Source organism: Candidatus Thiopontia autotrophica, from assembly GCA_014384675.1.
Classification (GTDB): domain Bacteria; phylum Pseudomonadota; class Gammaproteobacteria.
The window spans coordinates 1-43,834 of record JACNFK010000029.1; the positions used below are offsets into that span (position 1 = coordinate 1).

Annotated in this window: 43 protein-coding genes and 1 other RNA gene; 11 read left to right on the plus strand and 33 right to left on the minus strand. The window is 49.4% G+C overall.

The window, feature by feature from the left end; genetic code table 11:
• Positions 1-217 precede the first annotated feature (217 nt).
• The gene (locus H8D24_05705) at positions 218-1,108 is read left to right on the plus strand and encodes a phosphoribulokinase (protein MBC8519882.1); all 891 of its coding nucleotides are present in this window, start codon (positions 218-220) and stop codon (positions 1,106-1,108) included.
• Positions 1,109-1,119: 11 nt separating this feature from the next.
• Here H8D24_05705 and argB read toward each other — a convergent pair whose 3' ends face one another.
• The 4 genes from argB to coaBC all read right to left on the minus strand — a co-directional run bounded on the left by argB (position 1,120) and on the right by coaBC (position 5,290).
• Positions 1,120-2,010, minus strand: a complete 891-nt coding sequence (gene argB, locus H8D24_05710) for an acetylglutamate kinase (protein MBC8519883.1) — start codon at positions 2,008-2,010, stop codon at positions 1,120-1,122.
• 204 nt (positions 2,011-2,214) lie between these two features.
• Positions 2,215-3,591 carry a phosphomannomutase/phosphoglucomutase gene (locus tag H8D24_05715; protein MBC8519884.1) on the minus strand — a complete coding sequence of 459 codons (1,377 nt, stop codon included), beginning with the start codon at positions 3,589-3,591 and terminating at the stop codon, positions 2,215-2,217.
• Between the two features lie 4 nt (positions 3,592-3,595).
• The gene (gene dut / locus H8D24_05720) at positions 3,596-4,051 is read right to left on the minus strand and encodes a dUTP diphosphatase (GenBank protein ID MBC8519885.1); all 456 of its coding nucleotides are present in this window, start codon (positions 4,049-4,051) and stop codon (positions 3,596-3,598) included.
• A gap of 21 nt (positions 4,052-4,072) precedes the next feature.
• Positions 4,073-5,290 carry a bifunctional phosphopantothenoylcysteine decarboxylase/phosphopantothenate--cysteine ligase CoaBC gene (coaBC, locus tag H8D24_05725; GenBank protein MBC8519886.1) on the minus strand — a complete coding sequence of 406 codons (1,218 nt, stop codon included), beginning with the start codon at positions 5,288-5,290 and terminating at the stop codon, positions 4,073-4,075.
• 165 nt (positions 5,291-5,455) lie between these two features.
• Here coaBC and radC point away from each other — a divergent pair, with 165 nt between their 5' ends.
• From radC to H8D24_05740, 3 genes are read left to right on the plus strand one after another with little or no spacing between them, the layout of a single operon-like run.
• A complete protein-coding gene (gene radC / locus H8D24_05730) occupies positions 5,456-6,133 on the plus strand; it encodes a DNA repair protein RadC (protein MBC8519887.1) in 678 nt (225 codons plus the stop codon).
• Positions 6,133-6,684: a GspH/FimT family pseudopilin gene (locus H8D24_05735; protein ID MBC8519888.1), complete on the plus strand. Its 552-nt coding sequence runs from the start codon at positions 6,133-6,135 to the stop codon at positions 6,682-6,684. The genes radC and H8D24_05735 overlap by 1 nt, the downstream gene beginning before the upstream one ends.
• On the plus strand, positions 6,656-7,069 hold the full coding sequence (locus H8D24_05740) for a prepilin-type N-terminal cleavage/methylation domain-containing protein (GenBank protein MBC8519889.1): 414 nt from the start codon (positions 6,656-6,658) through the stop codon (positions 7,067-7,069). The genes H8D24_05735 and H8D24_05740 overlap by 29 nt, the downstream gene beginning before the upstream one ends.
• Before the next feature lie 143 nt (positions 7,070-7,212).
• On the opposite strand, the gene ispH is transcribed toward H8D24_05740, so the two are convergent.
• Complete coding sequence (gene ispH / locus H8D24_05745; protein MBC8519890.1) at positions 7,213-8,145, minus strand: 4-hydroxy-3-methylbut-2-enyl diphosphate reductase; 933 nt, start codon at positions 8,143-8,145, stop codon at positions 7,213-7,215.
• Positions 8,135-8,611, minus strand: a complete 477-nt coding sequence (locus H8D24_05750) for a peptidylprolyl isomerase (protein ID MBC8519891.1) — start codon at positions 8,609-8,611, stop codon at positions 8,135-8,137. The genes ispH and H8D24_05750 overlap by 11 nt, the downstream gene beginning before the upstream one ends.
• 20 nt (positions 8,612-8,631) lie before the next feature.
• Here H8D24_05750 and H8D24_05755 point away from each other — a divergent pair, with 20 nt between their 5' ends.
• The 4 genes from H8D24_05755 to zapD all read left to right on the plus strand — a co-directional run bounded on the left by H8D24_05755 (position 8,632) and on the right by zapD (position 12,276).
• Positions 8,632-9,816, plus strand: coding sequence for a type II secretion system F family protein (locus tag H8D24_05755; protein MBC8519892.1), 1,185 nt, complete (start codon positions 8,632-8,634; stop codon positions 9,814-9,816).
• Between the two features lies 1 nt (position 9,817).
• Positions 9,818-10,684: a prepilin peptidase gene (locus H8D24_05760; GenBank protein MBC8519893.1), complete on the plus strand. Its 867-nt coding sequence runs from the start codon at positions 9,818-9,820 to the stop codon at positions 10,682-10,684.
• 5 nt (positions 10,685-10,689) lie between these two features.
• Positions 10,690-11,304, plus strand: coding sequence for a dephospho-CoA kinase (locus H8D24_05765; GenBank protein MBC8519894.1), 615 nt, complete (start codon positions 10,690-10,692; stop codon positions 11,302-11,304).
• Positions 11,305-11,508: 204 nt separating this feature from the next.
• Entirely contained in the window at positions 11,509-12,276 is a 768-nt protein-coding gene (gene zapD, locus H8D24_05770) for a cell division protein ZapD (protein ID MBC8519895.1), read from the plus strand.
• Here the strand turns inward: zapD and H8D24_05775 are convergent, their stop codons facing one another.
• The 22 genes from H8D24_05775 to rsmI all read right to left on the minus strand — a co-directional run bounded on the left by H8D24_05775 (position 12,277) and on the right by rsmI (position 37,412).
• Positions 12,277-12,885, minus strand: a complete 609-nt coding sequence (locus tag H8D24_05775) for a thiamine phosphate synthase (GenBank protein ID MBC8519896.1) — start codon at positions 12,883-12,885, stop codon at positions 12,277-12,279.
• Positions 12,848-14,038: a bifunctional glutamate N-acetyltransferase/amino-acid acetyltransferase ArgJ gene (argJ, locus tag H8D24_05780; GenBank protein ID MBC8519897.1), complete on the minus strand. Its 1,191-nt coding sequence runs from the start codon at positions 14,036-14,038 to the stop codon at positions 12,848-12,850. Before argJ ends, H8D24_05775 begins: the two co-directional genes overlap by 38 nt.
• Positions 14,039-14,087: 49 nt before the next feature.
• Positions 14,088-16,814 (minus strand): preprotein translocase subunit SecA, encoded by a 2,727-nt coding sequence (gene secA, locus H8D24_05785; GenBank protein ID MBC8519898.1) that lies wholly within the window; start codon positions 16,812-16,814, stop codon positions 14,088-14,090.
• Positions 16,815-17,190: 376 nt separating this feature from the next.
• A complete protein-coding gene (locus H8D24_05790; GenBank protein ID MBC8519899.1) occupies positions 17,191-18,099 on the minus strand; it encodes a UDP-3-O-acyl-N-acetylglucosamine deacetylase in 909 nt (302 codons plus the stop codon).
• A gap of 153 nt (positions 18,100-18,252) precedes the next feature.
• Positions 18,253-19,479: a cell division protein FtsA gene (gene ftsA / locus H8D24_05795; protein ID MBC8519900.1), complete on the minus strand. Its 1,227-nt coding sequence runs from the start codon at positions 19,477-19,479 to the stop codon at positions 18,253-18,255.
• Entirely contained in the window at positions 19,479-20,297 is an 819-nt protein-coding gene (locus tag H8D24_05800; protein ID MBC8519901.1) for an FtsQ-type POTRA domain-containing protein, read from the minus strand. Before H8D24_05800 ends, ftsA begins: the two co-directional genes overlap by 1 nt.
• Positions 20,294-21,199 (minus strand): D-alanine--D-alanine ligase, encoded by a 906-nt coding sequence (locus H8D24_05805; GenBank protein ID MBC8519902.1) that lies wholly within the window; start codon positions 21,197-21,199, stop codon positions 20,294-20,296. Before H8D24_05805 ends, H8D24_05800 begins: the two co-directional genes overlap by 4 nt.
• A gap of 2 nt (positions 21,200-21,201) precedes the next feature.
• Complete coding sequence (gene murB, locus H8D24_05810; protein MBC8519903.1) at positions 21,202-22,161, minus strand: UDP-N-acetylmuramate dehydrogenase; 960 nt, start codon at positions 22,159-22,161, stop codon at positions 21,202-21,204.
• A 25-nt stretch (positions 22,162-22,186) separates the two neighbouring features.
• Entirely contained in the window at positions 22,187-23,632 is a 1,446-nt protein-coding gene (gene murC, locus H8D24_05815; GenBank protein ID MBC8519904.1) for a UDP-N-acetylmuramate--L-alanine ligase, read from the minus strand.
• Positions 23,632-24,720, minus strand: a complete 1,089-nt coding sequence (gene murG / locus H8D24_05820; protein MBC8519905.1) for an undecaprenyldiphospho-muramoylpentapeptide beta-N-acetylglucosaminyltransferase — start codon at positions 24,718-24,720, stop codon at positions 23,632-23,634. Before murG ends, murC begins: the two co-directional genes overlap by 1 nt.
• Positions 24,717-25,961 carry a putative lipid II flippase FtsW gene (ftsW, locus tag H8D24_05825; GenBank protein MBC8519906.1) on the minus strand — a complete coding sequence of 415 codons (1,245 nt, stop codon included), beginning with the start codon at positions 25,959-25,961 and terminating at the stop codon, positions 24,717-24,719. Before ftsW ends, murG begins: the two co-directional genes overlap by 4 nt.
• Positions 25,958-27,310 (minus strand): UDP-N-acetylmuramoyl-L-alanine--D-glutamate ligase, encoded by a 1,353-nt coding sequence (locus H8D24_05830; protein MBC8519907.1) that lies wholly within the window; start codon positions 27,308-27,310, stop codon positions 25,958-25,960. The genes ftsW and H8D24_05830 overlap by 4 nt, the downstream gene beginning before the upstream one ends.
• Positions 27,311-27,366: 56 nt before the next feature.
• Positions 27,367-28,449, minus strand: a complete 1,083-nt coding sequence (locus H8D24_05835; protein MBC8519908.1) for a phospho-N-acetylmuramoyl-pentapeptide-transferase — start codon at positions 28,447-28,449, stop codon at positions 27,367-27,369.
• Positions 28,446-29,795: a UDP-N-acetylmuramoyl-tripeptide--D-alanyl-D-alanine ligase gene (gene murF / locus H8D24_05840; GenBank protein MBC8519909.1), complete on the minus strand. Its 1,350-nt coding sequence runs from the start codon at positions 29,793-29,795 to the stop codon at positions 28,446-28,448. Before murF ends, H8D24_05835 begins: the two co-directional genes overlap by 4 nt.
• 3 nt (positions 29,796-29,798) lie before the next feature.
• Entirely contained in the window at positions 29,799-31,313 is a 1,515-nt protein-coding gene (locus H8D24_05845) for a UDP-N-acetylmuramoyl-L-alanyl-D-glutamate--2,6-diaminopimelate ligase (protein MBC8519910.1), read from the minus strand.
• Entirely contained in the window at positions 31,313-33,037 is a 1,725-nt protein-coding gene (locus H8D24_05850) for a penicillin-binding protein 2 (protein ID MBC8519911.1), read from the minus strand. Before H8D24_05850 ends, H8D24_05845 begins: the two co-directional genes overlap by 1 nt.
• Positions 33,034-33,327 (minus strand): cell division protein FtsL, encoded by a 294-nt coding sequence (ftsL, locus tag H8D24_05855; protein MBC8519912.1) that lies wholly within the window; start codon positions 33,325-33,327, stop codon positions 33,034-33,036. The genes H8D24_05850 and ftsL overlap by 4 nt, the downstream gene beginning before the upstream one ends.
• Positions 33,327-34,295, minus strand: a complete 969-nt coding sequence (gene rsmH / locus H8D24_05860) for a 16S rRNA (cytosine(1402)-N(4))-methyltransferase RsmH (GenBank protein MBC8519913.1) — start codon at positions 34,293-34,295, stop codon at positions 33,327-33,329. Before rsmH ends, ftsL begins: the two co-directional genes overlap by 1 nt.
• Complete coding sequence (mraZ, locus tag H8D24_05865; GenBank protein MBC8519914.1) at positions 34,282-34,725, minus strand: division/cell wall cluster transcriptional repressor MraZ; 444 nt, start codon at positions 34,723-34,725, stop codon at positions 34,282-34,284. The genes rsmH and mraZ overlap by 14 nt, the downstream gene beginning before the upstream one ends.
• A gap of 29 nt (positions 34,726-34,754) precedes the next feature.
• A complete protein-coding gene (gene ftsZ / locus H8D24_05870; protein ID MBC8519915.1) occupies positions 34,755-35,903 on the minus strand; it encodes a cell division protein FtsZ in 1,149 nt (382 codons plus the stop codon).
• A 280-nt stretch (positions 35,904-36,183) separates the two neighbouring features.
• Positions 36,184-36,553, minus strand: an RNA gene (gene rnpB, locus H8D24_05875) — RNase P RNA component class A.
• 37 nt (positions 36,554-36,590) lie between these two features.
• Positions 36,591-37,412, minus strand: a complete 822-nt coding sequence (gene rsmI, locus H8D24_05880; GenBank protein MBC8519916.1) for a 16S rRNA (cytidine(1402)-2'-O)-methyltransferase — start codon at positions 37,410-37,412, stop codon at positions 36,591-36,593.
• 100 nt (positions 37,413-37,512) lie between these two features.
• Between rsmI and H8D24_05885 the strand changes: the two genes are divergently transcribed.
• Genes H8D24_05885 through H8D24_05895 form a run of 3 tightly spaced genes read left to right on the plus strand, consistent with a single transcriptional unit; the run spans position 37,513 to position 39,920 of the window.
• Entirely contained in the window at positions 37,513-37,872 is a 360-nt protein-coding gene (locus H8D24_05885; GenBank protein ID MBC8519917.1) for a YraN family protein, read from the plus strand.
• 44 nt (positions 37,873-37,916) lie between these two features.
• Positions 37,917-38,504: a BON domain-containing protein gene (locus H8D24_05890; protein ID MBC8519918.1), complete on the plus strand. Its 588-nt coding sequence runs from the start codon at positions 37,917-37,919 to the stop codon at positions 38,502-38,504.
• Positions 38,505-38,555: 51 nt separating this feature from the next.
• Positions 38,556-39,920: an FAD-binding protein gene (locus H8D24_05895; protein MBC8519919.1), complete on the plus strand. Its 1,365-nt coding sequence runs from the start codon at positions 38,556-38,558 to the stop codon at positions 39,918-39,920.
• Between the two features lie 14 nt (positions 39,921-39,934).
• Here H8D24_05895 and H8D24_05900 read toward each other — a convergent pair whose 3' ends face one another.
• From H8D24_05900 to petA, 5 genes are all read right to left on the minus strand, one after another.
• Positions 39,935-40,315, minus strand: coding sequence for a ClpXP protease specificity-enhancing factor (locus tag H8D24_05900; protein ID MBC8519920.1), 381 nt, complete (start codon positions 40,313-40,315; stop codon positions 39,935-39,937).
• A gap of 22 nt (positions 40,316-40,337) precedes the next feature.
• On the minus strand, positions 40,338-40,961 hold the full coding sequence (locus H8D24_05905) for a glutathione S-transferase N-terminal domain-containing protein (GenBank protein MBC8519921.1): 624 nt from the start codon (positions 40,959-40,961) through the stop codon (positions 40,338-40,340).
• A 152-nt stretch (positions 40,962-41,113) separates the two neighbouring features.
• Positions 41,114-41,848: a cytochrome c1 gene (locus H8D24_05910; protein ID MBC8519922.1), complete on the minus strand. Its 735-nt coding sequence runs from the start codon at positions 41,846-41,848 to the stop codon at positions 41,114-41,116.
• Between the two features lie 24 nt (positions 41,849-41,872).
• On the minus strand, positions 41,873-43,120 hold the full coding sequence (locus H8D24_05915) for a cytochrome b N-terminal domain-containing protein (GenBank protein ID MBC8519923.1): 1,248 nt from the start codon (positions 43,118-43,120) through the stop codon (positions 41,873-41,875).
• Positions 43,120-43,713: a ubiquinol-cytochrome c reductase iron-sulfur subunit gene (gene petA / locus H8D24_05920; GenBank protein MBC8519924.1), complete on the minus strand. Its 594-nt coding sequence runs from the start codon at positions 43,711-43,713 to the stop codon at positions 43,120-43,122. The genes H8D24_05915 and petA overlap by 1 nt, the downstream gene beginning before the upstream one ends.
• Between the last annotated feature and the right edge of the window lie 121 nt (positions 43,714-43,834).

Genomic DNA, 43,834 nt, shown 5'->3' on the forward strand with positions numbered 1-43,834 from the left:
CCAACTACGGCTGCGCCCTCCATCTGGCAGAGGGTATGGAGATAGAGAGAACCCCAATTGAGGTTATCCACCCGGTAACACTACTTGCCCGCCAGCTGTAATGGGGTCAGAGGATGGACGGAGAGGCCAACTGACGGTAGAATTGCAGAATCATTTTGTACGCAGGGAGGCGTGCGGTAGCTACTCCTCCTCCGACCAAACCCAGGAGTAGATAAATATGTCAGCAAAACATCCAGTTGTTGCGATCACCGGTTCCTCCGGTGCCGGTACCACCACAGTAAAACGTGCCTTTGAGCACATTTTCACCAGAGAGAATCTAAATGCTATGGTGGTTGAGGGTGATAGCTACCACCGCTATGATCGCGCTGCAATGAAGGAGAAGGTTGCTGAAGAGGAGACGAAGGGCAACAAATCATTCAGCCACTTTGGACCGGACGCCAACCACTTTGATCTGCTTGCGGACAATTTCAGGGCCTATGGCGAGAGTGGTGAGTGTGATCGCCGCTACTATCTTCATAGTGATGAGGAGGCTGCCGAGCACAACGGTCGCCTTGGCACGGAGCTTACTCCTGGCCAATTCACCCCCTGGGAGAAGGTTGGTGCAGGTACAGATCTTCTCTTCTATGAGGGTCTGCATGGTCTGGTCAAGAGTGATGATGTGGATGTTGCCAGCCAGGTAGATCTCGGTATCGGTGTGGTCCCTATTGTGAACCTGGAGTGGATTCAGAAGATCCACCGTGACAATGCAGAGCGTGGGTACTCTGAAGAGGTGATTGTAGACACCATCCTGCGCCGCATGCCTGACTATGTGAACCACATCACCCCTCAGTTCTCCGAGACTGATATCAATTTTCAGCGTGTATCTACTGTAGATACCTCAAACCCGTTTATTGCACGTGATATCCCGACACCGGATGAGAGCTTTATCGTTATCCGCTTCAAGGACCCTGCAAAGCACAATATCGATTTCTCTTACCTGCTGGATATGCTTCAGGACTCATTTATGTCCCGCCGTAATACTATTGTGATCCCCGGGGTGAAGATGGGCTTTGCGATGGAGATTATCCTGGCTCCAATTATCCACAACATGATGGGGCTACGCGGGTAGCAGGGTGAAACCTACTGGATAAGGGTGCCGATCCCCTGATCGGAGAATATCTCCAGCATTACCGCATGCTCAACCCGCCCATCAATTATATGTGAGCTGGTAACCCCAGCCTCAACTGCCTCCAGGGCAGTGCGAATCTTTGGCAGCATGCCACCATGGATAGTGCCATTGGCAATCAGTGACTCAACCTGGCTACTGTCAAGACCTGTCAGCAGAGCACCGTCCCGGTCAAGCAGTCCGTTGGTGTTGGTTAGCAGTATCAATTTTTCGGCGCCCAGCGCCTCAGCCACCTTGCCGGCAACGAGGTCGGCATTGATGTTGTAGGAGGCACCATCCTCACCCACCCCAATAGGGGCAATTACCGGAATGAACTCGCCACTATCGAGCATCTCGACCACTGTGGTGTTGATTTCTGCGACCTCTCCCACATGGCCAAGGTCAATAATCTCGGGCAGATCCGGCTCCCTACTATCTCTGGTCATCTCCAGCTTCTTTGCCTTGATCAACTGACCATCCTTTCCGGTCAGACCCACAGCATTACCGCCATGGCTATGGATAAGGTTAACAATCTCCTTGTTTACCAGACCACCGAGAACCATCTCCACCACATCCATGGTCTCACGATCGGTAACCCGCATCCCCTCGATGAATTTGCTCTCTTTGCCAATCTGCTCCAACAGACGACCTATCTGTGGTCCTCCGCCGTGCACAACCACGGGGTTGATGCCTACAAGCTTGAGCAGCACCACATCACGAGCAAAGCCCTCTTTGAGGTGCTGCTCTGTCATCGCATTGCCGCCATATTTGATTACCACGGTCTTTCCACTAAAACGCTGTATATAGGGGAGCGCCTCGGATAGAACCCGGGCAAAATCATGGCTGGTCTGTTGATCTAGTGACATAGCAGTTTTATGTTACCACTGTTGGTTAAGGAAGCTCTGATCAGGTCACCTCATGACCCAACCGGATCTCCCTCACAAGTTATCCTGTGGGGGAAGGATTGTGTTTCAGTATATCACCGAATTGGTAAAGCGAGAACAGAGGCATGAATCCTTGTGAATCCAAATCCCTGCACGACCATCATGCCCCCTGGTGAGAAATGCTGGCTAAAATGGGAGCTCAAGGTCTGGCTGTACTTTCAGCAGCTCCTTGCGGAATGCATCCTGCACCTGTCTGATATCATCCTCACTATCTGCCTCAAAGCGGAGCACCAGAACCGGGGTTGTATTTGATGGCCGCACCAGACCCCAGCCATTTGGATAATCTGCACGCACCCCATCAATACTGTTTACCTCTGCGCCATCAAATGTTGCCTGCTGTTTCAGCTGCTCCATAAACGCATAGTGTTCACCCTCGGCAAACTGAATATTAAGCTCCGGGGTATTTACCGTATCCGGCAGATCTCCAAATATATCCTCTGTTGAGCGCTCTGTTGCCGACACTATCTCAAGCAGTCTTGCTGCGGTGTAGAGGGCATCATCAAAGCCATACCAACGCTCCTTGAAAAAGATATGTCCACTCATCTCGCCAGCAAGAAGCGCGCCACTCTCTTTTAGTTTTTTCTTGATAAAAGAGTGTCCAGTCTTCCACATGGTAGGAACACCACCAGCCTGACTGATGATCTCTGGCAGATTGCGGGTACACTTCACATCATAGATCACCTCACCACCAGGATTCCGCGCCAGAATATCCTGGGCGTAGAGCATCATTTGGCGATCCGGGAAGATCAGATTTCCTGCAGAGTCGATTACCCCCAACCTGTCGCCATCCCCATCAAAGGCAAGACCGAGATCCGCACCGCTCTGCAGAACCTGCTCTCTCAGTTCGGCAACATTTTCCGGCTTGCTGGGGTCAGGATGGTGGTTGGGGAAGGTGCCATCTACCTCACAGTAGAGTTCTGTCACCTCACAGCCAAGCTCACGAAGCAATTTTGGTGCAACCCCACCGGCAACTCCATTGCCACAGTCAACAACCAGTTTAAGTGGGCGGCCAATCTTGATGTCACTAATTACACGCTGGATGTAGTCACTCTGGATATCCATCTGGTGCAGAGAACCGCTACCAGTCAGCAGATCACCATCAACAATACGGTGACGTATATTCTGAATGGCATCGGCAGAGAGGGTCTCACCAGCTGCAACGATCTTTAGTCCATTGTAGTCGGGCGGATTGTGGCTTCCGGTAACTGCCACGCAGGATGATGCCCTGAGGTGAACTGCACCAAAGTAGATCATCGGTGTTGGAGCCTGACCTATATCGATCACCTCCATCCCTGAGTGTTGTAGTCCTCGCATTAGTGCAGACTGCAGAGACGGGCCAGAGAGGCGCCCATCACGGCCCACCACAATGGTTTTTGCTCCACGGAGCTGGCTCTCACTCCCTACTGCCTGGCCGATCTTCTCAACCACATCTTCAGTCAGGGTCTCATCAACAATCCCTCTGATGTCATAGGCACGAAAAATTGACTCCGGAATATTAACCATTCTGTCAGCTCTTGCCGGTATGGCCAAAACCACCGGCACCACGCTCTGAGGTGTCAAATTCTTCAACCACCTCAAACTCTGCCTGGATTACCGGCACAAATACCATCTGGGCAATACGCTCGCCCGGCTCAATGGTGAAGGTGGTATCACCACGATTCCAGCAGGAGACAAATACCTGACCCTGATAGTCCGAGTCAATCAGCCCCACCAGATTACCGAGCACCACCCCATGTTTGTGGCCCAGACCTGAACGAGGCAACAGAGTAGCAGCCATCTCTCGATCATCCATATGGATTGCGATACCGCTTGGGATCAGCTCGGTCTGCCCAGGCTTCAGCTCAAGCGGTGCATCAATACAGGCCCGCAGATCCATTCCTGCCGAACCATCTGTAGCGTAGTGCGGCAGAGGATATTCTCCACCAATACGGCTGTCCAAAATCTTCAACTCAACTTTTTTCATCTTATCTTCCGTGACTGTTTGTTATCTTGTATTACCCACATCCGCAATCAGCTGGAGCAGTTGCCTCGCCAGCTGGCTCTTGTTGGTGCGCTCCAGCTCGGCCCTCCCGCCTTCCCACAACAGGGTGAGTGCATTTTCATCAGTATCAAACCCCGTATCCCTGTTACCAACCAGATTTGCTGCAACCATATCAACCCCCTTGGATATGCGTTTCTGCTCGCCATTTGTGGTCAGGTTTTCTGTCTCTGCCGCAAACCCGACGGTAAATGGGGGCTCTTCTCGTGATGCAACCTCGGCGAGAATATCACGATTTTTTATCAATCTTAGCTCTATCTCGTCTGCACTCTTTTTGATCTTCTCTGTTGCCATATCTACAGGCCTATAGTCAGCAACAGCGGCCGTTGCAATAAATATTGTTGCCCCCTCAACCTCCCGGGCAACAGCCTGAGCCATCTCTTCGGCACTCTCCACATCAACCCTGCGGACACTGCGTGGAGTCTCCAGCGAAACCGGTCCCGCCACCATGGTTACTGCAGCACCCGCATCTACCGCCGCCCGGGCAATGGCAAACCCCATCTTTCCAGAGCTGCGATTGGTGAGAAAACGGACAGGATCCAGCGGCTCTCTGGTTGGCCCTGCAGTTATCAGCACCCGCTCTCCCTGTAGAATGCCTGTCTCGAACTGTTCCGCAATAGTATTGGCCAATATCTCTGGCTCTACCATTCGTCCTGGACCCACATCACCACAGGCCTGCTCCCCACTATCTGGTCCAACAATCTTCACACCATGAGCACTAAGAACCTTGATATTCTGTTGCGTAGCAGGATCAAGCCACATCTGTTCATTCATTGACGGCGCAATCAGCTGTGGGGATTTGGTCGCAAGAGAGATGGCAGTCATCAGGTCATCAGCCCTTCCTGTTGCATGACGGGCAATAAAATCTGCAGTTGCCGGGGCGATCGTGACAAGGTCAGCCCAACGGGCCAGCTCTATGTGCCCCATCCCGGCCTCTGCACCGGGGTCCAACAGATCTCTGTGTACCGGATTCCCTGAGAGCGCCTGAAAGGTAAGCGCCCCAACAAACTTCTCTGCAGCCCTGGTCATTACAACCCTTACCTCTGCACCTGATTTCACAAGGATACGAACCAGCTCCGCACTTTTATATGCGGCAATACCACCGGTCACCCCCAAGAGGATTCTGCGGTTTTGCAGGTTCAGAAGAGTTGGTCTGTTTTTCATGATAGAAAATTATACGCTAATGGCAATGTATCTATTCAACTCACCTCTGAAATTCGCCATATCTTTGTTAGAAAATAGCCATTTATCCGTATACACTCATACTTTCTGTCTCGATATGACGGATCTCAGAGGCAATCTCGACAGATACAACCTGGTACTGAATACATGACAATCAAGGATTGGCCTGAAGGTGAACGACCAAGAGAAAAACTGCTGGAGCGGGGCGCAGAGTCTCTCTCCGATGCTGAGCTTTTGGCTATTTTTCTACGCACAGGGGTAAAGGGCAAATCAGCGGTTGATCTTGCCCGTGATCTACTCGACCACTTCGGAGGGCTTCGACAACTGCTGGAGGCCAACCGGGATCAGTTCTGTGCCGCCAAGGGTTTGGGTGATGCAAAGTATGTTCAGCTCCAGGCCACTATGGAGATATCATCCCGACACCTGAAGGCACAACTAGTCAAAGAGGATGTGATAACAAACCCACAATTGACCAGACGCTATCTCAGCAGTCGCCTGCGAGGCTATCCTCATGAGGCATTTGGAGTGCTGTTTCTGGATAACAGACATCAGATCATCACCTTCGAGATCCTCTTTACCGGCACTATTGATGGTGCCTCTGTGCACCCAAGAGAGGTCGTGCGCAGTGCCATGAACCACAATGCAGCAGCTCTGATTTGTGCCCATAACCACCCATCCGGAGCTGCCGAGCCAAGCCGGGCTGACCGTGATATTACCGAGAGATTACGGGATGCACTTGGGCTGATTGATGTCCGTCTGCTTGACCATGTCATTGTAGGGGATGGTGAATCAACCACGTCGCTGGCTGAACTTGGCTGGATCTGATGCGAGGTTTTACCTTGCCGGAACTGCTGATCACACTGGCACTTTTGGCAATTGTCCTTAGCCAACTGACACCTGACCTATCAACCATTCTGCAACAAAACCGGGCCTATTCTGTTGCCACAGAGTTTAGTCGAGAGCTGCAACTAACTCGTAATGAGGCGATCAAACGCAACCGCAAGGTGACGCTCTGCAAGAGTAGCAGTGGTGACGACTGTAACAGCTCAGACCAGTGGGAGTCGGGGTGGATCATGTTTGAGAATTCTGATGGAGATGGCAAAGTTGATGCTGTTGATATTGTATTGCGAACTCATGGCACTCTACCTGTTGGTATTACCCTGCGTGGCATAGGAAACTTCAAAAACAGAGTCACCTATAAACCGACCGGAGATTCCACCAGCTTCAGCCGGCTGGTGATATGCAGCGACAACCAGCTGGAGGGGGCGCAGGTCATCTACATCAACAGTACCGGGCGTATTCGCATTGCAGACGATGGTGATGGTGACGGCATTCCGGAGGATAGTAGTGGGAACAACATCAGTAGCTGCGGATAGGGGAGGATTCACTCTTATCGAGATGGTGATTGCATTGGCAATTATCGCCATACTTATGGCTGTCTCTCTGCCTAGTTACGAGGAGCAGATGGTTCAGGGCAGACGCAGTGACGGCACTACCGCATTGACCATCTTCTCCCAGCGGATGGAACGGTATTTTCTGGAGAATGGCAGCTACAGTGGGGCAACCACCTCCATCTACAAGAGTACGTCAGACAACGAATATTACCTATTATCAGTAACCACTACAGGAGAGAGTTACCAACTACTGGCAACAGCAACCGGAATCCAGGCTGGTGATGCGGTTTGCGGCAATCTTACTCTCAACGAGAAGGGTGAACGCGGGATTACCGGGTCTGGTAGTGCGATTGATTGCTGGCATTAACCCGCATTTCTCACCAGGGGGCGCGATGATCGCTCTGTCCATCCAGCCGGTTGCGACCAAGAGGGTCCACAATCGAGCGACAGATGGATCTGCCTGAGCGATCTGCATGGTCAGAATAACCATCAGGTTTTAACCAACCGTAATTATCTTAACTCAGCCGGAAGCGGAAAGAATACATCCTCATCTTCCATATTTGACTCCCCACCCCACTCTGCTCCCAGCTGCTTCAGGCGCTCAATTACACCTTCTACCAGAACCTCGGGAGCAGATGCCCCCGCGGAGACACCGACACAGTCAACGTGATCAAACCACTCTGACTGAATCTCGTCTGCTCGATCAATCAGATATGAGGTTGTACCTGATGATTCTGCAATCTCTCGCAGACGGTTGGAGTTGGAGCTGTTGGCGGATCCCACAACCAGCACAACCTCACATCTGGATGAGAGCTCCTTGATTGCATTTTGACGGTTCTGGGTTGCATAGCAGATATCGTCACTCTTGGGACCCTGCAGTAACGGGAAGCGCGCTCTCAGAGCATCAATTATCTCTGCTGCATCGTCCATCGAGAGGGTGGTCTGAGTCGCATAGGAGAGAGTATCCGGGTTATCGATATGCAATTTTCCTACCGTCCTGACACTGTCTACAAGATGAATCTTGTCCTGCCTGTTTTCCGGGTATCGTCCCATAGTACCCTCCACCTCCGGGTGGCCGGCATGGCCGATCAACACAACCTCTCTCCTCTCCCTGGCATTACGAGTAATCTGTAGATGAACTTTGGTAACCAGGGGACAGGTTGCGTCAAAGACCTTTAGCCCGCGCTCTTCTGCCTCTCTCTCTACAGCAGTGGATACTCCGTGTGCACTAAAAATCAGACGTCCGCCAGTGGGGACCTCACTAATCTCCTGGATAAAGACCGCCCCTTTGGAGTGGAGCTGATCTACCACATAACGGTTATGTACCACCTCATGGCGTACATATATGGGGGCACCAAAACGTTGTAATGCCTGCTCCACAATGGCAATTGCGCGCTCTACCCCTGCACAAAATCCACGTGGTCGAGCCAGCTCAATTCTCATCAATCTCTCCACTGCGCTCTCTGATGGATATAACCTCAATCTCAAATCGTAGATCTCTGCCTGCCAGAGGGTGATTGAAATCAACCAGAACACCGTCACTACTCTCTTTAACCACAGTTGCAGGAAGCTGCTCACCTGATGGAGACTCAAAGGAGAAGACCATTCCCGGGGCAAGCTCCAGGGAGCTATCGAATTCCGTTCTGGAGATAGTATGAAGCAGTTCATGATCCGGAGCCCCAAAAGCATCCTCTGCACCAACCAGGAAGCTCTCTCTGGCCCCAGCCACCAGCCCCAACAGAAGGTGCTCCAGCCCTGTAATCAGTGAACCATCTCCTGTCACAAAAATAAATGGATCCTCCCTGGATGCACTATCAACCTCCGTGCCATCTGCCATTGAGAGGGTATAGGCTAGCGCAACCTCTGTGCCAGAACTTATAACTGCTCTGTTTTTTTCTTGATCTTCCATCTGCATAGTATACTGCACTGATGGCACGCTATTACTGGAGAGGGGTCAGGGAATCCGGTGGGGCTGTTCGAGGGCAGCTGAGGGCAGGCAGTCGTTCCCACGCAATAGAGAAACTTGGTGCCATGGGTATCACCCATAAACTGCTATTGCCGCTCCCAAATCTACAACCTTCCCTCTCATCAACCCAGATCACCTTGCTGATTCGCCAGTTGTCCACTCTTCTATCTTCAGGACTAACTCTGGCACGCTCACTGGAGGGGATTATTCAAGGCCTTGCTGATGGCCCACTACGAACCTTGAGTGAGGATATTCTGCTAGAGCTACAACAGGGGTCTCCATTCTCCAGGATCCTTGCACAACGCCCGGAACATTTTGATCCCTTCCTTATTCATCTCATAACGTCTGGTGAGGCTACTGGCCAACTCTCCACACTGCTTGCCAGAGCAGCAGAGTATAGAGAGCGAACAAGAGCTCTGAGACGGCAGTTATGGAAGGCTCTCTCATATCCTCTTGGCGTATTTATCTTTACTTTGGCAATCTCACTTTTTCTTCTGTTGCAGATAGTTCCCCAGTTTGAGATTCTATTCAATAACCTTGGTGGTGCCCTGCCCCCTCTCACCAGGCACATTCTTGATGCTGCCCATTTTCTGGATCACAACCTTGGTGAGATTATAGTGGCCCTGCTTTTACTGGTTACCTTCATCACCATGCTCTACAGCAGGGTTCCCCGTTTCAAATTTAAAATGGATCAATTACTGCTCTCCATTCCACTACTTGGAACCACTATAAGAGAGGTTATGGTGGCCCGATTGAGCCGAACGTTGGCAACCCTGCAGGAGGCTGCGATCCCCACCCATATCGGCCTCGATACATCGACAAGAATGACCCACAATCTTCCTCTGCGCAGAGCAATCCAGAACGCCCACAGCCTGGTACTGCAGGGGGTAACCCTCTCTAATGCTCTTGCTGAACAGGGGCTGTTTCCTCCTGTCGCCATCCAGATGATTCGGGCTGGAGAGGATAGTGGAGAGCTGTCACAGATGTTGAACCGGCTTGCGCTCTATTATGAGGATGAGGTTGAACACAGAGTTGAACAGCTAACAACTATCCTTGAGCCGCTGTTGATTCTGCTAATTGGTGGTATGGTTGGTGTCCTGGCAATCGCACTCTATCAACCTATTTTCCAGATTGGACACCATTTTTAGCATGAACATACTACTGGAGCCAGTGTCATTCATGGTTGTGGCCATAATATCAGGGGCCATTGCAGGGAGTTTTCTATCAATGGTGGTACATCGACTTCCTCTGATCATGAGGCAGCAGTGGAAAAGAGAGTGCCGGGAATTTCTTGAGCTAGAGGGTAAAGAGGCGAGTGGTGCCAGCGAAATCTCACTTTCAGCTCCGCGCTCACACTGCCCCCTCTGCAACCATCAACTTCGTCTTGTAGACAATATTCCGGTTATCGGGTTTCTGCTCAACCGTGGCCACTGCAACCATTGCAACCACCCCATTGGCTGGAGATACCTGACGCTTGAGCTGCTCGGTATCACAGTTGCGATAACTGCCACCCTCCACTTTGGCCCATCCAGCAGTGCCGTTGCCAGCATGTGGTTTGGATGGATTCTGCTGGCTCTGCTCTTTATTGATCTGGAGCACCGACTGCTGCCAGATCAGCTAACTTATATTCTGCTCTGGAGTGGACTCATAATCAACCAGTGGGGGCTATTCACCACCCCGTCCGGAGCGCTATTCGGGGCTGCGGCAGGGTATCTTGTGTTGTGGTCCATATTCCATCTATACAAGATGGTTACCGGGCGCGAAGGCATGGGAGGAGGAGATCTGAAATTACTGGCCGCTCTTGGGGCGTGGTGTGGCTGGACACTACTGCCACAAATCCTGTTGGTTGCTTCACTGTGTGGACTGCTGGTAACTGTTCCATGGATTCTATTGAAAAAGGAGAGCTCTTATCCCCTGCTACTCACGGCAATTCCATTTGGTCCATTTCTGGCGGTTGCTGGATGGATTGCCCTCCTCTGGCCGACTCTGCTGGATATAATGTTATGGGGCCGGTAGACCAGATGACACCAATAATCGGGCTCACTGGGGGGATAGGAAGCGGAAAAAGTACAGTCGCCAACCTTTTCAAGAAGCTTGGTGCATCTATTCTGGATGCAGATGTGGCTGCACGCAGAGTAGTTGAGCCGGGAAGCAGTGGACTGAGAGATCTGACCGAGGCACTGGGAGAGGATATTGTAAAAGATGACGGGGAGCTTGACCGGACAAGGTTGCGACAACAGATATTTTCCAACCCTGCACAGAGAGAAGTTGTTGAAGAGATTCTGCACCCCAGGATTTTCGACATGTTGCAAAAAGAGATTGCAGAGACTACAGCCCCCTATATTATTCTTGTGGTGCCTCTGTTGCTTGAGAGTGACAGAGAGTACCCCGTAGGGCGAATTCTGGTTGTGGATCTACCAGAATCAGAACAGATTAGACGGGTGATGGCGCGCGACCATATGACTCAACCGGAGGTGGAGAAGATTATTGCTGCACAGGCCTCGCGAGAGGAGCGTCTGAATCGCGCTGATGATGTAATATCAAACATTGACGCCGCCTCGGTTCCGGAACAGGTAGAGCGGCTTCACGAGAGTTATCTTCAACTTCCCAAATCCCCGGATAGAAACGTAGGATAATGTGCAACAGATTGACCCATAGAGCAAATTTGATTCCGCGCGGTGTACTTATTGATACACCCAAGGAAGCAAATATTGCTATATGGGTCAAGATGTTGTGCAGTATTCATGTTTCTATCCGGGAATTTTGGAACTTGCAGAACAGTAGAATCTCGCCGAAAATAGGCATCTTGAGTAACAGTCAACCACTACAGGTCTAACCCTTTGTCAGACACCATCATCTATGAGCAACCACTAAACGAGCGCATCCGTACGTTGTTGCGTCTGGAATCTCTATTTGTAAACATCCAGGATACTTTAAACGAGCCGTCACCAGCAGGTAGCCATGCAACTCTGGAGCGACTTGAAGAGATTCTGACACTAACTGATCGCTCGGAGCTGAAAAAGGATCTAATGAAAGAGCTAGAGCGCAACTATATGACTCTTGCCGCACTCAAAGAGCGTTCCGGGGTAAACCACCAACAACTTGATGACTTCCTGAACAAACTCAAACAGTTGGGTCAGGAGCTGGACGCAGAGCGAGGAAAGCCTGGACAGGAGGTGCGTAACTCTGAGTTTCTGAAAGGGTTTAGACAACGTCTGGGAACCCCGGGCGGGCTCTCCGACATTGATTTTCCACATTATCACTTCTGGCTAAATCTCCCTGTAGAGCAGAGGGTTGCCTCACTGACCGAGTGGATCTCATGTTTTGATACTATTCGTGATGCTGTCAGCTTGGTGCTGGATATGATCCGCAGAAGTGCCACTCCATCAACTGTGATTGCTACAAATGGGTTTTATCAACACAGCCTGGACAAGGATACTCCGTATCAACTGATTCGTATCACTCTACCAGTAGATTCTCCATACTATGTCGAAATTAGTGGTGGAAGACACCGTTTCTCTGCACGAATGATGATTCCAAATCTGAACGAGAGACCTGCGCAGGCAACAGAGGATGTCTCCTTCCTCTTAACTACCTGTATCCTCTGATCAGCCCCAAAATGCTGTAATTGCAGCCACCCCTTGTCCTCCCATCTGCACAGAGAGTCTGATATGACTCTGACCTACACCACCAAGCGCATAAACAGGGAAAGATGCCATTTTTACCAGTTGTGCAAACCTCTCCCACCCAAGTGGTTCCCGACCGGGGTGGGTCTGGGTTGGCAACACCGCAGAGAGCACTGCAAAATCGACTCCAACCACAGCTGCCTGCTGTAACTCCTCTTCATTGTGACATGAGGCAGAGATTAAAAGATCATCGGCAAGTGGTCTTGTTGAGAGCTCTTTGAGACGGTGACCGTTAAGATGTATTCCATCGGCACCAGTCATCTCCACCCATGCCGGATCCCCATTAAGCAGGACTTTTGTGCCGTGTGCGTGAGAGTGCTTCACCACTCTGGATGCCATCTCAAGATAATCATCCATCTCAAGATCTGGTGCCCTGAACTGTATCAACCTGATGCCACTCTGTAGAGCAGATTCAAGTTTCTCCATGAAGTGGGTACGGTTGTCCGATTTCCCAGTGATCAAATAACGATCTGGTAGAGTCCAGTGCTGCATATCAGGTACGATACTCTGCATTGATTGTAACGTAGTCATGAGAAAGATCTGTTGTCCAGACAGTCTCTTCTGCAATGCCGCGTCCAAGATCAACATGAATGGTGATCTCTGCACGATCCATGACCTCTTGACCATGCTCTTCCCTGTATCCTGCAGCTCTGCCACCATGTTCAACAATACATACATCATCCAGCCACAAGGAGACTGCCTCAATTTCCAGATTGTCTATACCTGCACGTCCAACGGCAGCAAGAATTCTCCCCCAGTTTGGGTCAGAGGCAAATAGTGCCGTCTTTACCAAAGGAGAGTGGGCAACGGTAAATGCAACATCAAGAGCCTCCATAGAGTGCTTTGCTCCACCCACCTTTACCGTTACAAACTTGCTGGCCCCCTCGCCATCACGCACCATCTTCTGCGCCAACTCCACGGCCACTGCTTCCAGTGCCTGAAGTAGTTGCTGAGCCTGCTCACTATCCCCCTGACTCAGCTCTGGTAAAGTACTTTTCCCTGTTGCCACAACCACAAAGGAGTCATTGGTCGAGGTATCACCATCAACGGTAATCCGATTAAATGAGCGTTTAGTAGTATGCTCTACCATGCTTTGCAGAAGCTCATGCGACACCGCTGCATCAGTTGCAATGTATGCCAGCATGGTTGCCATATCCGGATGGATCATTCCTGACCCCTTGGCAATCCCGGTAATTGTTACCAGATTTCCATCAATCTCCAGTTGACGGCTTGCCCCTTTGGCAACGGTATCTGTTGTCATGATGCCATATGCTGCATCATCCCATCCCGACTCAGAGAGAGAGGCGACTGCATCGGGCAGCCCACGAACAATGGCAGAGACCGGTAGTGGCTCCCCTATAACTCCTGTAGAGAATGGAAGAATATCCTCTCGCTTCAGTGATACGAGTTCTGCCATTGCATCACAAACCGCCTCTGCATCGGCTCTACCCTGTGCCCCTGTTCCGGCATTGGCATTTCCGGTATTTGTTACCAGATAACGGGGACTCCCTTTCTTGAGGTGCTTCCTGCAGAGTATTACCGGCGCCGCACAAAATGCATTTTGGGTAAATGTGGCGGCGATAGCTGACTCTTCAGCACACTCCATCACCACCAGATCACGCCTTCCATCTACCCTGATGCCTGCTTCTGTTGTACCCAAGGCAAAGCCTGCCACTGGGTGCATCTCTGGAAATATTACTTTTCCTGCTGTCACTGTTTAAAGATTTCCTGACTCAGCCCAACTTGCCACAACACTGTTTGTATTTCTTGCCGGAACCGCATGGACATGGTTCGTTCCTCCCCACCTTACGCTCACTGCGCACGAATGGCTTATCTTCGCTCTCTGCTTCTGCCTCCATCTCTGCCACCTCTTCCGAGGCCGAGAGAGTACCAGCCGAGGCGTGCTGAAACTCCATCCCCTCAATCTGACGTCGCTGTGACTCTACGGCCTCCACATCCTCTTCTGTACGGACCTCAACCTTGGTCACAATCCCCAGGGTATCCTGTTTGATTCGATCCAACATTGTGGAGAACATCTCAAATGACTCCCGCTTATACTCCTGTTTAGGATTTTTTTGAGCATAACCCCGCAGATGAATCCCCTGACGCAGATGGTCCATCGCCTGCAGATGCTCCTTCCACTGCTGATCCAGAATCTGCAACATTACCGCCTTCTCAAAGTGACGCACTGTCTCTGAACCGGCCAACTGCTCTTTTTCTGCGTAGGTCTGCTCCATCTCCTTGATTACTCGCTCACGCAGAGTCTCTTCATGCAGATTATCATCATCCTCCAGCCACTGCGCAATATTGAACTCAAGGTTGAACTCCTGCTTTATTGCCTCTTCAAGACCAGGAATATTCCACTGCTCTTCCATACTCTGCGGAGGCACAAAATGGTCCATAATCTGATTAACTACATCCTCGCGAATGGCAACGATAGTCTCGGATATATCCTCTACATCCATCAGCTCATTACGTTGCTCGTAAATTACCTGACGCTGATCATTGGCCACATCATCGTATTCCAGTAGCTGTTTACGAATATCGAAATTGTGTCCCTCAACCTTGCGCTGTGCATTCTCGATTGCCTTGTTGACCCATGGATGCTCAATTGCCTCGCCCTTTTCCATCCCCAGCTTCTGCATCATTCCCGCAAGACGCTCCGAGGCAAAAATCCTCATCAACGAGTCCTCCAGGGAGAGGTAGAAACGGCTGGCACCAGCATCTCCTTGTCGCCCCGAGCGTCCTCTAAGCTGGTTATCAATACGCCGTGATTCATGACGCTCTGTTCCAATAATATGTAACCCTCCAGCATCCAGGACCTGTTGATGACGCTGCTGCCAGCTTGCGCGAACTTTCTCTATCTCTGAATCTGATGACTCTCCCAACGCCTTCAGTTCTGCCTCAAGATTTCCTCCGAGAACAATATCGGTTCCACGGCCTGCCATGTTGGTAGCAATAGTGACCGCCCCAGGCATGCCGGCATTCTCGACAATATGTGCCTCTCGCTCATGCTGCTTTGCATTCAGCACCTCATGAGTGATCCCCTTTTTTTCCAATAAACCCGAGATCAGTTCCGAATTCTCGATCGAGGCGGTACCAACCAGTACCGGCTGCTCTTTTGCCATACATTCACGGATATCCTCAATGATTGCATTGAATTTCTCCTCGGCAGTCAGATAGACAAGATCTGCACGATCATCACGAATCATGGGGCGATGGGTTGGTATCACTACCACCTCAAGACCATAAATCTGCTGGAATTCGTAGGCCTCGGTATCTGCCGTTCCGGTCATGCCGGAGAGCTTTCCATACATCCTGAAGTAGTTCTGGAAGGTGATGGAGGCCATGGTCTGATTCTCATTCTGAATCTCCAGCCCCTCCTTGGCCTCTACAGCCTGGTGTAACCCGTCTCCCCAGCGCCGTCCCTGCATGGTACGACCGGTAAACTCATCCACAATAACGACCTGACCATCCTTTACTATATAGTGGTCATTTTTTGCAAACAGAACATGGGCACGCAGAGCTGCATAGAGGTGGTGCACCAGGGTGATATTCTGTGGATCATAGAGACTCTCGCCCTCCCCAAGAACTCCAGCCTCTACCAACAGCTCCTCTACATGTTCATGTCCGGTCTCTGTTAACAGAACCTGGCGCTGTTTCTCATCAACTGTGTAGTCCCCAGTCTCACCACCCTCTTCAGCAACCTCCTCATGCTGCCTGGTCAACTTGGCAGGCAGACTATTCATAGATTTATAGAGCTCTGAGTTATCATCTGTAGGGCCAGAGATAATCAACGGGGTACGAGCCTCATCGATCAGGATTGAGTCAACCTCATCAACAACTGCAAAATTACGCCCCACCTGAACCCGCTCGGAGGCGGAGAATGACATATTGTCACGCAGATAATCGAACCCAAACTCATTATTGGTTCCATAGGTAATATCAGCTGCATATGCCACCTTGCGCTGTTCGTGCTCCAGTGCAGGGATAACCACACCAACACTCATCCCCAGAAAATTGTAGAGCTGGCCCATCCAGGCGGCATCACGACTTGCCAGGTAATCATTTACAGTAACAACATGAACACCCTCTCCCGAGAGTGCGTTTAGATATACCGCCAGCGTTGCCATAAGGGTCTTACCCTCACCAGTACGCATCTCGGCAATTTTCCCCTGATGAAGCACCATGCCACCTATTAGCTGTTCATCGTAGTGCCGCATCTGGAAAACTCGTTGCGAGGCCTCGCGAACCACTGCAAAGGCCTCTGGCAACAAATCATCAAGGGAAGAGCCGCTCTCAACTCGAGAACGGAACTCACCGGTTTTACCCTGTAGCTCATCATCGCTCAGGAGATGAAACTCATCCTCCAGTGCATTGATCTGCTCAACCGTCTTTCGCATCTTGCGAATAGTGCGTTCATTGCGACTGCCAAAGACCTTTTTGAATACTTTTTTAATCATGATTAGGTGTTATATCCCGGCCTCTCAGCCGATATCTGGACAACCTTCAGCCCCATACTGACTCTGTAGTTGTACTGTATTGATTACGAAAGGGGAATCATAAATGATGCGCAGTTGAACGCCAACAAAAACCGCCACAAAACAGGTGGTATGAATTCGTGCGAAAGTAATCGCAACCTCACCCATGCAGTACGCTCAAGCACATCCCTGTGTCGCTCGACTGTGGCCATCCAGGCCGCAGACTACTGCCCGTGTGAGGTTGCGATTACTTTCGCAAGGATTTATACGTTGCAACAGATATATTTTTGAAAATGGAGGAGGGGTGTACACCATTCCCCCACAGGATAACTTGTGCGGGAGATCTGAGCTTTCCTTATGCTGTCAGTGGCACAAAGGATATTGGAGATTTTGAGCCACTCTCTCCAAAGGTTACATATTCCCACGCATCCTTGGTTGCAAGAATTTTTCTGGTGAGCTTATTGTTAAGATCATGTCCAGACTTGTACCCGTGATAGGCGCCAAGCACCGGACTTCCCAATAGATAGAGATCACCTACCGCATCAAGAATTTTGTGGCGAACAAACTCGTCCTTGAAACGGAGCCCGTCCTCATTAAGAACACGGAACTCATCCAGCCCAACAGCATTCTCCAGGCTAGCTCCAAGTGCCAACCCCTGCATCCGCAACGACTCTACATCCTTGATAAATCCAAAGGTGCGGGCACGGCTTATATCTTTCTCGTAACGCAGAGAGGAGAACTCAACCTCGTGATTCTGTAACTCTTCACTGAATACCGGATGTTTAAAATCAATCCCAAAGGATAGACTAAAACCATTGTAAGGATCCAGACGGGCCCATTTGTCCCCATCACGAACCTCTATACTCTTTTTGATCCTGAGATAACGTTTGGCAGTACCCTGCTCCTCCAGCCCGGCACTCTTCAACATAAACACAAAGGTACTGGCACTCCCATCCATAATTGGAATCTCTGATGCATCAAGGTCAACATATGCGTTATCGATCCCGAGACCGGCAAAGGCCGACATCAGATGTTCAACTGTAGAGATTGTAGCCCCATCCTTCATCAGGGTTGTTGAGAGTTTTGTATCCCCGACACACGATGGACAGGCTGAAACCTGCGGAGATCCACTCAAATCTGTTCTACGGAACACAATACCGGTATTCACCGGCGCAGGACGAAGCGTCAGATGGACCTTCTTTCCCGAGTGCAGGCCAATTCCTGTTGAATGGACCTTGGACTTTAATGTTCTTTGATAACTCATAAATATGCTTATTATTGTTTTTACAATAGCTAACGAGAGCGCATTATATGCAATTATTCTCTTGAATACAAGCGCATAAAAAAGACATTTTTTGCGCATAAGTTGATTCTAGTGGTAAATCACCCACAAAATCAAGCTGATTTCAACGAACCCCTACAAATTTCTTGAGAACCAGCGTCTCATACGCTTCCAAAGATTGGCGGCTCCACCATTCAGCACCCCTCCATCCTGGGAGCGGTAGCGTGCGCTATGAATCAACAGCCCCACACCAGTTGCATGAACAGGTGTGCGTACAACATCTATCAGGCCATCAATATTCTGTGGTGAGCCGAGACGCACAGGCTTATGGAATATCTCCTCTGCCAGCTCAACTGCCCCCTCCATTTTGGAACTTCCCCCAGTCAAGACAACACCGGCATTTACCATCTCCTCAAAACCACTGCGGCGCAGTTCTGCCTGAACCAGGCTAAAGAGCTCCTCATAGCGAGGACCAACCACCTCTGCAAGCCCCTGTCGTTTCAGGCGTCGCTCTGGTCGATCTCCAATACTGGGGACTGCAATCTCCTCTTGTGGATCAACCATCTCGGAGAGGGCACATGCATACTTGACCTTGATCTCTTCGGCATGATGGGTTGGGGTACGGAGGAAGACCGCAATATCATTGGTTACCTGGTCTCCGGCAACAGGAATAACGGCAGTATGACGAATTGAGCCATCGGTAAAGACTGCAATATCGGTGGTTCCTCCACCAATATCAATCATGCAGACACCAAGCTCTTTCTCATCATCACTCAATACAGCATAACTGGATGCCAACTGCTCCAGCACAATATCTTCTGCCTCCAGACCGCAGAGTCGAATACATTTCACAATATTTTGGGCCGCACTAATTGACCCCGTTACAATGTGGACCTTTGCCTCGAGACGAACACCAGACATGCCAAGGGGCTCATGAATACCCTCCTGATTATCAATAATGAACTCTTGAGGAAGGGTATGGAGAATCTTTTGATCAGCTGGAATTGCAATGGCCTTGGCAGCATCAACCACCCGGTCGACATCAATTGCGGTCACCTCACGAGTACGAATTGCAACAATACCGTGCGAGTTCATCCCCTGAATGTGGCTTCCCGCAATACCGGCAGAGACTGACCCAATCTCACACTCGGCCATAATCTCGGCCTCTTCAACGGCACGCTGAATGGATTTGACAGTGGACTCAATATTGACCACCACACCCTTCTTCAACCCCTTTGAAGGATGGGTACCAATACCCAGAATCTCGAGATCACCACCCGGCTTCAATGCACCCACAATGGCGGCTATTTTTGTGGTACCAATATCAAGCCCTACAATCAATTCATGATCTTTCTTACCCATCACAATTTCTCGCCATTTCTCTCTATATTGTTGCTATCACCAAGCTGAATCGCCATACCCTGTTCATATCTCAGATCAACTATCTTAACCTCTCCATTCAGATGACTCATTATAACCGGGGATTGACTACTCCATCTTGCCAATCTGTGCTCCATTGCTCTTCTTCCCAGGTTAAGCTCCAATCCATTTTCAAGATAGAGATATATTGACCCTCTCTTATCAACCACCATCTTCCTGATCTTTTGACCTGATCCATCAAGCAGAGCGGAGAGCCTGACAAACTGTCGGTAAACAGCCTCTGTATCGTCGTGCTGCGAACTGATTACAGGGAGACCAAGATGATCCAGCAAAATTCCGTCAGCGCTAAAAAATTCACCATTCAGATTAAGATAGCCCGTACTGCCCCAACTAACAGATGCGCTCTGCTCCCTTAACCAAACCTCTACAGTCTCAGGCCATACTTTGCGCACCTTTACCAGATATATCCATGGCAACTCCTGAAGCAGATCACGTAGATGCAACAGATCAAGCGCCAACATGCCATCCCTGGATGCCTCACGCACAAGTATCTGTATCTGATCAACCTTTACGTGGTCAAGATCACCATAAACGGCAACCTTTTTTACCTGGGAGAGCTGATGCTCCGGAGTCAGTGTCTTCATATCAACCGCCCCATTTCGGGAGAGATAAAATGCGGCAGACAACAGCAACAGCAAAACCACTACAGAGACCCTGGATAAAAATGGATGACGTAGCTCTTTAGTGGTTCCCCGCAGGCGATTCTTTTTTTCTCGGTCTCGTCTGACTACAGAACTCACGACATCTCCACTATCCGCCCGACCAACCTGGAAAACGTCATGCCCGCCTCTCTTGCGGCCATCGGCACCAGACTGTGGTCAGTCATGCCGGGAACAGTGTTGACCTCCAACAACCATGGCTCTCCATGCCTGTCGACCATTATGTCTACCCGCCCCCAGCCCTCACAACCGAGTGAATCAAATGCTTTCAAGGCAACAGCCTGAAGTGACTTCTCCATGGATTCATCAAGACCGCAAGGAGAGAGATATTCCGTATCTTCCGCACTGTATTTTGCATCATAGTCATAAAACCCATGCGGAGTACGTAGACGGATAACCGGTAATGGCTCGTTCCCAAGAATAGCCACTGTATACTCCTCACCCTCAACCCACTTCTCCGCAATCACATCTCCACTGAAATCCCCTGCCTTTGCCCAGGCGGTCTGTAGCTCATCAGCACTATTAACTTTTGCCATTCCTATACTGGAACCTTCACAGACAGGTTTTATCATCAAGGGGAATCCCAATTTATCAGCCACCCCAGATAGGTCACCAACACTATGCAGAACGACAAAAGGGGGGGTTGGTAGCCCAATTCCCATCCAGAGTTGCTTGGTTTTAAGCTTGTCCATTGCCAACGCTGATGCCAATACCCCAGAGCCGGTATATGGGATATGCAGAGACTCCAGAACTCCCTGGATAACACCATCCTCACCACCTTTGCCATGGAGGACGATAAATGCTCGATCAAACTTCTGAAGCTCTCCTATCTCTTCCTCTGCAGGGTCAAAAGGCACCGCATCCACACCAGCCTTATGTAGTCCATCCAGTACTGCCGCCCCACTCTTCAGTGAGACCTCTCTCTCTGATGAGTTCCCACCCATCAGCACCGCCACCCTACCAAGGCCGTTACCACTCCCCATACTCAGACCTTAACTCCCTGCTTTACCCCTGATGGTATAGCTGGTAGCTTCTCTAGTGGCTCACCCATGATTTTCACCTCTCTCTGCAGTGATACCCCTTGTCTCTCTTTTACCATATCTTGAATATGCTCTATCAGTGACTCAATCTCGGCAGCAGTAGCACCACCCTTATGAACAATAAAATTGGCATGTTGCTCTGAAACAGAGGCACCTCCAATAGATACTCCCTTCAGGCCAGCTTGCTCAATCAGTCTGCCTGCAAAATCTCCCGGTGGATTTTTAAATACAGAGCCACAGCTTTTGAGGGCCATCGGCTGACTTCTATTTCTCTTACTCAACTGATTACGTAATCCGTCTGCACTATCAACCGAATGTTCAAACTTTGTGACTGTTGGCTCTGAACTATCCTGCTCTATACCACCAATATCCATCAAGGCCGCAACAAACCACTCCTCACCATCAACTCTCTCAGCCAGTCGTGAAACCGATCTATAGCCTATCTTGTAATCTGCAGCTGAATACCGTTTTATCTCACCTTGACGATCAATCACCTCAACCCCGGCCACATAATCCCATATTTCTGAACCAAAGGCCCCTGCATTCATTGCCAACGCCCCCCCAACTGAACCGGGGATACCTGCAAGAAAATCCAGGCGGTTAGCCCCGCCCCTGCGTGCAAAACTGCTTAGCCGTGAGAGAGATGCGCCCGCCTCTGCCCTAATCATCCCATTGTCTATAAGCCCAACCTGGTCAACTCCATCTGACAATATAATTACTACTCCCCTGACCCCCCCGTCACGCACCAACAGATTGCTTCCTCTTCCAATCAAGAAGATGGGGGCATCAACTTGAACACTATGCAGAAAATTGCCAAGCCCCTCGACTGTATCTGGAAGGTAGAGCCTATCAGCCACACCTCCAACACCCCAGGTGGTATATTCGGCAAGCGGTTCATTATCCATCACCTTGCCACCAAATTTAACCTCCTTATCCAAGATCTGTTTTCCACAAGTCCGAAACCTTTTGTGCCGCAAGGCCAACCGTCCCGGCCCCGGAAATCAGTAACAGATCTCCCTCCTCTACTACTGTTGGCAGTATCTTTATCAGCTCATCAACATCCCTGACAAACAGTGGATCCACCTCTCCACGAAGACGAACCGTGCGCGCCAGACTTCTTCCATCAGCACCCGGAATTGGCTCTTCACCTGCAGGGTAGACCTCCATCAACAACAGAATGTCTGCCGTGGACAGCACATCAACAAAGTCATCGTAAAGGTCTCTGGTTCTGGAGTAGCGGTGCGGTTGAAATGCCAGGACCACTCTGCGTCCAGGCCAACTATCACGTATCGCCTTCAGGGTTGCCGCAAGCTCTCTGGGATGATGTCCATAATCGTCAACCAGCTGAACCTCTCCCCGAGGGAACTGACAGAACCCATAATTCTGGAAACGTCGTGCAATACCCTGAAACCTTGCCAGAGCGTTGACCACAACATCATCATCCACCCCAAGATAGGATGCCACTGCAATAGCCGCCAGTGCATTCAATACATTATGGTGACCAGGAAGGTTCAAGGTAATGGGGATTGGTGCACGTTGCGGGCGACGGAGTTGAAATCGACTCACCCCATTTGAGATTTCAAGTTGCTCCGCCCCAAAATCCACCCCACTGGAAAAACCGTAACTCAGGAATGGGCGGGAGATGTTATCCATAATTCTGGAGACTCCAGGATCATCCACACAAAGCACTGCTTTCCCATAAAATGGCAGATGGTGAATAAACTCTTCAAAAGTTTGATCAAGCTTGTCAATATCACCACCATAGGTAGACATATGGTCTTCATCAATATTGGTAACTACAGCAATCATCGGCTGCAGATGGAGAAATGAGGCATCACTCTCATCAGCTTCCGCAACCAGATAACGACCACTACCAAGTTGTGCTCCCCCATCATCAATATCTTCTGCCTGTTCACCACGATTAATGCGGCCACCGATTACGTATGTTGGATCCAGCCCCGCCTCCTCAAGCAACATGGCAATCAGGCTAGTGGTAGTGGTTTTACCGTGGGTACCGGCAACAGCAATTCCATAACGAAAACGCATCAATTCAGCCAACATCTCGGCACGGGGGATTACTGGAATAGAGTGATCTCGTGCAGCAACCACCTCGGGATTATCTGCACCAATTGCACTGGAGATCACTACCACATCTGCTCCTGCAATCTGTTTGCCGTCATGACCAATATTGATGTCCGCTCCCTGCTTTATGAGGCTGCTAATGATTTTGGACTCTGTCTGGTCAGAACCTGAGACCTCAAAACCAAGGTTTAATAGCAGCCTGGCAATACCATTCATCCCCGCACCACCGATCCCCACCATATGAATCCTGTGGATTTGGTGCATAGCCTCTGCCAGTTCTCGACTATCTGCCATCAACAGAGCTCCTTACAGATTGATACCACATCTGCTGCCGCCTCTGGCCTCGACAACTCTCTAGCCTTCTCTCCCATCTCCGATATCATCCCTGGATGCTGAATAAACTCCCTGATCATACCTAATAACCTCTCTCCATCCAGATCTCTCTGCTGGACGAGCAGTGCTGCATCATCACTCTGCAAAAAATTTCCATTTGCTGTCTGGTGATCATCCACAGCAAATGGAAAGGGGACAAGAATAGCTGGGCGTCCCACCATTGCCAGCTCAGAAACTGTCATTGCCCCTGCTCGACACAGCACCAGATCAGACCATTGATATGCCTCTTGCATATTCTCAATATAGGCGACAACACGACTATTTTCTCCGCTGTCAAATACAACTCCATGCTTTATGTATTCCAACTCTGTATCTTTCAGATTACTCTCACCAGTCTGATGGTAGATCTCCAGCCTCTCCTCAGGCAACAACATTGATATCATCTCTGGAATCAGCTGATTAATTCGTTGCGCACCCAAACTGCCGCCCAGCACCAGTAGACGAAGGGGATTATGTGAAGAGGCTATCTCCATATCCATCAATCTGCTACGTAGTGGATTACCTGTCTGCACCACTTTTTTGCCGGGTCCAAATGTTCCAGGAAATGCCTCCAATACCCTTCTGGAAACAGTAGATAACAGTCTGTTGGTTAACCCCGCAACTGCATTCTGCTCATGAATAACCAGCGGCCTTCGCATAATCCATGCAGCAACTCCGCCTGGACCAGCGACAAACCCGCCCATCCCCAATACAACATCAGGCTTTATCCTCCAGATAGCACCTATTGATTGTGCTATCGCCCGACTCAGATGAAATGGAGCGAGCAATAGGCTTATTATCCCTTTTCCACGCAGTCCATGAATAGAGATCCACTCCACCCCTATCCCTGCCTCTGGAACCAGTCTGGATTCCATTCCAGTCCTTGTCCCCAACCAGATAACCTCATCCCCACCGCGCCTCCACAGTTCCGCAACAGCAAGGGCTGGATATATATGTCCTCCAGTGCCACCAGCCATAATCATCAAACATTTTTTCTTGTGCGCTGTCATAAATGATCTCGCCTCGCTCCCCTGTTATTTCTTGCCTTTCTATGCACCAGCGGGCAAATCTCATACTCCACCCGCATCAACAGGGCGATAGCAATCATCATCACCAACAGGCTACTGCCGCCATAACTCATTAGTGGCAGAGTTAACCCCTTGGTTGGCAACAGATTCATATTAACACCAAGATTAATCAGAGCCTGCAGCCCAATCCAGGTTCCAATACCGTAGGCAAGATAACTTGCATATGGTTGCCGGCACTCACTAGCCTGAGAAGCCAGCCAGAATGACTTCCAGACCAGAAAAGCGAACAGGGCAACCACTGAAAGCGTTCCGATTAAACCCAGCTCCTCCGCTATAACCGCCAAAATAAAATCCGTGTGCGCTTCGGGAAGATAGAAGAGTTTTTGTAGCCCCTCACCCAGACCAAGCCCCTGCCATCCTCCACGGCCATAAGCAATCAAGGCCTGGGTTATCTGATAGTTGCGTCCCTGGGGATCAACCAGAAATGGGTCATCTCCAAGAAATGAGGCTATTCTGGAGACACGGAAAGGCTCCATCCATATAGCTACAGAAAGAAACAGTAGGCCACACAAGATAAAGAGCATAAATTGTGAAAAGCGCACCCCTCCAAGCAACATCATGACCATAACCACAACCATCATTACAAATGCCGCACCTAGATCAGGCTCAATCAAGATCAATACGCCCACCCCGGCCAACAGTGCAATTGGACGCAGAACTGCGAACAACTCATTTGAGACTTTTTCTCGATGACGCACTAGGTAGCCTGCAAGATAGAGAAATGCAGCCAATTTGGTAAATTCCGAGGGCTGAAGACGAATTGGACCAAGTACTAGCCAGCGATGTGCCCCATTTACCTTATCCCCAACAAACAGAACCAATATCAACAAGAGAGCACTGATTAAGAGTAGCGTTGGAGCAATCTTCTCCCAAAATTGCAGGGGGATCTGCAGAACCACCATGCCAACCATCAACCCGATAGAGGCAAAACCAAACTGTCTCAGCAGATAGTGTAACGGCTCACCAAATCGTTTTTCTGCAATAGGCATGGATGCAGATGCCACCATAACCAATCCAAACAGCAGGATAAAAAGAGCTACAGGAAAAAGTCCGGACTCCGCAACAGTACGGCCTATACTACGTGCTCCAGCTGGTCTGGGTTTTCTGGATCTGTCACTACCTCCCCAGGTAAACCACCCTTGAAACAGGCTATGCTTGCTCATAACGCACCCTCTATAAGATCAAACAGGTCATCTCTAAATATCGTCCCACGCTCCTCAAACCCGCTGTACTGATCAAAGCTGGCGCATGCAGGAGACAACAAGACCATATCACCATGTTGTGCCACCATGTCTGCTGCGCCCACTGCTGCACTCATATCCTCTACAAATATCTCAGGGACAACACCATTAAATGATTTTGAGATTATATCGGCATCCTCCCCCATCAAGATTACTGTCCGTACATGCCTCTTGAGCAGTGGTTGCAGAGAACAGAAATCACCATCCTTGCCCTGACCCCCGACAATCAGAACAATCTTTCCGCTATCACCAGCTGTCTCTGTTAACAACCCCTTGATGGCCGCCTCTGTTGCCCCTACATTGGTCCCTTTTGAATCATTGATCCAGACAACTCCATTATGGTCGGCAACCCACTCCGTGCGATGGGGCAGGCCACGAAACTCTTGCAACGCCTCAACCATTGAAGCCATACCCATTCCAGCAGATTCACCAAGAGCCAATGCTGCCATTGCATTCAGATAGTTGTGCTCCCCCATGATATGTAACTTATCTGTAGAGAGCAGAAAGTCGCCACCTCTACAGATCCATGTTTTTCCATCTTTCGTCATGATACCGTAAGAATCTGCCCCATCTGGTGGGCCTGCATGGTAGGAGTGCAGTTTTGATGATCCATTTTGCTGGTTTACCAATTCGCATACTATCTCGTCATCTGAATCATAAATCAGATGTGATGCATGACTGTATATACCTCCTTTGGTCTCTGCATAACTCTGTAGATCAGGGTATCGATCCATATGGTCAGGGGTAACATTCAGTACAACAGAGGCAACAGGCATCAGAGTTTTCATGGTCTCAAGCTGGAAGCTGGAGAGCTCCAGAATATACAGATCAGGCTCATCCTCACCCAAAAGATCAAGTGCAGGTATCCCGAGATTACCGCCATAACGGACATCAAGAGCCGCTTTCTGTGCCATCCTGGCAACCAGAGTTGTAACTGTACTTTTTCCATTCGATCCGGTGATGGCAATAACCGGCGCTTTTGCGTAACGGGCAAACAATTCGATATCACCAATTAGCTCAACCCCGCTATTAACCGCCTGCTGAATAGCTGGAGAGTCTTTGGATACTCCCGGACTCAATACAATACACCTCACCGATGACAGCAGCTCTCCATCCAGTGGTCCCAATACAATATCCAGATCAGGATAGCGATCCTCTATTTCTGCCAGTTCAGGCGGAGAGTTACGTGTATCAGTCGCCACTAACGGCACCTCATATCTGGAGAGGAACTGCAGAACAGATTGTCCGCTCTTCCCCAGGCCGACAACCATGGTCTTGTCCTTGATCTCAGGATCTCTCAACTTGTTGTCAGACACCACCACGTCTGCTACCTGATTTTGAGTGTTGCCAACCCAATCAACACGAGAATAAAGGTGATAATCCAGAACCGTACAATTACCCTTGGCTCGGGCCATCCCTTGAGTTCAAAGTGATGATGTATCGGTGCCATCCTGAACACCCGCCTGCCGGTCAACTTGAAGGAGGCCACCTGAATCATTACTGAAACTGTCTCCAGCACAAACACCCCTCCCATAATAAGCAGAACCAACTCCTGGCGCACCAGTATTGCCACCATCCCCAATGCTGCCCCAAGTGCAAGAGCACCTACATCACCCATAAATACCATTGCCGGATAGGTATTGAACCAGAGAAACCCCAGACCTGCCCCAACCAGAGCACCGCAGAATACAGCCAGCTCTCCAGCCTCTGGCAGTGATGGAATTGCAAGATATCTGGCAAACTCCACATGCCCACTCAGGTATGCAAAAACACCCAGTGCCCCGCCCACCAGTACTGCAGGCATAATAGCCAGCCCATCCAGCCCATCAGTCAGATTAACTGCATTACTGGATCCCACAATCACCAGAAATGCCAATGGCAGATAGAGCAGCCCAAGATCAATAACTATATCCTTGAAGAAGGGGACAAACAGCTGGGTCTCGGTTACTGTTGATGCAGACATATAGACCCAGACTACAGCAACGGTTGCAATGAATGATTGCCCAAGAAATTTGGATCGTGCAGAGATTCCATTTGGATCCTGGTAGACAACCTTACGATAATCATCCACCCAACCTATTGCACCAAAACCGAGCGTTACCAACAATACTGCCCATAGATAACGGTTGGAGAGATCCCCCCACAACAGAGTAGATACTGTAACTGCAACCAGAATGAGTGCACCGCCCATGGTTGGGGTTCCCGCCTTTGCCAGATGAGATTGGGGGCCATCCTCTCGAACAGCCTGACCCACCTTGTAGTGGGTCAACTTCCGAATCATTATCGGACCAACCATAAAAGATAGTACAAGGGCAGTTAGTGCTCCCAGAATTGCTCGTAGAGTCAGATACTGAAACACGGAGAATCCCCCATAAAAATCTGCCAGATAATCTCCTATATAGAGCATCATGACTGGTCATCTGCCTCCTTAACCGTAATCTTCCTTACAATCTGTTCCATTTTCATAAACCGGGACCCTTTCACCAAAATAACCCTTCCCATGGCCAACTCATCTGCCAGGGCAACCACCAACTTCTCACTATCCTCAAATAGAGCTGCGCCATCTCCAAATCCTGAGACATACTCAGAGGCACTACTACCAAGCGCATACATACTGTCAATACCGGCTGATTTGGCCATAACACCAATCTGTTTATGGAGATGTGGAGAATCCTCGCCCAATTCACCCATGTCACCAACCACAAGGATTCTTCGACCTTCCATAGATGAGAGCACCTCTACTGCCCGCATCATAGATTCCGGACTCGCATTATAGGTATCATCAATAACTACAGCCCCTCCTCTCCCCGGTTTACTCTCCAGCCTACCTGGTATGGCCTGCATGGACTCCAAACCATTTTTTACCTGTCCAAGTGAGGCGCCAGCCTGGACAGCAAGGGCTGCAGCAGCAAGCGCATTCATTTTGTTGTGTTCCCCTGGAAGGGGTAATTCTACCTTCAATGACTCTCCTTTATAAGATATCTCAAAAGGTTCTCGGCTCTTGATCACAGCAGAGATCAGAGATGGCTCACAGCAAGATCCATAGGTTTGAACCTCTCGTCCTGTAGCCATAGCCACCCAGTCATCTGCTTGCGGCAGGTCACAATTGATGAGTGCAACACCATCACTACGTAGCCCGGCATAAATCTCACCTTTGGCTCTGGCTATATTTCTGATTGAACCAAACCCACCAAGGTGGGCAGAACCAACATTATTTACCAGAGCTATCGTCGGCTGTGCAATTGCAGATAATCTCGCAATTTCTCCCAGAGCACTTGCCCCCATCTCAATAACTGCCCACCTGTCACCTGAAGAGAGATTGAACAGCGTCAGTGGAACTCCAATATCATTGTTCAGGTTTCCCTTGGTAACTGTTCCAGGACCAAGCTGGGCCAGTATCAACGCAACCATCTCTTTTACTGTAGTCTTGCCATTGCTGCCAGTAATAGCCATGAGAGGAATATCAAATTGATCTCTCCAGGCAGATGCAACCATACCTAATGCAGATAGAGTATCGGTAACCACAATCTGCGGCAGACTGCTCTTATATAGCTGATCTGTAATTGCACCTACCGCACCTTTCTTGAGTGCAGTATCAAGATATTCACCACCACTAAAATTGGGGCCACGAAGCGCCACAAACAACTCTCCACTCTTAAGAGTTCTGGTATCACTGCTTACCCCCCGAAAACCGCTATCTCCACCAATAAGTGGGGCATTCAATAGATCTGCAATATGGGAGAGTTTTTTCAACATCACCTACATCCCGGAGAGGTTAGACCTCATCAATGAGGCTGCCAACAGTCGGTCACTAAACGGGATCTTTCTCTCTCCAACCAACTGCCACTCCTCATGCCCCTTTCCTGCAATCAATACAATGTCATTTTGGTTACTCTCGCTGAAGCAGTGGCGGATTGCCTCCTCCCTGTCATGAATCACTGCCGCCCTCTCTGCCTGCTGCATCCCGGCAAGAATCTGTCTGGTGATATCTACAGCTGACTCACCTCTTGGGTTGTCATCGGTTAGTACCACCACATCTGCATACTGTTCCGCAATCCTTCCCATTTCTGGACGTTTCCCACTGTCACGATCACCTCCACAACCAAACAGAACCCAGAGCCTTCCAACACCTGATACATCTTGCAGGTGCTCTCTGGTTGCAGTTAGTGCCGCCGCAAGTGCACCAGGAGTATGGGCATAATCGATTATCATGGTGGCGTACCCATCTCCCACAAATGGCTCCATACGACCAGAAACTGGCTCGGTTTTTTCCAATATCTCCACAGCCTCAGAAAATGGCACTTTCCAGCTAATCAACAGGGCCAATGTAGCCAGAAGATTACTCGCATTGAATCTGCCATAGAGGTTGCTACCAAGCATCTTCTTTTCACCATGATACTCAATCTCCAGCACCATTCCATTGCGATCCTGGATAATGACCTCACCATAAACATCAGGTTTTATATTGCCACTTTCAGAGCCATAACCGATACATTCTGCTGTTCTGGTTGGGTCAAGATAGATCTCACGGCCCAGCTCATCATCCAGATTAACCACAACCGAAGATAGTCCGGGATAATAGAACAGACTCTTCTTAATCTTACGGTAGGCAGCGACAGAACCATGATAGTCCAGATGGTCTCGCCCCACCTGCGTCAGTACGGCACTGGTAATCTCACTGCCTGAGAGTCTGAACTGCTCTATTCCATGTGACGAGGCCTCAATTGCCACACTTTTTACTCCAGACTCAACAAAGCCTGAGAAGAGCCTCTGCAGCTCAATTGGAGGAGGAGTTGTGTGGCCGGTGGCAATCGTGTCACGACCTCTCTCCATCAACCTTCCACCAAGCGTTCCAATAACAGCTGCGCCCCCCTCAAATCGCTCCATTGCTGCTGCAATAAAGTGGGTAACTGAGCTTTTCCCATCTGTTCCTGTTACAGCAACAACCTTTAACTTATGAGAGGGATTCCCATAAAACCTGCTGGCAATCTGCCCCAATACTTGCCTCAGATTTGCCACCTGAATTCCAACATGGTGAGTTATTGTTCCACTATCAAACAGTATGGCAACAGCCCCTCTCTCCACAGCCTGATCAATATAATCAACCCCATCCAGACCTGAGCCGGCAAGCGCAATAAAGAGATCACCATGACAGAGTGTTCTGCTATCCACAGAGAGCCCCATTACTGTAATCTCACTGAGATCCTGAGGTACAACTGTAATACCATCCAGAATCTCCCCCAAGCTCCACTCCATATCTCTCTTATTCATCATCAGGATATCTCATCCCTGTTTTCCGGGTCTGGAGAAATACCCATCACCCGTAGCGCTCCCTCCATAACCTCGGAAAATACCGGGGCTGAAACCCAGCCTCCGGTATATCTTTTACCTTTTGGATCATCAACAACTACAACCACAACAATTTTTGGGTCGTCAACCGGTGCCATTCCAGCAAACAGGGCAGTGTGCCCAAGAGCCTTGCCATCACTATCGTAATATCTCCCATCAACAAGCTTATCAACCGTGCCGGTCTTGCCTGCAACCCTATACTCTTTTACCCTGGCTCGCCGTGCTGTCCCCTCGTTTTGGGTCACGCTCTCCATCATCAGACGGACAGCTTGCGCTGTCTCTGCAGATAGAACCTTGCGTACACTTCCTCTATCTTCCTCATCTCGTTGGCGCAAAAAGGTAACAGGCTTAATCACTCCATCCTCGGCAATTGCAGAGTATGCCCGTGCCAACTGTAGCGGGGTCATATTTAGTCCGTACCCGTAAGAGAGGGTTGCTCTATCAACCTTCCTCCATCTTGCATAGTCGTGCAAAACTCCTGTCCCCTCTCCAGGGAAGCCCGATCCAGTTAGCTCTCCAATCCCGGCAAGATCAAGGACTCTCCATAACTGCTGCGGCTTCATCATTAAGGCAAGCTTGGCTGATCCTACATTACTGGACTTTTGCACCAGGGTCTTTAAATCAATTTTTTTGTAATTATGGTTTTTAAATTCCCGAATAACCTTCCTCCCAATTTTCAATCTACCAGGGGATGTATCAATAATTGTCTCAAGGTTAACTACCCCACTATCAAGGGCAGCTGCTACAGTAAACGGCTTCATGGTTGAGCCTGGCTCCAACAGATCGGTAACTGCCCGATTTCGCAGTGCGCCGCCCTTTCTCTGTGATGGGTCATTTGGATTAAAAGATGGGAGGCTCACCATTGCCAATACCTCACCACGGTCTGAATCCAATACAACCACTGAACCTGATGATGCATCATATTCAGTTATTGCCTTACTCAGGGATCTGTATGCAAGAAACTGCAGGCGACGATCCAGACTCAGGTGAAGCCGTTTCCCCTCCTCTCCATGCTCAATCAGGCCAAGTGTCTCAATTGGCTTTCTGGATGCATCCCGAACCACCTGGACTATATCTGGAGAACCATTAAGCCATTCATTATAGGCCAACTCTATCCCCTCCTGCCCCTCGTCCTGCCGGTTGGTAAAACCGAGAAAGGACGCCATTGCCTCACCCTCTGGATAATAACGTCTTACGCCCCGACGAAACTCAATGCCTGCAATATTTAGTGACTCAATTTTTTTCTTTATGTGTGGTGCAACCTGTCTTTTCAGCGGGATATATTTTTTCGCTGAGTAGCGTGCCAGTTTTTTATTGAGCCAACCCTCGCTCTCACCCAACAATTTTGCCAGTCTGATTCGTATCTCACGGGAGTCTGGAAATTTTTGCGGATTACAGCCAACAGTCACGACCGGGGTACTCAACGCAAGCACTGAGCCATTTCGATCTACAATCTCACCACGTATTGCCGGAATCTCCATCTTGCTTATATGCTGGGCAACCCGGCCGGGCAATCTTGTGCTTACCTCTTCTGGAAACAGATGCAACATGACTGCTCGCCACACCAGAATAGCCATTGCAACCAGCAGAGGAATCCCAACAGCTATCCGTCGAACCATGGTATCGCCAGTTACTGAACCTCTCTTCACTGGTGAATTACCACTCTTTGACTACCGTCAGGATAGGACATGCTCAACTCAGACTGTGCACGATCCTCAATTTTCGCAAGATTTCCCCATGCCGCCTCCTCTAAACGGAGCCGACCCTGCTCTTCAAGAGCACGCCCATACTGTTTTTTTAGCCCCTGCAGATGGATATAGAGCTGGATCTCCCGATGTTGAAGATAGATAACCCCCATTGCACTCCCAATCACTAGCAAAATAAGCAGTGGCAACAGACCGCCACGAATAATGAAGTTTGCCTCATACCAGCGTGTCACTACTCTCCCCTCTCACCAGGAAGCTCAAGCTTCTCGGCAACCCTCAATACTGCACTTCTGGAACGTGGGTTAATCGATATTTCGTCTGCAGAGGGAAATTGCGCCTTGCCGATCACTCGCATTACTCCGCTATGCTCTATGGAACGAATTGGCAGATCTGGTGGCAGATTGCTCTCCCCTTTTTCACATTTTCTAAAAAACCGTTTTACCATTCTATCCTCGAGCGAATGGAAACTGATAACAGCAACTCGCCCCCCCGTATTAAGAAGTTCAACGGCCTGATCGAGAACCTCTCCGAGCTCATCAAGTTCTCTATTTAGATAGATACGGATAGCCTGAAATGTTTTTGTTGCAGGATGACGTTTCTGCTTCCCTGGAATGGATCTCCTGACAATTTCTGCAAGCTGCAGTGTAGTATTAATTGGATCCTCGTCACGAGCCCTGACAATGGCCCTGGCAACTCTTCTGGAGTGACGCTCATCCCCAAATTCCCACAATACATTTGCAATCTCATCTTGAGAGGCATCCTTGATCCACTCTGCGGCACTTGTCCCCTGCTGTGGGTTCATTCGCATATCAAGAGGACCCTGCTTCATAAAACTGAATCCTCGCTCCGCCTGATCAAGTTGCGGAGAGGAGACCCCAAGATCCAATAATAGACCATCAATTGCCATATCTTCATGTAGCAATACCATTTTCAGATCGGAGAATGGGGCATGGACAATCGAAACCCTGGAATCTTCGGAGAACCTCTCCTCTGCAGCCTGGACAGCTACCGGGTCACGATCCATAAGCAGAAGTCTGCCATGTGAAGAGAGTCGTTTCAAAATCTCGGCTGCATGCCCCCCTCTTCCAAAGGTTGCATCCACATAAAACCCGTCTGGCTTTATATTGAGGCCGGCAACTGCCTCCTCCAACATGACTGAATAGTGGGCAACATGATGGTGCCCTTGATCAGATATAGACATCCTCGAGCAGACTCAGATCTTCCTTGCTGAGCCCCTCCTCTTCCAATGAGGCCTCAATCCAGTCTACCTCATTCCAGAGCTCCAGCTTATATCCAACCCCTGCCAAAACCGCTGATTTCTCCAGCCCTGCATAATCACGCAACTTCTGAGAAAGCAAAATACGTCCGCTCCCATCCATCTCACACTCCTGTGCCCTGCCAATAACTGCACGACGCAACAGGATCTGCTTTTTGCTATCCAGGGTATCTATATAGTTCTCAACCTTCTCTTCCCACTCATAGAGTGGAAACAGATCAAGAGATGAAGAGCGGAAGCTGGGTGCTACAATGACAGTGCCGCCAGATGCCTCAAGCAATCTGGTCCGATAGTGGGAAGGGATCGAGATTCTCCCCTTGCTGTCGAGACTTACTGTCTTGTTCCCCCTAAACATAATCTATAGACCAAAAATATGCCTTGAAATCAGTTCGCCTGAGCTCTCAAGAAGGCAGGTATGTCAAACAGCTCTTCATTAAACTCACCATCTGTCGACTCACCCTGCTCATCACGGATATAGGTTGGCTGATCATATTCACCGCCTGTACCTGTCGGCTTTGCTGCCTCAACCAACGTAGGTTTGATTACCTGAGGTGCCACCTGCTTCTCCACAGCAGCCCCACCCAGGCCGGTAGCCACTACAGTGACACGAATCTCATCACTCATATCGGCATCAAAACCAGCACCTACCACAATAGTTGCATCCTCTGATGCATATTGTCTAACCGCTGTACCTACCTCATTGAACTGACCCATAGTCAGATCATATCCAGAGGTTACATTCACCAGAATACCTCTTGCACCACGCAGATCCACATCCTCAAGCAGAGGACTATGCAGGGCAGCGTCTGCAGCCTTGGAAGCGCGATCTTCTCCTGTAGCAGATCCTGTTCCCATCATTGCCATACCCATCTCTGACATTACTGTTTTGACATCGGCAAAGTCGACATTAATCATTCCCTCACGGGTAATAAGCTCTGCAATACCCTGGACTGCGCCGCGCAAAACACTATCTGCCTCACGGAATGCATCCATTAGCGTCATGTCTTCGCCAAAAACTGTCATCAATTTTTCATTTGGAATTGTAATAATGGAGTCAACATGCTTGCTCAACTCCTCAATACCCTCGAGAGCAACCTTCATTCTGTTGTTGCCCTCCATAGAGAATGGCTTGGTAACCACAGCAACTGTAAGAACTCCCATCTCCTTGGCAACCTCAGCTACAACTGGTGCTGCACCTGTACCAGTACCGCCGCCCATACCAGCAGTAATAAAGAGCATCTCTGTGCCGTCAATAAGTTCACGAATACGTTCACGATCCTCAAGTGCTGAATCACGTCCGACCGTCGGTTTGGCACCTGCGCCTCTACCTCTGGTCGTCTGTGACCCAATCTGAATTACCGTATCTGCAGAAGATTTTCCCAATGCCTGTGCATCAGTATTTGCGCAGATGAACTCTACCCCCGCAATCTCTGACTCCACCATATGTTCCAAGGCATTACCACCTGCTCCCCCGACACCAATTACGCGAATGATTGCGTTATCTGTATATGCATCGACTACCTCTTCAAACATTGTGCTACCCCTTTAATATTACACTCACCAGAAATTAACCACTTTGCCCCACAAGTCACCACTATACGCCACTTTTATCCAATATCAACCAAAAAATAGAAAAAGTTGCTTTATAACAGGAGGTTATAATGTTTGTTAAATGAGGAAACTCACCAACAGACACCTTTTATATTTCATGCGGTTATTGAAACAAGCTAGGTTTTCCATAAGAAACCTTGCGCAACCAGAAAAAGTTGTGTGAAAAAAATATGGTATTGAGCAGTGCAGAAAGCAGTAAAGAGGTGGAAGTCGGCCGATAAGCCGGGTTCTGTCGAGGACAACCATTCATCTGGGATGCATGTCGCCACGCACCTCAAGCAACCTACCCGAGAGCAGAGCGAGCAGCTCCTGTAGCTCTCCTATTTGGTCTTGCTCCAAGCGGGGTTTACCTTGCCACAAACAGTTACCTGTTGTGCGGTGCGCTCTTACCGCACCATTTCACCCTTACCGGTACGGAATCCGTACTTAGGCGGTATATTTTCTGCGGCACTATCCATAGGCTTATATCTCTCAAGACTTTCACCTCCCAGGCGTTACCTGGCGCTCCGCTCTATGGAGCCCGGACTTTCCTCTGTATCAATGATTGATACAGCGATTGTCTGGCCGACTTCCGACCATAATGATACAGACATCCACAATAATAGTCATTTACTCCACCAGCGAGCGATATAGTTTGTTCTTTCTGACTCCGGTAATCTCTGCAGCAACTGCCGCTGCTTTGCGTGGCGCCAACTCTCGGGCGATAATTTCGACTATACGGTATGCCTCGGAATCATCCTTATCCTCCTCTTGCGCCCCCTCAACAACCAGCACAAACTCACCCCTCCGGTTGTTAGAGTCACTCTCCATCCACTCAATCAACTCACAAAGTGGAGCGGTATGGACTGACTCATGAATTTTGGTCAACTCTCTGGCAACCGATACTCTTCTTTCCGGGCCAAAACAGCTCCTCATGGCTTGTAACGACTCCACAACTCTCCGGGGTGACTCAAAAAAAATCAGGGTTCGTGTTTCGGCAGCAAGCTGCTGCAAGAACTGCTCCCTGGCTACTGCACGTGAAGGTATAAACCCCTCAAAGCTGAAGCGGTTGACCGGAAGGCCGGATAGCGAAAGCGCAACAACAGGAGCGCTTGGGCCGGGAATTGCTGTTATCTCAATACCCTCTTCGCGTGCTCTTCGCGCCAACAGGTATCCCGGGTCATTGATAAGTGGCGTTCCTGCATCACTTATCTGCGCAACAGAGTCGCCCTGCAGCAACCTCTGGATCAGAGAGTCAATCCGGTTTACCTCATTATGTTCATGTAGTGAAAAAAGAGGCTTATCAATTCCAAAATAGTTCAGCAGATTTCGGCTGTGGCGAGTATCTTCAGCTACAATCAGGTCAACGGATGAAAGTGTCTGCTGCCCACGCGGAGAGAAATCACCGAGATTTCCTATCGGTGTAGTCACGATATACAGTACACCACTCACAGCCTTATAATCCCCTGATCCATTCCAATGATACTAACACCCAAATCCTGTGCCACTATTGAAACAGAGACTGCCAATAAATAAAACCATAACCTCATCCATGGCTGGCCATGATGCAGAGATGGCTGTATCCGAGTTTCTGCAACAGAGCGGATTGATACCAATAACCTCGAACTATAGCTGCAAGGCCGGGGAGATTGACCTGATTATGAGATCTGATCAATCAACCATCATCTTTGTGGAGGTGCGCTTACGCAATAATCGAGATTATGGAAGTGGCGCAGACACGGTTACCTCTGCAAAACAGCATAAACTATCCAGAACTGCTCTCCATTATCTACAGAGAAACCCGCAATACGAGGAGTGGTCCATTCGGTTTGATGTGGTCTCTGTAATCCGTGAACAAGATCACTACAAGTTCAGCTGGATAGAAGAGGCTTTCTGGCCTGGAGATAATTAGTATATACTCCAATGTGCCATAGAAACAAAACTCCGGAAAAGGCCATGTTACAAAAAATATTCTCTACAACCATCTTTCTCTCTATCTTCATCTACCTGCAGGGGTGCTCCACTACAGCAACACTGGCCACTACAGGTGGTGGTGCGGCAGTAACATCTGCTGATCAGAGATCAATGGGCTCAATCCTTGATGACAACTGGAGCATTGAACATGCGGCCGGCTATGTGATCAACGAGGATCCTGAACTGGCAGACAAGACCCATATAAACATTACCAGCTATAACGGTATTGTGCTGATTTCAGGAGAGGCTCCAACCGACAAACTCAAAATCGATGTTGAGAGAGTTATAAAATCCATGCCAAAGGTGCGACGAATCCATAATATGGTTACAGTGGCTGCGCCCAGCTCATTCCTGACCAGAACCAGTGATACCATGCTAACCACCCGTATCAAGGCATCCATGCTGGGAGAGGAGAACTTTCCAGCCAGCAAGATAAAGGTGGTTACCGAGAACGGGAGCACCTATTTGATGGGGCTCGTTACTCGCGCAGAGGGGGCATCTGCCGTTACCATTACTCAGGGGATAAGTGGCGTCCAGAAAATTGTGAAACTCTTCGAATACACAGACTAACCAACCACATTACAGATACAGTCCTGACAAAATATCAGAGTGGATGCATCTATTCTCTCCCGGTTTAGATCCATCGTTGGTGACGATGGATTGCTGGATGACAGTGCTGACCTACTGAGCTACAGCTACGACAACAGCCGGATCTCCACCATACCTGAAGCAGCTCTTCTTCCCTCTACCCACAACCAGGTTGTTGAGATAGTCAGGGTCTGCAGAGAACACCATATCCCCATAACCCCTCGCGGAAGAGGCAGCGGGACCTCCGGTGCGGCAGTACCAGAAGATCACGGAATCGTGCTCTCGACAGAGAGAATGAGGAGTATCATTAGGGTCGATACAGACAACAGATTGATGATTGTTCAGCCTGGTGTAACAAACCAGGAGGTACAACAAGAGGCATCGCGTCACGGCTTTTTCTGGGCTCCAGACCCAAGTAGTAGTTCATTCTGTAGTGTTGGGGGAAACATCGCCTGCGGCTCTGCCGGCCCTCGTGCCGTCAAATATGGAACTGTCCGGGAAAACATACTTGGACTAAGAGCTGTTACTGGAGATGGCAAGGAGATCAAGACAGGAACAGAAACCACGAAATGGGCTGTAGGGTATGATCTTACCCGTCTAATAGTGGGCTCAGAGGGTACATTGGCAATAGTAACGGAGGCGACTCTCAAGCTACTGCCCAAACAGCAAAAAAGTAGCCTGATGCGTGCACTCTATCGAGACATGCAGAGCGCTGCTGATGCAGTTGCAGCGATCATGGCCCAGCCGTTCACCCCAAGCGCGCTGGAGTTCATGGACAGCAATAGTCTTGGCCTGATCAGATCACAGCTCGGCAGTGACTTTCCCGCAGAGGCAGGGGCAATGCTGATGATAGAGGCAGATGGATCAATTGAGAGCGTTAAGGAGGCTGCCGAGGCACTTCAGGCCAGTGCCACAAATAGCGGGATGGTGGATTTTTACCTCGCTTCCACTGAAGCTGAGGTCAAACAGCTCTGGAAAGCACGCAAAATACTCTCCCCACGCCTGAGAGAGGTATCTCCCAAAAAGATAAATGAGGATATTGTTGTACCTGTCTCCAGCATACCTGAACTTATTGCATCAATAGACTCACTGTCTACCAAACACCAGATCATGATTGCCAATTTCGGTCACGCTGGAAATGGAAACCTCCACACCAATCTGCTGATAAATCCAGATGATTCTGCCGAGATGGCGCGTGCCGAGGAGTGCCTTGATGAGATCTTTCAGACTGTTCTTGAACTGAATGGGTCAATCTCCGGAGAACATGGGGTTGGATTGATAAAGCAGAAATTTGTTTCTCGTGAGATTCCAGACACCGAGCGGAGACTCATGAGCGAAATCAAACTGCTATTTGATCCAGACAGTATACTGAATCCTGGCAAAGGGCCTCAGCAGTAGCTGTTACCGCACTCCTACTTTACGATTTTGAGAGCTGGGGCACTCTTCTCTGAAACACCGCCATCTTGATTGCCCTGTTTCTCCTCCACCGCCTCCGGAAAGATCATTCCCTGACCATTTTCCTGTGCATAGATTGCACGAACCGCAGATGGAGGAAAAGAAATATGTTCAGATGCACCGGAAAACCTGGCACTAAAGCTGATCCAGTCATTCTCTATAGACAACCCTGATACTGCACTGTAACTGCTATTCAGAACAATCTTGTCATCATCAACATGAGCCACAGGAACCGTAACCATGGAATCTGTTGCATCAACAACAATATATGGTGTCATCCCATTATCACTAATCCACTCATGTATCGCACGGATCATATATGGACGACTGGAGCTCATCTCCTGGCCGGACTGTGATTTCTCACTCATCTAGCTCACGCTCCTCCTCAGTCAGGCTATCGAGGAATGAGTCACGATCAAATATACGCTCTGCATACTCCATAACTGCATTTGCTGAGGTTGGCAGAGCAATCTTCATGGACTTCAGTCTCCACAGGATAGGAGCCAGACTACAATCCACCAGGGAGAACTCATCGCTCATAAAATATTTATGTTGCTTGAATAGCGGTGCCAACATTGTAAGGCTCTCTGTCAACTCCTTCCTTGCCTGCTTTGCCACCTTGTCACTACCAAACTCAATCTCTTCCATCCGTACTAACCAGTCTCGATCAATCCTGTCGATCATTAGACGATCATTTGCCCTTGCCACAGGATCAACCGGCATTAGTGGAGGATGAGGAAATCTCTCGTCCAGATACTCCATAATTACTCTGGAACCAAAAAGGGTAAGATCTCTGTCGGCAATAGTCGGTAGTATCTGGTATGGACTCAACTCAATAAAGTCCTCCTGAGGATCAGAGAGATCAACACTCTCTGTTTCATGAGTAATCCCCTTCTCTGCCATCACAATCCTTACCCTGTGACTCATGGCATCCAAAGGCCCTGAGAAAAGCATCATTACTGAGTGCCTGCTTGCAATTGTCATAACTTTTCCTTGTTATCAACTCTGTCTCTACAAATATCAGATGATATTTGGACTGTTTTGGCAGCCTGAGACTGCTCTTGTATCAAGACAAAACCCCGGACTCAACAGACGATGCCGAGTCCGGGGTTTCATCAACCCAATTTAACAGTGGATTAGTGTACGTCTTTCCAGTATTCCTTCTTCAAGCGGTAGGAGAGAACCAATAGAATCAACAGGAAGGCAAGCACATACCAACCCAGAGTCTCTCGATATTCTTTGGCAGGCTCGCCAACGTATACCAGGAAATTAACCAGATCACCAACAGCCTTGTCATATTCTGCTGGCGTCATGCTTCCGGAGCCATCGGCAACCAGTTTTTCGGTAACCTTCTCACCACCATACGCCATATTCACCTTCTCCTCCTGAAGATATTGCTTGCCCTGCAACCCCTCCAGCACATGAGGCATACCAACATCCTGGAATACAATGTTATTTACCCCCATTGGGCGTGATGTATCCACATAAAACCCTCGCAGATAGGTATACAACCAGTCTGCTCCACGAGAACGTGAGATCACGCTCAGGTCCGGTGGAGTTGTTCCAAACCAGGCAGCAGCATCCGATTCGGGCATTGCGATCTCCATAGTGTCATGGATTTTAGCACCTGTGTAGACCAGATTCTCCAGAACCTCACTATCTTCCATACCCAGATCATCTGCCATTCTCTTGTAACGCATAAACTTGGCAGAGTGACAGCTGAGACAGTAATTCATAAACAGCTTGGCACCTCTCTTCAGCGACTCGTGGTCAGTAACATCCACAGGCGCATGATCCAGATGCACTCCGCCGCCAGATGCAAGAGCAAATGTTGGGAGAATTACAAGCAACAGTGTATTGATTTTTTTCATCATCTTTTTCATCGATTGTTCTCCTTAATGCTCTGGCAGACGCTCAGGTACCGGCTTCGTCTTATCCATCTTCGAGTAGAAAGGCATCAACAGGAAGAAGGCGAAGTAGAGTACAGAGAAGATTCGTGCAAACATGGTTGCTGTTGGTGTCGCTGGCTGTGTTCCCAACCATGAGAGGACAATAAAAGTGACCACGAAGATTGCCAGAGTAACCTTGGAGATCATCCCCTTGTACTTGATGGATTTAACCGGACTACGATCCAGCCACGGCAGCAGGAAGAGCACAATAATTGCTCCAAACATCGCCATAACCCCAAGGAACTTATCAGGCACTGCACGTAGAATTGCGTAGAATGCGGTGAAATACCAGAGCGGAACGATGTGCTCCGGAGTCTTCAATGGATCTGCAGGGACAAAATTGTCCTTCTCCAGGAACCAGCCCCCCATCTCCGGCACGAAGAACATGATGGCAGAGAAGATCATCAGGAAGACAACCACGCCAACAATATCCTTGACAGAGTAGTATGGGTGGAATGGGATTCCATCTGTAGGTGCTGTATCACTCCAGCGGTTTCCTTTTGGACCATCCTTGATCTCAATGCCGTCAGGGTTGTTTGATCCAACTGCATGCAGTGCAATGATGTGCAGGAATACCAGCATAGCCAGCACCAGCGGTACCGCGATAACGTGGAATGCAAAGAAGCGGTTCAGAGTGGCGTCAGCAATAACGAAGTCACCACGAATCCACAGGGCGATCTCCTCACCTACGTATGGAATTGCACCAAACAGGGAGATAATAACCTGCGCACCCCAGTAGGACATCTGGCCCCAAGGTAGCAGATAACCCATAAAGGCCTCCGCCATCAAGGCGACATAGATCACCATACCGAAGACCCAGATCAATTCACGGGGCTTGCGATAGGATCCGTACATAAGCCCACGGAACATATGCATATAGATAACCACAAAGAACATTGAGGCACCGGTAGAGTGCATGTAACGCATCAACCAGCCCCACTCCACATCACGCATAATATATTCAACCGAAGCAAAGGCCAGCTCTGCATCAGGCTTGTAGTTCATGGTAAGGAAAATTCCAGTCACAATCTGCAACACCAGCACCAGCATAGCCAGTGATCCGAAGAAGTACCAGAAATTGAAATTCTTTGGCGCATAGTACTGTGCCAGATGCTCATTCCAAACTTTCAGCAGCGGAAAGCGTTGATCAAACCAGCCCAGTACGCCGGTTGCTTCTGTATTTCTAAGTCCCATTACGCTACTCCTTGATCTACACCAATCAGCACTTTGGAATCACTGATATATTTATGAGGAGGGACAACCAGGTTTGTAGGTGCTGGTACCCCTGCGTAGACCCGTCCAGCCAAATCGAAACGGGAGCCATGACATGGGCAGAAGAAACCACCCTTCCAATCTGGACCGAGGTCAGCTGGAGCCATCTCTGGACGGAAAGTTGGAGAACATCCAAGATGGGTACATATTCCAACAGTTACCAGGTACTCAGGCTTGATGGCGCGAGAATCATTTTTACAGTAATCAGGTTGATCCGACTCATCTGATGCCGGGTCACGCAGAATACCATCAAATGTTTTCAGAGTATCCAGGGTCTCCTGAGTACGACGAACAATCCATACCGGCTTGCCACGCCATTCGACAGTCATCATCTGCCCCGGCTCCAACTTGCTTATATTTGCCTCAACAGGAGCGCCAGCCGCCTGTGCTCTCGCACTAGGATTCATGGACTTAACGAAAGGAACAGCTACAAAGCCGACCCCTACTGCGCTCACTGCAGAGGTCGCAGCCGTCAGAAAGCGGCGCTTACCCAGATCTACAGTCTCTGTACTCATACAGTTTCTCCGAAAATAAAAAGGTGGATCCAAACAGAATCCACACCAAACCCAAAATTTTGTGGGTGAGAATATTACCACAAGTCAAACAGGTGATTGAACCATTTTTAAGCCGCACTAA

Coding starts and splice junctions, on each gene's coding strand:
- H8D24_05705 (MBC8519882.1), top strand. CDS start 218: ATGTCAGCAAAACATCCAGTTGTTGCGATCACCGGTTCCTCCGGTGCC.
- argB (MBC8519883.1), bottom strand. CDS start 2,010: ATGTCACTAGATCAACAGACCAGCCATGATTTTGCCCGGGTTCTATCC.
- H8D24_05715 (MBC8519884.1), bottom strand. CDS start 3,591: ATGGTTAATATTCCGGAGTCAATTTTTCGTGCCTATGACATCAGAGGG.
- dut (MBC8519885.1), bottom strand. CDS start 4,051: ATGAAAAAAGTTGAGTTGAAGATTTTGGACAGCCGTATTGGTGGAGAA.
- coaBC (MBC8519886.1), bottom strand. CDS start 5,290: ATGAAAAACAGACCAACTCTTCTGAACCTGCAAAACCGCAGAATCCTC.
- radC (MBC8519887.1), top strand. CDS start 5,456: ATGACAATCAAGGATTGGCCTGAAGGTGAACGACCAAGAGAAAAACTG.
- H8D24_05735 (MBC8519888.1), top strand. CDS start 6,133: ATGCGAGGTTTTACCTTGCCGGAACTGCTGATCACACTGGCACTTTTG.
- ispH (MBC8519890.1), bottom strand. CDS start 8,145: ATGAGAATTGAGCTGGCTCGACCACGTGGATTTTGTGCAGGGGTAGAG.
- H8D24_05750 (MBC8519891.1), bottom strand. CDS start 8,611: ATGGAAGATCAAGAAAAAAACAGAGCAGTTATAAGTTCTGGCACAGAG.
- H8D24_05755 (MBC8519892.1), top strand. CDS start 8,632: ATGGCACGCTATTACTGGAGAGGGGTCAGGGAATCCGGTGGGGCTGTT.
- H8D24_05760 (MBC8519893.1), top strand. CDS start 9,818: ATGAACATACTACTGGAGCCAGTGTCATTCATGGTTGTGGCCATAATA.
- H8D24_05765 (MBC8519894.1), top strand. CDS start 10,690: ATGACACCAATAATCGGGCTCACTGGGGGGATAGGAAGCGGAAAAAGT.
- H8D24_05775 (MBC8519896.1), bottom strand. CDS start 12,885: ATGACTACGTTACAATCAATGCAGAGTATCGTACCTGATATGCAGCAC.
- argJ (MBC8519897.1), bottom strand. CDS start 14,038: ATGCACCCAGTGGCAGGCTTTGCCTTGGGTACAACAGAAGCAGGCATC.
- H8D24_05790 (MBC8519899.1), bottom strand. CDS start 18,099: ATGAGTTATCAAAGAACATTAAAGTCCAAGGTCCATTCAACAGGAATT.
- ftsA (MBC8519900.1), bottom strand. CDS start 19,479: ATGGGTAAGAAAGATCATGAATTGATTGTAGGGCTTGATATTGGTACC.
- H8D24_05805 (MBC8519902.1), bottom strand. CDS start 21,199: ATGGGGAGTGGTAACGGCCTTGGTAGGGTGGCGGTGCTGATGGGTGGG.
- murB (MBC8519903.1), bottom strand. CDS start 22,161: ATGGATAATGAACCGCTTGCCGAATATACCACCTGGGGTGTTGGAGGT.
- murC (MBC8519904.1), bottom strand. CDS start 23,632: ATGGCAGATAGTCGAGAACTGGCAGAGGCTATGCACCAAATCCACAGG.
- murG (MBC8519905.1), bottom strand. CDS start 24,720: ATGACAGCGCACAAGAAAAAATGTTTGATGATTATGGCTGGTGGCACT.
- ftsW (MBC8519906.1), bottom strand. CDS start 25,961: ATGAGCAAGCATAGCCTGTTTCAAGGGTGGTTTACCTGGGGAGGTAGT.
- H8D24_05830 (MBC8519907.1), bottom strand. CDS start 27,310: ATGGTTGTCGGCCTGGGGAAGAGCGGACAATCTGTTCTGCAGTTCCTC.
- H8D24_05835 (MBC8519908.1), bottom strand. CDS start 28,449: ATGATGCTCTATATAGGAGATTATCTGGCAGATTTTTATGGGGGATTC.
- murF (MBC8519909.1), bottom strand. CDS start 29,795: ATGTTGAAAAAACTCTCCCATATTGCAGATCTATTGAATGCCCCACTT.
- H8D24_05845 (MBC8519910.1), bottom strand. CDS start 31,313: ATGATGAATAAGAGAGATATGGAGTGGAGCTTGGGGGAGATTCTGGAT.
- rsmH (MBC8519913.1), bottom strand. CDS start 34,295: ATGTCTATATCTGATCAAGGGCACCATCATGTTGCCCACTATTCAGTC.
- mraZ (MBC8519914.1), bottom strand. CDS start 34,725: ATGTTTAGGGGGAACAAGACAGTAAGTCTCGACAGCAAGGGGAGAATC.
- ftsZ (MBC8519915.1), bottom strand. CDS start 35,903: ATGTTTGAAGAGGTAGTCGATGCATATACAGATAACGCAATCATTCGC.
- H8D24_05885 (MBC8519917.1), top strand. CDS start 37,513: ATGGCTGGCCATGATGCAGAGATGGCTGTATCCGAGTTTCTGCAACAG.
- H8D24_05890 (MBC8519918.1), top strand. CDS start 37,917: ATGTTACAAAAAATATTCTCTACAACCATCTTTCTCTCTATCTTCATC.
- H8D24_05900 (MBC8519920.1), bottom strand. CDS start 40,315: ATGAGCTCCAGTCGTCCATATATGATCCGTGCGATACATGAGTGGATT.
- H8D24_05905 (MBC8519921.1), bottom strand. CDS start 40,961: ATGACAATTGCAAGCAGGCACTCAGTAATGATGCTTTTCTCAGGGCCT.
- H8D24_05910 (MBC8519922.1), bottom strand. CDS start 41,848: ATGAAAAAAATCAATACACTGTTGCTTGTAATTCTCCCAACATTTGCT.
- H8D24_05915 (MBC8519923.1), bottom strand. CDS start 43,120: ATGGGACTTAGAAATACAGAAGCAACCGGCGTACTGGGCTGGTTTGAT.
- petA (MBC8519924.1), bottom strand. CDS start 43,713: ATGAGTACAGAGACTGTAGATCTGGGTAAGCGCCGCTTTCTGACGGCT.